Source organism: Lentilactobacillus parabuchneri DSM 5707 = NBRC 107865 (assembly GCF_001435315.1).
GTDB lineage: Bacteria > Bacillota > Bacilli > Lactobacillales > Lactobacillaceae > Lentilactobacillus > Lentilactobacillus parabuchneri.
The window spans coordinates 403,246-460,916 of the sequence record NZ_AZGK01000001.1 but is presented as its reverse complement, the minus strand read 5'-3'; the positions used below and the strand labels follow the sequence as shown (position 1 = coordinate 460,916).

58 protein-coding genes, 2 tRNA genes and 1 other annotated feature (1 of these 61 running past the window's edge) are annotated in these 57,671 nt (G+C 42.7%); of the genes, 47 read left to right on the top strand and 13 right to left on the bottom strand.

Annotated features, from left to right (window positions below):
* Both FC51_RS02355 and FC51_RS02350 read left to right on the top strand, forming a co-directional pair.
* Window positions 1-609: the 3' portion of a C40 family peptidase gene (locus FC51_RS02355; protein WP_057910475.1), read on the top strand. Its footprint begins 282 nt before the window's first position; 609 of the gene's 891 nt are visible here — the last part of the coding sequence; the start codon falls outside the window, past its left edge; it ends in the stop codon at window positions 607-609.
* Window positions 606-1,364, top strand: a complete 759-nt coding sequence (locus tag FC51_RS02350) for a serine hydrolase (protein ID WP_057911136.1) — start codon at window positions 606-608, stop codon at window positions 1,362-1,364. The genes FC51_RS02355 and FC51_RS02350 overlap by 4 nt, the downstream gene beginning before the upstream one ends.
* Window positions 1,365-1,596: 232 nt before the next feature.
* Here FC51_RS02350 and FC51_RS02345 read toward each other — a convergent pair whose 3' ends face one another.
* Complete coding sequence (locus FC51_RS02345; protein ID WP_057910473.1) at window positions 1,597-2,046, bottom strand: MarR family winged helix-turn-helix transcriptional regulator; 450 nt, start codon at window positions 2,044-2,046, stop codon at window positions 1,597-1,599.
* A 183-nt stretch (window positions 2,047-2,229) separates the two neighbouring features.
* Between FC51_RS02345 and FC51_RS02340 the strand changes: the two genes are divergently transcribed.
* The 3 genes from FC51_RS02340 (at window position 2,230) to FC51_RS02330 (ending at window position 3,680) form a co-directional block, all read left to right on the top strand.
* Window positions 2,230-2,928, top strand: a complete 699-nt coding sequence (locus FC51_RS02340; protein ID WP_057910472.1) for a DUF2238 domain-containing protein — start codon at window positions 2,230-2,232, stop codon at window positions 2,926-2,928.
* 21 nt (window positions 2,929-2,949) lie between these two features.
* Window positions 2,950-3,033, top strand: a tRNA-Leu gene (locus tag FC51_RS02335).
* Window positions 3,034-3,242: 209 nt separating this feature from the next.
* Window positions 3,243-3,680, top strand: a complete 438-nt coding sequence (locus FC51_RS02330; RefSeq protein WP_057911135.1) for a hypothetical protein — start codon at window positions 3,243-3,245, stop codon at window positions 3,678-3,680.
* A 365-nt stretch (window positions 3,681-4,045) separates the two neighbouring features.
* On the opposite strand, the gene FC51_RS02320 is transcribed toward FC51_RS02330, so the two are convergent.
* Together FC51_RS02320 and FC51_RS12240 are read right to left on the bottom strand one after the other, a co-directional pair.
* Window positions 4,046-5,923, bottom strand: a complete 1,878-nt coding sequence (locus FC51_RS02320; RefSeq protein ID WP_057910469.1) for a S53 family peptidase — start codon at window positions 5,921-5,923, stop codon at window positions 4,046-4,048.
* 77 nt (window positions 5,924-6,000) lie between these two features.
* Complete coding sequence (locus FC51_RS12240; protein WP_155519314.1) at window positions 6,001-6,162, bottom strand: hypothetical protein; 162 nt, start codon at window positions 6,160-6,162, stop codon at window positions 6,001-6,003.
* A 343-nt stretch (window positions 6,163-6,505) separates the two neighbouring features.
* Here FC51_RS12240 and FC51_RS02310 point away from each other — a divergent pair, with 343 nt between their 5' ends.
* Complete coding sequence (locus tag FC51_RS02310; RefSeq protein ID WP_057910467.1) at window positions 6,506-6,946, top strand: universal stress protein; 441 nt, start codon at window positions 6,506-6,508, stop codon at window positions 6,944-6,946.
* A 75-nt stretch (window positions 6,947-7,021) separates the two neighbouring features.
* Here the strand turns inward: FC51_RS02310 and FC51_RS02305 are convergent, their stop codons facing one another.
* On the bottom strand, window positions 7,022-7,255 hold the full coding sequence (locus FC51_RS02305) for a hypothetical protein (RefSeq protein WP_057910466.1): 234 nt from the start codon (window positions 7,253-7,255) through the stop codon (window positions 7,022-7,024).
* Between the two features lie 214 nt (window positions 7,256-7,469).
* On the opposite strand from FC51_RS02305, the gene asnB reads away from it, so the two are divergent.
* Genes asnB through FC51_RS02285 form a run of 4 tightly spaced genes read left to right on the top strand, consistent with a single transcriptional unit; the run spans window position 7,470 to window position 12,899 of the window.
* Window positions 7,470-9,350, top strand: coding sequence for an asparagine synthase (glutamine-hydrolyzing) (asnB, locus tag FC51_RS02300; RefSeq protein ID WP_057910465.1), 1,881 nt, complete (start codon window positions 7,470-7,472; stop codon window positions 9,348-9,350).
* A gap of 9 nt (window positions 9,351-9,359) precedes the next feature.
* Window positions 9,360-10,916, top strand: coding sequence for a UDP-N-acetylmuramoyl-L-alanyl-D-glutamate--2,6-diaminopimelate ligase (locus FC51_RS02295; protein ID WP_057910464.1), 1,557 nt, complete (start codon window positions 9,360-9,362; stop codon window positions 10,914-10,916).
* A gap of 3 nt (window positions 10,917-10,919) precedes the next feature.
* The gene (locus FC51_RS02290; protein WP_057910463.1) at window positions 10,920-12,170 is read left to right on the top strand and encodes a carboxylate--amine ligase; all 1,251 of its coding nucleotides are present in this window, start codon (window positions 10,920-10,922) and stop codon (window positions 12,168-12,170) included.
* 12 nt (window positions 12,171-12,182) lie between these two features.
* Complete coding sequence (locus tag FC51_RS02285; RefSeq protein ID WP_057910462.1) at window positions 12,183-12,899, top strand: aspartate/glutamate racemase family protein; 717 nt, start codon at window positions 12,183-12,185, stop codon at window positions 12,897-12,899.
* Window positions 12,900-12,907: 8 nt separating this feature from the next.
* On the opposite strand, the gene FC51_RS02280 is transcribed toward FC51_RS02285, so the two are convergent.
* The gene (locus FC51_RS02280) at window positions 12,908-13,246 is read right to left on the bottom strand and encodes a YisL family protein (protein ID WP_057910461.1); all 339 of its coding nucleotides are present in this window, start codon (window positions 13,244-13,246) and stop codon (window positions 12,908-12,910) included.
* A 126-nt stretch (window positions 13,247-13,372) separates the two neighbouring features.
* Between FC51_RS02280 and FC51_RS02275 the strand changes: the two genes are divergently transcribed.
* Together FC51_RS02275 and argS are read left to right on the top strand one after the other, a co-directional pair.
* Window positions 13,373-13,443 (top strand) — tRNA-Gly (locus FC51_RS02275).
* 311 nt (window positions 13,444-13,754) lie between these two features.
* Window positions 13,755-15,446, top strand: a complete 1,692-nt coding sequence (argS, locus tag FC51_RS02270; protein ID WP_057910460.1) for an arginine--tRNA ligase — start codon at window positions 13,755-13,757, stop codon at window positions 15,444-15,446.
* Between the two features lies 1 nt (window position 15,447).
* Here the strand turns inward: argS and FC51_RS12235 are convergent, their stop codons facing one another.
* Entirely contained in the window at window positions 15,448-15,612 is a 165-nt protein-coding gene (locus FC51_RS12235) for a hypothetical protein (protein ID WP_155519313.1), read from the bottom strand.
* A 15-nt stretch (window positions 15,613-15,627) separates the two neighbouring features.
* Between FC51_RS12235 and FC51_RS02265 the strand changes: the two genes are divergently transcribed.
* The 5 genes from FC51_RS02265 (at window position 15,628) to FC51_RS02245 (ending at window position 23,039) form a co-directional block, all read left to right on the top strand.
* The gene (locus FC51_RS02265; protein ID WP_057910459.1) at window positions 15,628-17,715 is read left to right on the top strand and encodes a PBP1A family penicillin-binding protein; all 2,088 of its coding nucleotides are present in this window, start codon (window positions 15,628-15,630) and stop codon (window positions 17,713-17,715) included.
* Window positions 17,716-17,787: 72 nt separating this feature from the next.
* Entirely contained in the window at window positions 17,788-18,132 is a 345-nt protein-coding gene (locus FC51_RS02260; RefSeq protein ID WP_057910458.1) for a YlbF family regulator, read from the top strand.
* Window positions 18,133-18,208: 76 nt separating this feature from the next.
* Window positions 18,209-19,450 carry a metallophosphoesterase family protein gene (locus tag FC51_RS02255; protein ID WP_057910457.1) on the top strand — a complete coding sequence of 414 codons (1,242 nt, stop codon included), beginning with the start codon at window positions 18,209-18,211 and terminating at the stop codon, window positions 19,448-19,450.
* The gene (locus tag FC51_RS02250; RefSeq protein WP_057910456.1) at window positions 19,447-22,032 is read left to right on the top strand and encodes an ATP-binding protein; all 2,586 of its coding nucleotides are present in this window, start codon (window positions 19,447-19,449) and stop codon (window positions 22,030-22,032) included. The genes FC51_RS02255 and FC51_RS02250 overlap by 4 nt, the downstream gene beginning before the upstream one ends.
* Before the next feature lie 11 nt (window positions 22,033-22,043).
* Window positions 22,044-23,039: a 3'-5' exoribonuclease YhaM family protein gene (locus tag FC51_RS02245; protein WP_057910455.1), complete on the top strand. Its 996-nt coding sequence runs from the start codon at window positions 22,044-22,046 to the stop codon at window positions 23,037-23,039.
* 63 nt (window positions 23,040-23,102) lie between these two features.
* Here the strand turns inward: FC51_RS02245 and FC51_RS02240 are convergent, their stop codons facing one another.
* The 3 genes from FC51_RS02240 to FC51_RS02230 form a co-directional block, all read right to left on the bottom strand.
* On the bottom strand, window positions 23,103-23,984 hold the full coding sequence (locus FC51_RS02240) for a peptidylprolyl isomerase PrsA (RefSeq protein WP_057910454.1): 882 nt from the start codon (window positions 23,982-23,984) through the stop codon (window positions 23,103-23,105).
* Between the two features lie 130 nt (window positions 23,985-24,114).
* A complete protein-coding gene (locus tag FC51_RS02235) occupies window positions 24,115-24,420 on the bottom strand; it encodes a hypothetical protein (RefSeq protein ID WP_057910453.1) in 306 nt (101 codons plus the stop codon).
* 2 nt (window positions 24,421-24,422) lie between these two features.
* Entirely contained in the window at window positions 24,423-24,851 is a 429-nt protein-coding gene (locus FC51_RS02230) for an HIT family protein (protein WP_057910452.1), read from the bottom strand.
* Between the two features lie 128 nt (window positions 24,852-24,979).
* Between FC51_RS02230 and FC51_RS02225 the strand changes: the two genes are divergently transcribed.
* Genes FC51_RS02225 through trmB form a run of 3 tightly spaced genes read left to right on the top strand, consistent with a single transcriptional unit; the run spans window position 24,980 to window position 27,620 of the window.
* Complete coding sequence (locus FC51_RS02225; RefSeq protein ID WP_057910451.1) at window positions 24,980-25,717, top strand: ABC transporter ATP-binding protein; 738 nt, start codon at window positions 24,980-24,982, stop codon at window positions 25,715-25,717.
* Window positions 25,714-26,937, top strand: a complete 1,224-nt coding sequence (locus FC51_RS02220; protein WP_057910450.1) for an ABC transporter permease — start codon at window positions 25,714-25,716, stop codon at window positions 26,935-26,937. The genes FC51_RS02225 and FC51_RS02220 overlap by 4 nt, the downstream gene beginning before the upstream one ends.
* Window positions 26,938-26,963: 26 nt before the next feature.
* Entirely contained in the window at window positions 26,964-27,620 is a 657-nt protein-coding gene (gene trmB, locus FC51_RS02215) for a tRNA (guanosine(46)-N7)-methyltransferase TrmB (protein WP_057910449.1), read from the top strand.
* Here trmB and FC51_RS02210 read toward each other — a convergent pair.
* Window positions 27,595-27,906: a hypothetical protein gene (locus FC51_RS02210; RefSeq protein ID WP_057910448.1), complete on the bottom strand. Its 312-nt coding sequence runs from the start codon at window positions 27,904-27,906 to the stop codon at window positions 27,595-27,597. The genes trmB and FC51_RS02210 overlap by 26 nt on opposite strands.
* A 129-nt stretch (window positions 27,907-28,035) precedes the next feature.
* Between FC51_RS02210 and FC51_RS02205 the strand changes: the two genes are divergently transcribed.
* The 25 genes from FC51_RS02205 to rpmF all read left to right on the top strand — a co-directional run bounded on the left by FC51_RS02205 (window position 28,036) and on the right by rpmF (window position 50,693).
* On the top strand, window positions 28,036-28,371 hold the full coding sequence (locus FC51_RS02205) for a thioredoxin family protein (protein WP_057910447.1): 336 nt from the start codon (window positions 28,036-28,038) through the stop codon (window positions 28,369-28,371).
* Between the two features lie 24 nt (window positions 28,372-28,395).
* The gene (gene ytpR, locus FC51_RS02200; protein WP_057910446.1) at window positions 28,396-29,034 is read left to right on the top strand and encodes a YtpR family tRNA-binding protein; all 639 of its coding nucleotides are present in this window, start codon (window positions 28,396-28,398) and stop codon (window positions 29,032-29,034) included.
* A gap of 20 nt (window positions 29,035-29,054) precedes the next feature.
* Window positions 29,055-31,244: a DNA translocase FtsK gene (locus FC51_RS02195; protein WP_057910445.1), complete on the top strand. Its 2,190-nt coding sequence runs from the start codon at window positions 29,055-29,057 to the stop codon at window positions 31,242-31,244.
* 24 nt (window positions 31,245-31,268) lie between these two features.
* Window positions 31,269-32,600, top strand: coding sequence for a UDP-N-acetylmuramate--L-alanine ligase (murC, locus tag FC51_RS02190; RefSeq protein WP_057910444.1), 1,332 nt, complete (start codon window positions 31,269-31,271; stop codon window positions 32,598-32,600).
* Between the two features lie 148 nt (window positions 32,601-32,748).
* Window positions 32,749-33,474 carry a Bax inhibitor-1/YccA family protein gene (locus FC51_RS02185; protein ID WP_057910443.1) on the top strand — a complete coding sequence of 242 codons (726 nt, stop codon included), beginning with the start codon at window positions 32,749-32,751 and terminating at the stop codon, window positions 33,472-33,474.
* Window positions 33,475-33,580: 106 nt separating this feature from the next.
* The gene (gene polA / locus FC51_RS02180) at window positions 33,581-36,235 is read left to right on the top strand and encodes a DNA polymerase I (protein WP_057910442.1); all 2,655 of its coding nucleotides are present in this window, start codon (window positions 33,581-33,583) and stop codon (window positions 36,233-36,235) included.
* Window positions 36,236-36,252: 17 nt separating this feature from the next.
* Window positions 36,253-37,095: a DNA-formamidopyrimidine glycosylase gene (gene mutM, locus FC51_RS02175; RefSeq protein ID WP_057910441.1), complete on the top strand. Its 843-nt coding sequence runs from the start codon at window positions 36,253-36,255 to the stop codon at window positions 37,093-37,095.
* Window positions 37,088-37,678, top strand: a complete 591-nt coding sequence (coaE, locus tag FC51_RS02170; RefSeq protein WP_057910440.1) for a dephospho-CoA kinase — start codon at window positions 37,088-37,090, stop codon at window positions 37,676-37,678. The genes mutM and coaE overlap by 8 nt, the downstream gene beginning before the upstream one ends.
* A gap of 14 nt (window positions 37,679-37,692) precedes the next feature.
* The gene (gene nrdR / locus FC51_RS02165; RefSeq protein ID WP_057910439.1) at window positions 37,693-38,184 is read left to right on the top strand and encodes a transcriptional regulator NrdR; all 492 of its coding nucleotides are present in this window, start codon (window positions 37,693-37,695) and stop codon (window positions 38,182-38,184) included.
* Window positions 38,185-39,582, top strand: a complete 1,398-nt coding sequence (locus tag FC51_RS02160) for a replication initiation and membrane attachment family protein (RefSeq protein WP_057910438.1) — start codon at window positions 38,185-38,187, stop codon at window positions 39,580-39,582.
* A 10-nt stretch (window positions 39,583-39,592) separates the two neighbouring features.
* Entirely contained in the window at window positions 39,593-40,552 is a 960-nt protein-coding gene (dnaI, locus tag FC51_RS02155; RefSeq protein WP_057910437.1) for a primosomal protein DnaI, read from the top strand.
* Window positions 40,553-40,881: 329 nt separating this feature from the next.
* Window positions 40,882-42,825 carry a threonine--tRNA ligase gene (thrS, locus tag FC51_RS02150; protein WP_057910436.1) on the top strand — a complete coding sequence of 648 codons (1,944 nt, stop codon included), beginning with the start codon at window positions 40,882-40,884 and terminating at the stop codon, window positions 42,823-42,825.
* 76 nt (window positions 42,826-42,901) lie between these two features.
* Window positions 42,902-43,036 (top strand) — a sequence feature (ribosomal protein L20 leader region).
* 36 nt (window positions 43,037-43,072) lie between these two features.
* Complete coding sequence (gene infC / locus FC51_RS02145) at window positions 43,073-43,582, top strand: translation initiation factor IF-3 (RefSeq protein WP_057910435.1); 510 nt, start codon at window positions 43,073-43,075, stop codon at window positions 43,580-43,582.
* A 33-nt stretch (window positions 43,583-43,615) separates the two neighbouring features.
* Window positions 43,616-43,813 carry a 50S ribosomal protein L35 gene (rpmI, locus tag FC51_RS02140; RefSeq protein ID WP_057910434.1) on the top strand — a complete coding sequence of 66 codons (198 nt, stop codon included), beginning with the start codon at window positions 43,616-43,618 and terminating at the stop codon, window positions 43,811-43,813.
* A gap of 66 nt (window positions 43,814-43,879) precedes the next feature.
* Window positions 43,880-44,236 carry a 50S ribosomal protein L20 gene (gene rplT, locus FC51_RS02135; protein ID WP_057910433.1) on the top strand — a complete coding sequence of 119 codons (357 nt, stop codon included), beginning with the start codon at window positions 43,880-43,882 and terminating at the stop codon, window positions 44,234-44,236.
* A gap of 81 nt (window positions 44,237-44,317) precedes the next feature.
* Window positions 44,318-44,833 (top strand): YqeG family HAD IIIA-type phosphatase, encoded by a 516-nt coding sequence (locus tag FC51_RS02130; RefSeq protein WP_057910432.1) that lies wholly within the window; start codon window positions 44,318-44,320, stop codon window positions 44,831-44,833.
* Window positions 44,834-44,841: 8 nt separating this feature from the next.
* Window positions 44,842-45,978 carry a ribosome biogenesis GTPase YqeH gene (gene yqeH, locus FC51_RS02125; protein ID WP_057911134.1) on the top strand — a complete coding sequence of 379 codons (1,137 nt, stop codon included), beginning with the start codon at window positions 44,842-44,844 and terminating at the stop codon, window positions 45,976-45,978.
* A gap of 15 nt (window positions 45,979-45,993) precedes the next feature.
* On the top strand, window positions 45,994-46,305 hold the full coding sequence (gene yhbY / locus FC51_RS02120) for a ribosome assembly RNA-binding protein YhbY (RefSeq protein ID WP_057910430.1): 312 nt from the start codon (window positions 45,994-45,996) through the stop codon (window positions 46,303-46,305).
* 12 nt (window positions 46,306-46,317) lie between these two features.
* Window positions 46,318-46,950: a nicotinate-nucleotide adenylyltransferase gene (locus FC51_RS02115; RefSeq protein ID WP_057910429.1), complete on the top strand. Its 633-nt coding sequence runs from the start codon at window positions 46,318-46,320 to the stop codon at window positions 46,948-46,950.
* On the top strand, window positions 46,940-47,551 hold the full coding sequence (gene yqeK / locus FC51_RS02110) for a bis(5'-nucleosyl)-tetraphosphatase (symmetrical) YqeK (RefSeq protein ID WP_057910428.1): 612 nt from the start codon (window positions 46,940-46,942) through the stop codon (window positions 47,549-47,551). The genes FC51_RS02115 and yqeK overlap by 11 nt, the downstream gene beginning before the upstream one ends.
* 8 nt (window positions 47,552-47,559) lie before the next feature.
* Window positions 47,560-47,916, top strand: coding sequence for a ribosome silencing factor (rsfS, locus tag FC51_RS02105; protein WP_057910427.1), 357 nt, complete (start codon window positions 47,560-47,562; stop codon window positions 47,914-47,916).
* On the top strand, window positions 47,916-48,668 hold the full coding sequence (locus tag FC51_RS02100; RefSeq protein WP_057910426.1) for a class I SAM-dependent DNA methyltransferase: 753 nt from the start codon (window positions 47,916-47,918) through the stop codon (window positions 48,666-48,668). The genes rsfS and FC51_RS02100 overlap by 1 nt, the downstream gene beginning before the upstream one ends.
* A gap of 18 nt (window positions 48,669-48,686) precedes the next feature.
* Entirely contained in the window at window positions 48,687-49,826 is a 1,140-nt protein-coding gene (locus tag FC51_RS02095) for a nucleotidyltransferase (RefSeq protein ID WP_057910425.1), read from the top strand.
* Between the two features lie 81 nt (window positions 49,827-49,907).
* On the top strand, window positions 49,908-50,462 hold the full coding sequence (locus FC51_RS02090) for a DUF177 domain-containing protein (protein WP_057910424.1): 555 nt from the start codon (window positions 49,908-49,910) through the stop codon (window positions 50,460-50,462).
* A gap of 54 nt (window positions 50,463-50,516) precedes the next feature.
* The gene (gene rpmF / locus FC51_RS02085; RefSeq protein WP_008856889.1) at window positions 50,517-50,693 is read left to right on the top strand and encodes a 50S ribosomal protein L32; all 177 of its coding nucleotides are present in this window, start codon (window positions 50,517-50,519) and stop codon (window positions 50,691-50,693) included.
* Window positions 50,694-50,827: 134 nt separating this feature from the next.
* Here the strand turns inward: rpmF and adhP are convergent, their stop codons facing one another.
* Window positions 50,828-51,844, bottom strand: coding sequence for an alcohol dehydrogenase AdhP (gene adhP, locus FC51_RS02080; RefSeq protein ID WP_057910423.1), 1,017 nt, complete (start codon window positions 51,842-51,844; stop codon window positions 50,828-50,830).
* Window positions 51,845-52,106: 262 nt separating this feature from the next.
* Between adhP and FC51_RS02075 the strand changes: the two genes are divergently transcribed.
* Together FC51_RS02075 and FC51_RS02070 are read left to right on the top strand one after the other, a co-directional pair.
* On the top strand, window positions 52,107-52,793 hold the full coding sequence (locus FC51_RS02075) for a response regulator transcription factor (RefSeq protein WP_057910422.1): 687 nt from the start codon (window positions 52,107-52,109) through the stop codon (window positions 52,791-52,793).
* Window positions 52,790-54,460 carry a HAMP domain-containing sensor histidine kinase gene (locus FC51_RS02070; RefSeq protein WP_057910421.1) on the top strand — a complete coding sequence of 557 codons (1,671 nt, stop codon included), beginning with the start codon at window positions 52,790-52,792 and terminating at the stop codon, window positions 54,458-54,460. Before FC51_RS02075 ends, FC51_RS02070 begins: the two co-directional genes overlap by 4 nt.
* A 169-nt stretch (window positions 54,461-54,629) precedes the next feature.
* Here the strand turns inward: FC51_RS02070 and FC51_RS02065 are convergent, their stop codons facing one another.
* Window positions 54,630-56,486 (bottom strand): cation:proton antiporter family protein, encoded by a 1,857-nt coding sequence (locus FC51_RS02065; protein ID WP_057910420.1) that lies wholly within the window; start codon window positions 56,484-56,486, stop codon window positions 54,630-54,632.
* Window positions 56,487-56,615: 129 nt separating this feature from the next.
* Complete coding sequence (yidC, locus tag FC51_RS02060) at window positions 56,616-57,641, bottom strand: membrane protein insertase YidC (RefSeq protein ID WP_057910419.1); 1,026 nt, start codon at window positions 57,639-57,641, stop codon at window positions 56,616-56,618.
* Window positions 57,642-57,671: the final 30 nt, after the last annotated feature.

Below are 57,671 nucleotides of genomic sequence, written 5' to 3'. Positions count from 1 at the left end.
GTTAAACTCTTAAGTGAGAGCGCAATTACTTACCCACCGGTCACTTCAATTGTCCGAATTGCCGTTCGAACCGCTAACTTGTATGATGAAAATAAGCAGCCGGTTCTTGAGATGAGTTTGGGAACGGTTTTGCCACAAACCGGAACTGAGGGTGACATGATTGAAGTTGTGACACCTTTAGGGAAGGGGTATATTGATCAATCAGCTGCCATTCTGCCGTTTGCGGGTACCAATGCTGGCGAAACCATGGTTGAAATGGCCCGTCAATTTTTGGGCGAGCGTTATCTGTGGGGCGGTACCAGCTCCTATGGATTTGACTGCTCGGGATTTGCCTACACTTTGCACCGGGTACTTGGATTTGATATTCCACGGGATGCGGATGATCAGCAGGAAAATGGCTTGCCGCTTGCACCTGAAGAAATCCTGCCTGGAGACCTGGTCTTCTTTGCTTATGATCACGGTACCGGGTATGTCCACCACGTTGGGATGTACATTGGCAATGGTCAAATGATTGAATCTCGAACGCCAGGGGCCAAAGTCGATATCGCTGAATTGACTGAAATGAAGTTTGCTTCCGAGTTTGCTGGATTTAGGAGATATTGGCGATGAGTGACAATCTTCAAAATCAAATTGAACAAATATTGACGGGCAGTGACTTTAGCTACGGACTCTTGGTCCAATCCGGGGATCAAACATTGGTGGCCCATAACGCTGACGATCAATTTCCATCGGCTTCGTTAATTAAGCTCGGCGTGTTAAATGCCGTACTGGACCAACAGCTTGATCTGGAGCAGGAAGTGACCGTTGATCCAGATAAGTTTGTTGGTGGTGCTGGCGTTCTGCAGTTACTGTCTCAGACCAAGTGGCGGCTTAAAGATTTGCTGGCCTTGATGATTAGTGTATCGGATAATGCTGCCAGCAATTTTGTCATTTCACAGGTTGGTATGGATAACATCCAACAGTACCTGAAGAAACAAGGTTTCAAAGAGACTCTGCTGCAACGTTATTTGATGGATGGTCACGCACTTGCAATGGGACTTGATAATTACACCAGCGCAAGCGATAGTATCCGATTATTGAAAATGGCCTTGGACCATGGCCAGCCAGTTGCCAACTGGTTTAAAAATCAACAGTTCCGTGGCAAGTTACCCGCTAATTTCGATGAATCCGGAGTATATATTGCAGTATACAATAAGACTGGTGAAGGCAATTTAGTCGATCATGACGTTGCTAAATTTGTATATAGCAATCACTCGGTTTACGTCGCACTTTTGACGTCCGGGTCACTGAATCGAATGCAAACACTTTATAAATTTAACCAGGTCGGACAAGTAATTGCTGACTGGTTGGAAAATCAAGGATAAAAGAGTGGGACAACCGGCGTTTTGACCCCACAATTTAAGCCCAGCAATCGATTATTCCTGGTTTTGGAATGATTGATTGCTGGGCTTAAATGTTCGGGATCGGTCGATTGCCAAGTAGGCTAGGTAGGCTTTCAGCCGGCCGTTGTCCCACATTTTTGCTAGGTAATATGGAATTGCCGGAAAGAATTTAGGACAAGACCTTTAGCTTTGTCCCAACCCCTTTGTTGATTAATTAAACCTCATGATTGTACTGATCCAACTTCTCTTCGATTGTCTGCATCGTTTGTGAGCAGGCATCTTTTTCTTCTTCAGTCAGCCCTAAGACTTCAAAGCAGCTGTTAACCCGTTTGAAAACTTCTCGCTTATTGTGGGTTGCATCATCTGTCAAATTAATAATGACGGTGCGTTCATCGGCTTCGCTTCTGCTTCTCGTGATCCAACCGTGGCTTTCCAGTCGCTTTAAAAGTGGCGTCAATGTGCCACTGTCCAAGTGGAGATATTCACCTAATTGTTTAACAGAGAGCGGCGCGTATTGCCATAATGTTAACATCGCAATATACTGTGGGTAGGTTAAGTCAAATGGTCTCAAGGCTTCTTGATAAAAATGATTGAATTTCTTGTTGGTTGAGTAAACTTGAAAACAGAGTTGCTCATCTAAATGGATCGGTTGTATTTTTTGCATATTCTTACTCCTATGAATTGAAAGCGAGACAAGATTTAATTATCCGCAGACGATGGCTTAGTCGATTAACATGTTATAGTTTATGTTATTATTGTAATGGATTGAGATTTAAAAGCAAGGCTTAACATATCGGAACAATTTAATTGTGAGCAATTAGATTGTCAAAAAAGGGGATTGTTACATATGAAAATCGGGAAGATTAGATTTAGCACATGGTTATTTTTTATCACTGTGATAGCGATGGTTGGCTACATTGGCTACTACGGCTACTGGTATATGAAGGGTCAGCCGAAGTTTCATAGTCAGTTACTATTATTGATAGAAGTGTTTGTTGGCATCATCATTGCTTGTTTACCATTTGTGATCGAAAAAATCGGTTATTTTTATTTCCCACAAATCGAATTAATTTTCTTCTATATTTTCTTATTTATGTCAATTTTCTTGGGGTCTGGACTTCAGTTCTATAGTGTTCCATTCTGGGATAAGTATGAACACGTTCTTTCAGCAATGATGCTTGCCGGATTGGGTTTTTCAATTTTTCAAGGACTACTCAGTGCACGTGATAACGCACGTAACAAGCCGTTTTTGATGAGCCTGTTTGCCTTTACCTTTGGCAGCACTTGTGGCGTTTTTTGGGAAATGTATGAGTTTACCGCCGATGGTCTTGGTGGACTAAATTTGCAGCGGTATGAAGAAGCGGGCCGAATGTTAGTTGGCCGAGCAGCCTTAATGGACACGATGACTGATTTGATCGCTGATTTGGCCGGTGCATTCTTGATGGCTTTGATCGGTTATTTAATGATGAAAAACGATCCAAGTTCCAGTCGTCACCTCGTTTTTAAATCAAAACGACAAAACTTCTTTTCAAGTTACTATTTTTAGTGTAAAATAAAACATGTTGTTGCCCTCGTGGCGGAACTGGCAGACGCGCAGCGTTCAGGTCGCTGTTTGAGCAATCAAGTACAGGTTCGAATCCTGCCGAGGGCATAATCGCGGTAAATCATTGATTCCGCATATTTGTTAATGTGATGCCTCCAATCTCTTTAGATGAGAGATTGGAGGCATTTTTTGTTTTTTAAAAAACCGATGTTTTATATTGCATACTTCGCTGTAACGTAGTAGTATTTTAAAACATAAAGTTGCGACACACCGTTAACTTCGTTATTATTTAACAGTAAATTCATGGAGGAAAAACAATGCACACAATTGATGACTTTCTAAAGTATTCGGATCTCACCCGTTATGACATTGCTAAAATTAGTGGTATCAGCGAAACAACATTGGCTGATGCTAACCAGCGCCCAGTTAATAAGATGACCGTTAAAGTAGTTCAAGCAATCGCCATGGGGGTTGGTATGACTCCTGGTCGAACACTTGATGAACTGCTAAGGGTTGAGGGGAATCCGATCATGCAGTTTATACAAGCACATCCTTATATGAATCATGATTTAGTCAAAGAAGTTAAAGAATTTATGAGTGATGCCGCTGAAAAGGGGATTTTTGTAGAAAATCTCAATTTTGATCAATATTATAATCAGCCTGATACCAACGAACGGGCAGAGATCGCGCTGAGAAATAAGTTGTTAGATTTAAAAGATATGGTCAAACAAATGGAGGACAGCCAATCAGAATGAAAAAGGCGCCTACTGGGTGTCTGTTTCTTAAATGGGGTTATTTATTAACGCCAAATAAAGATTTTCCATTGTGATGACGTTCATAGATGAAGTGATCGTAGAGTCCTATCAAAATTAGGGCAATCACAACAGACCACATCCAATGCGAAACAATCCACAATCCAAGATCATAGATGATAGCAAATGGTAAGATTATCCAAATCCATTTGGTGAAGAATTTGTAACTTAATAAACAGAACAAAACAGCCGCTAGTAATAACATCGGTCTAATCTCCTTTAACCTCAATTGGGCATATAAAACCATCACCTTGTCCAACCAATAGCAAAAGCCCGCATCGTCCAGATGCGGGCTTTTGAAAATTCACTTACTTTTCAGATTGAAACTTACTGAATAATTTATCGAAATTAATGGTTCCTAGTCCAGTAGCCTGGTTGTACAGCTTCCCGGGTTGACCAGTGTAATACAAATTGTTGTTATTATCTGCGTCGTCCAGAACGTTAAACGGCGAATCGGATTCTGTGGCAAATTTGTAAATCTGTGGGTTCCAGAACCCGAGTGGGGTATCTCGGCCACTATTCATGACGGCGTTTGCGCCAGCCATTTGTGGTGAAACAAAACTGGTACCGCCATTAACACTCCAAAGTTTCAGGTAATGACTTGAAATTTTCTTCGTCTTTGAATTATAAGACAGGTTATCGCCGGAAACGTAAAGGGCATATCCAGTGTGATTATCTGCGTTGGCAGACACATCTGGGAAGTTTCTACCGGATCCGGTGCCAAAAATAATTTGCGGATCTTTTTGAACCAGGTAGCCACCATCCTTGTATTTCAAAAGATCAATTGCTCTAAACGTATTAACACCAGAAATACCCTGCTGATAGCGAGGGGTGGGATTCAAAATTGAAAAGCCACCACCGCTGCCGGCATAAGTGCTGGGCTTTGTTTTCGGATCACTATAGGCATCACCCCAAGCCCGCTCTTTATTCACAGTCACAATTTTACCGTCAATAATGCGCGTGTAAGGCAATGTGGTGCCCCCGGTAATCACTTGGTATGGGGAGGTTGAAAAGACGTGATTGAACTGTTTTGAAGGCAATTCACGCGGACCATAATCACCACTGGCTCGAAAGACGGTAATGCCTTCTGCAGCTGCTTGCTCAAGCATCAAGTTAAATGCATCGCTATATTGCTGCATTGAGGCACTGGCATTTTGTTCCCAGCGGCTTGCTAATTCAACGTTTGGTGCAAAGCTGGTAGTCAATTGCTTATCACGATCATCCGAGACGGCATTCATAAATGCAGTATAAAAAATCGAGGTGCTGGACGTGACATTCCCTAATGAAATGCCGATGTAGGCGTCGATGTTGGCACCCGGAGCAACTGCACCGGATTGATCGACATCTAGTGTTGATTCCATTTGAGGGGCACTGATTCCAAGCGAGAGCAACAGTTTTCCGGCTTTGGCGTTTTCAACCGGATAGATTTTGTTAACCCGGCTTGAGTCGGCATTAACGCCATTTTGATCCCAGTATTTGACAACGTCACTGGTTTTGAAATCATTCATCGTAATGACGCCGATGCGCTGCCCTTGACCAGTCAGCCCTTTGCTGTAAAGATTTGATAACTGATAACGATCAGCAAACTTCATTGCACCATATTTTTTGGCGAAGGTCGTTTTACTCAAATCAGTATTTGGCGGCGTTGAATCTTTGGGGATGGTGGGGGTCACGGACGTCTTTGCCTTATTGGCCTTTGGCTTGGTTGCGTAGACGCCGATGACACTAACCGTTTGGCTGGCAAGTTTCCCGGGTAGCTTGATTTTGGTTCGGTAGTCTTTTTTGCCGACTTTGACCCGTTTGGCATTGAATGCTTTAATCAAGTTTTGTCGGGTTCCCCAGACCTTCAACGCCAGGTTGCCGGGATAAGCAGACGATTTTAAATGGTATTGGCTCAAATAAGTTTGAAAGGCACTAATTTGTTCAGGTGTTCGTCCAAACTTTTCGGCGAATTGATCAGGTGTCAGATACTGATGAAAATTTGTGGACGTCGGATCAACCGTGTCGTAAACGTAGTCGGTCAAACCGGATGAACTTTGTGGTTTAAAGGCGATATTTGCGACGACTGTTTTTGACAATTCCACTTTTGGCAGTTTGTAACTGGTTGATTTTGCATTGACAACCAGACTGCCGCTCAATACGAGAACACCACTCAATAGGCTAAGTGCTAACTGTTTTCCCCTCATAAAGAATCACTTCTTCCATGAATTATGTGAACATTTTAATTATACCATTCTCTATTACAAACAGGTATTTCACGCCCCTAGTGGGGAAAAATCACGTTGTTAATGCCAAAAACATTCAAGCCGTAAAGAAAGGCGATCAGTGCGTTCACGATGGCCGAAATGACAATGATGTCATATCGAAATGTCGTGTTATACAGGGTAAACGACCAGCGGGTATACTTTTTGCCCTTGTACGTCAAAGACGCGACCACCAAAAAGAGGGTTGCCGCAACCTGGAGAATGAAACCAATCATGTAAATGGCAGTGCTGCCGAAGCTGCTTTGGAAAAAATAAAGCCCAACACACGCCAAATCAATCAAAATTGTTAAAAGTGGGATAGTTCATCAACCTTTCTTTATTATGAATGCTGTTATTATAACAAAGTTGCATTTTTAGTGATGGAAATTAGGCAGAAGATTGAAATCTATACATCTTTGTGATTAAAAATATATCTTTAGACTTATTAATTGCATTTTTCATATAAACGTCGCATTATAATGGTGTATGGACTAATGGATCCGCTTACATGAAAGGGTGATAATAATGTATGACAACATTTTAGTTCCACTGGACGGTAGTAGAAATGCCCAACAAGCACTCGAAGAGGCATGTAAATTAGCTAAGCAGTTCGATTCCAAATTAAGTTTGGTGACAGTTATCAACAACACCAACTTCTATTACGGCGCTGGTGCTGCCGGCATGCCACCAAGCATGTATGATGACCAGCACAAAGTTGCCGAAAATATCATTGATGAAGCAAAGAAATATGTTGACAGCCAGGGTGTCAAATACGAAACGGCTATCGACATCGGCAACCCAAAGAACATCATTGCTCACGTTTATCCGGATGAGCATGACGTTGATTTAATTGTCATTGGTAAATCTGGTGTGGATGCCATCAACCGTCTGTTGATTGGGTCCACCACCGCATTCGTTGTTCGAAATGCAACGACGAAGGTATTGGTTGTGAATACGAAAGGTTAATCATAGATGTACATGAAGAGGCTGAAACAAAAACCTAAGTGAGTTTTTGTTTCAGCCTCTTCTTTTTTTATAATATTAAATCCGATCCGAAATCTTATAAGGTTTCTGCACCGCATTTTTCTCATTATCATGACTGATGATGTCATCGGCCATAAAAATATCAAAATTTTGATTATCAACACCGTGCACGACTAATACGCGCTTATTGTGTTCTTTTTCTTTGTAAATCTGAGCAGTTTTAACTGCCTCATTGTGATCATGAAAGTTGCCAATTGAATCTCCTGGGTTGAAAAATACGATCTCATCCATTTGTATCTCTCCCTTCAAAACTTTTGTAATGCTAACTAAAGTATAACTTAAAATAATGGTAAAATAAAATTCGAAAGTGTTTTAATTTCCTGTTGTGCCTCTCTTGTTTAAGAAAGGTTTATACTACTGGTAGCGCAGTGTGTAATCTGATAAAATATAAAGCGTTATTAATTTCAAGGCTAACAAAGATAGATTTGAAAAAGGGGTATAAAATATGTGCGGATTTGTTGGTTACGTTAACCAAAAAGATGTTTCAGAAGGCACCATCAACAGCATGGCGGATCGGATTAAGCATCGTGGCCCCGACGACGAAGCTTATTTCTCCGACGACAATGTTTCGATGGGATTTCGCCGACTTTCAATCATTGATTTAGCACATGGCCGTCAGCCAATGTTTAATGCTGACCAAACTAAAGTACTGACTTTTAATGGTGAAATTTACAATTATAAAGAAATTCGCGAAGAACTACGCGATTTAGGCTACGTATTTAAGACGGACGTGGATTCAGAAGTCTTGGTTTATGGGTATGAAGAGTGGGGGCCAGCTTTACTTGACAAGCTTCGTGGCATGTTCGCATTTGTCATTTACGACAAGAAGAACAACGAAGTTTTTGGTGCCCGTGATCACTTTGGCATTAAGCCGCTTTATTACTATGATGACGGCGATACCTTCCTTTGGGGATCAGAAATCAAGGCATTTTTGGAGCACCCTAATTTCAAAAAGGAATTAAACCTCCAACTACTCCCAATTCACTTGAGTTTTGAGTTCATTCCATCTCGGGAAACCATGTTCAAACACGTTTACAAATTACTTCCGGGTCAATACTTCCTGCATAAGGACGGCAAGACCGAAACTCACCGTTATTACAAATTCAACTACGACAACATTGACAACAATCAAACTGTCGAAGGCGATGCTGACAAAATCGGCAAGCTGATTGATGATTCCGTGAAGGCACATATGATTGCCGATGTTGAAGTCGGTAGTTTCTTATCAAGTGGGATTGATTCAAGCTATGTTTTGAATGAAGCTGCCAAGCTCAAGCCAATCCAATCGTTTTCAATTGGCTTTCACCACTCGAAATACAGTGAGTTGGCTTGGTCGACTGAGTTTGCAAAAACGATTAATCAAAAAAACACCCCAATTTACATGAACGGGGATGACTACTTCGACTTCCTGCCAACAATGATGTATTACATGGATGAGCCGTTATCAAACCCGGCTGCAATTCAGTTGTACTATTTGTCGAAAGATACATCCAAACACGTTAAGGTTGCTTTGTCAGGTGAAGGCGCCGACGAGTTCTTTGGTGGTTATAACACTTATTTGGAAGCTATTCCGTTTGACCGTTATCAAAAATACGTTCCAAAGCCTGTTCGAAAAGGCCTAGCTGCGGTTGCCAAACGGATGCCTCGATTCCACGGGAAGCGGTTCCTGGTCCGTGGTGCTCAGCCATTGAGCGAACGATATTATCGTGTTAACTACGTCTTTAACTATGACGATCGCAACAAGGTCTTGAAGGATCCGTCAATCAACGTTGATTCTGGGGCCTACACGAAGCACATCTTTGATGATGTTGCGGGCAAAGATGAAATGACTCAAATGGAGTACTTCGATATCAACACTTGGCTGCCATTTGATATTCTTCACAAAGCAGACCGGATGAGTATGTGTAATTCGTTGGAAGTCCGTGTCCCATTTGTTGATAAAAAAGTGGCTGAGTTTGCTGAAACAATGCCTGTTCATACCCGAATTACCCCTGACGAAACCAAGATTGCTTTACGGACATCTGCAGAACGCGAAATGCCCAAGAAGACGGCTTTGAAAGAAAAGCTTGGTTTCCCATCTCCAATTGCTAGTTGGATTAACGATCCCAAGTATCACGAACGGATCGTACGGGCATTTCATTCCGATACTGCGCAAAAGTTCTTTAATATCAATGAGTTGGATCGTTTGTTAAAAGAGCATGCAGAAGGCAAGTCCAACATGCAGAAGATCTTTACAATTTATACGTTTATTCTTTGGTATCAGGTTTACTTCCCAGAGGACACCACCGAAGAGACTGTTAAGCTGGTTCACCGAACCCAAATTTAGAAATATGCAATGAAATGGAAGGTGCACAAATTGGCACAAATTACTGTTAATGAGATTTTAACATTGCTCAATGAGCATCATTTACTGCTCGACAGTCAATTTAGCAGCTTAAGTTACTCCTTTGATCAGATTGCATATAACTCGAAGTTGGTTACGGAGAACTGTCTGTTCTTTTGCAAGGGGAACTTTAAAGCGGCTTATTTGGATGATGCCCAACGTCGTGGTGCAAAGGCGTATATGTCTGAAACGGCTTATTCCAACGCTGAAATTCCTGGGATTATTGTTAACAATATCCAAAAAGCAATGTCGCTCGTAAGTGCGGCATTTTTTGGGTTTCCTCAAAATCAACTGCCAACAATTGCTTACACTGGTACGAAGGGCAAAACGACGTCGGCATACTTTACCAAAGCGATTTTGGACCGAACATATCAGCGAAAAGTCGCCTTATCATCGACGATTAACACAGTTGTTGGGTTGGAACAAAAAGACGTGGTCAAATCAAATTTGACGACCCCTGAATCGCTGGATCTGTTTACCAATATGCATCGAGCTGTGGAAAACGGCATGAATCATCTGGTGATGGAAGTTTCGTCGCAGGCGTACAAGAAAAACCGGGTCTATGGGCTTCATTACGACGTTGGCGTCTTCTTGAACATTTCTCCGGACCACATTGGCAGAAATGAACATCCAACCTTTGCCGATTATCTTCATTGCAAGGAACAGTTGTTGGTGAACTCGGATACGTGCGTGCTAAATGCTGACGGGACCCACTTAACTGATATTTATTACACCGCTAAGGCGACCACACAACCCGACAATATTTATATTTATGGTCGTCAGCGGGCCGATCAGGAAACTGATTACCCAATTGATTTTGACTATCGTTCAGTGGAAGATTCATTGACCGAAAACCAAATTGTGTTAACTGCAATCACTGAAAAAGCAAAGCGACTTGGAATTGACGGGGTTTATCGGATCGGAATTCCCGGCGATTACAACGAGGGCAATGCGGTTGCCTCGGCTATTACGAGTGCCTTAATGGGTGCCAAGCCAGCCGATGTCGCTTACGGATTAGCCCACACCACGGTTCCCGGTCGAATGGAAATTTACCAAACTCAATCTCACGGAACGATTTACGTGGATTATGCCCATAATTATGGCAGTTTACATTCGGTTCTCGACTTCTTGAAGAAGCAGGCGCCAAACGGTAAGGTCACTGTGATTACTGGAAGTACCGGTGACAAAGGGATCGATCGCCGCGAAGGATTGGGAAAAGCCATTAGTGAATCGGCCGATCAAGCCTATTTGACGACCGATGATCCCGCAACTGAAGATCCCAAAGCAATTGCGGCAGAAATCGCGGATCATATTGATCAAACGCGGGTTAACCTTGAATATATCGCCGATCGAAAAGCCGCAATTACAAAGGCGGTTACTGAAAGCAAAAAAGGTGATTTGGTGGTCGTTGCCGGCAAAGGGCATGACAACTATCAAAAAATTAACGGTCAAAATGTGCCGTATGAGGGCGATGCCACCATCGTTCAAAATCTTGTGAAAGGACTCTAATAAATGAAAAATCAAAAAGTTGATTTTACCCCAGTTTTATTGGGAAGTGATTTCAATGCCTACGGAATGGCCCGAAGTCTCTATGAGATTTATCGCCGGCCGGTTAAGGCGTACGCCCAAACCCAACTGGCACCTACTCGATTTACCAAAATTGTTGATTTGGAACTGATCCCCGGCTTTAGTGAGGATCCGGTATGGATCAACACGATGAAAAAGCTCAAGCAGCGTTATGCCGACCATGAAGAACCGGTTATTTTAATTGGTTGTGGGGATGGCTATGCCGAGTTAATTGCCAAGCACAAGGCCGAACTTGAAGACGTGTTCGTCTGTCCATATATTGATTATGACCTGCTTAAAAAGCTGAATGATAAAGAAAACTTTTATAAAATGTGCGATCAATACGATCTGCCATACCCGAAAACAAAAATTATTTCCAAAGCAATGTATGAATCCGGTGATGACATCGAGCAGCCATTTGGTTATCCCGTGGCATTGAAGCCGGCCAACAGCGTCGAATGGTTGGATATTCATTTTGAGGGACGTAAAAAGGCCTTTATCATTAAGAGTGAAGCCGAATTCAAGTCAGTCGTTGCCAAAAGTTACGATAACGGTTATACCTCAGACTTTATTTTGCAAGACTTCATCCCCGGTGATGACAGCAATATGCGGACGTTAAACGTCTATGTGGACCGTCATCACAAGGTTAAATTGATGTGCCTCGGCCATCCCTTACTGGAAGATCCTGCGCCCGCTGCGATCGGTAACTACGTGGCAATTATTCCGGAATTCGACCAGGATATCTATAACCGGGTTCAAACATTTCTTGAGGAAATCAATTTCCACGGATACGCCAATTTTGATATTAAATACGACACCCGGGACAACTCCTATAAGTTGTTTGAAATCAACCTCAGAACCGGCCGCAGCAGCTTTTTTGTCACACTTAACGGCCATCACTTGGCCGATTGGGTTGTTCAGGATTACGTCTTTGATTCACTCAACGATAAGCCAACGCTTTACGCAAACAAAGATCAAAGCCAATATTTCCTGTGGCTGGGTGTAACTCCCCAAATCTTTGAAAAATACGCCAAAGATAATGACAGTAAAAGACAAGCGATCCAAATGATCAGCGAAGGTCGTTATGGGGATACTTTCTGGTACGCAAAAGACAAGAATATCAAACGCTTTGCATTATATAAGTGGATGATGCACAATTATGCCAAGAGCTTTAAACGGTATTTTGTCGAAAAGTAAGGACTGATTGAAGTGAAAGACTTTTTTACGATCATTGGTGGAATGGGAACCGAAGCGACCGAAACGTTTATTCACATATTAAACGAACGAACGGAAGCGAAAAGTGACCAAGATTATTTGAATTATATTTTGGTTAATCACGCAACGATTCCTGACCGAACGGACTATATTCTCGATCATAGCAAGCCTAATCCGCTGGAACCTTTGGCTGCTGATATTAAGGAGCAAAGTCAGCTGCATCCGGATTTTTTTGCGATTCCCTGCAACACAGCACACTATTTTTTGAAGGAACTTCAGGCGTTAACGCCAATTCCGATTTTGAACATGCCAAAGGAAACGGTCAGTGCGATTAAAGAATACGCCCCCAATGCCAAACGGGTCGGTTTAATTGCCACCCAAGGGACGCTGCATGACCAAATTTATGATAACGAAATTATTAGTGCCGGTTATGAATTAGTGAAGCCGACTGAAAAAATTGCCGATCAGACCATGAGTTTGATTTATGATGATATCAAAGCCAAAAACTATGTCGATGAAGGTCTGTATCATTTAATCCTGTCTCAAATGGTTGAAACGCTCAAGGCGGACATCGTCATCTTGGGTTGCACTGAATTATCGGTTGCTCAGCAACGAGCGGGTGATCATGACTATCCGGTCATTGACGCGCAAACCGTTTTGGCCGATCGCTGCATTGCCCTGGCAAAGGAAAAACGCGGCCAAAATAAATAGCCAACTTATTAATAGTTGACCAGTGTTTGAACCCAAATCGCAAGCAGTGTCGCCAGCAATAGCCACCACATGAGCTTTGGACTGTAATTCACATCTTGTTTTCTGCCATACGCAGTTTCTGAAAGGGCAATGACACCCAAGGTAACAAGGGCACCAATTACCACCAGCAACGGGTGACGGTGAAATGAACGAAGCGAGATAACCACTTGGCTGATGACAATGATCCAGTAAAATAATCTGGCGATCATCATCGAGTCAATCACGTGTTTTTTGATTGACCGGGTGAGTCCCCAGATAAAATTAACGAACAAAATTGCCCAGCAGCTATAGTTTAGAATAATCCACATCCCAATCACCTCTTACTGTTAAGTATTATGAATTTTGATCAAAAAAGCAATCTTTTCTAAATTTCTTTAGAGATTACAAATCTTTATGACAAAGATAATTTAAAATGATATAATTGTTTTTGTTATGCGGGTATAGTTTAGTGGTAAAACACAAGCTTCCCAAGCTTGCGTCGCGGGTCCGATTCCCGTTACCCGCTTAGTGCCAGTTTGATAGGTACTAGGACTGACAATAATTGTTGACATCAACTGTGTTAACAAGTTATCATACACAATGAACATTATATTTATTCAATGATAAAAGAACAGTAGCTGGTTACTGAATAGACAGCGATTCCGGGAGGGTGTGAGCCGGAAAGTTCAGTCAGCGAAGCGCGCTTTTTAGAATAATAATTTAATACTTTGAGTGGATACTTTTATCAAATAGAGTGGTACCGCGGGTTTACTCGTCTCTTGCAATTATTTTGTAAGAGTTTTTTTGTATATTTATAGACAGACGGAGGGAACATTAATGGACTACAAAGCACAGGTTACAAATTCAATTTTAAGTGTCTTAAACGACGAAATGTCATCAGCAGAGGTTTATGAAAAGCTTGAAAAGCCAAAGACGCTTCAAATGGGTGATTTGGCATTCCCCGCATTTTCATTAGCAAAAGTTTTCCACAAGGCACCTAATCAGATTGCTGAAGAATTGGTTGCTAAAATCGACCAGACTTCATACGAAAAGGTTGAAGCAAAGGGTGCTTACATCAACTTCTTCTTGGACAAGGGCAATTTCAGCAATGAAATTTTGAATGAAGTGCTTGAAGAAGGGGCCGCATATGGTCAAAATGACAACGGTAAGGGCGGTAACGTCCCAATTGATATGTCATCACCTAACATTGCCAAACCCATTTCAATGGGCCACCTGCGCTCAACGGTGATTGGAAATTCAATTGCCAAAATTTTAGTTAAGAACGGTTATCATCCAATCAAAGATAATCACTTGGGTGACTGGGGAACACAATTTGGTAAATTAATTGTTGCCTACAAAAAGTGGGGCAATGAGGAAGATGTCAAAAAAGACCCAATCAACAACTTAGTTAAATATTACGTTAAATTCCATCAAGAAGACAAAGAACACCCAGAGTTGGATGATGAAGCCCGTGAAACCTTCAAGAAGCTTGAAGAGGGCAACGAAGAAGAAGTCTTCCTCTGGAAGTGGTTCCGTAAGGTTTCTCTTGAGTCATTCAACAAGATTTACGAAAAATTGGGCGTTACCTTCGACACATACAACGGTGAAGCCTTCTATAACGATAAGATGGATGAAGGAATTCAGATCCTCAAGGACAAGGGATTGCTTCAGGAATCTCAAGGTGCGCAAGTTGTTAAGTTGGATAAGTATAATTTAAATCCTGCACTGATTTTAAAGAGTGATGGCGCAACGCTTTACATCACCCGTGATATTGCGACAGCAATTTATCGTGACCGAACTTATAAGCCTGCCATGAACTTGTATGTTGTTGGTTCTGAACAGACCTATTACTTCCAACAATTAAAGGCTGTTTTGCTCGAAATGGGCTTGCCATCAGCTGAAAATCTCCATCATATTCCATTTGGTCTGATCACCGTTAATGGTAAAAAATTGTCAACTCGTTCAGGACGGATCATCTTACTTGATCAGGTTTTGGAAGACGCTATTGACTTGGCTAAGAAGCAAATTGAAGCCAAGAATCCTGATTTGCCAAACAAAGACGAAGTGGCCAAGGAAGTTGGTGTCGGCGCCATTATCTTTGGCGATTTAAAGAACGAACGGACCAACAACATCGACTTTGTGTTGGAAGACCAATTACGCTTTGAAGGTGAGACCGGACCATACGTTCAATACTCACACGCGCGTGCTGAAAGCATTTTAAGAAAGGCTGGCGACATTGACCTTCATGGTGCCGACAAACGCCTTGATGACCCTGCAGCGTGGGAAACTGTTACTGCGTTAAAGGACTTCCCAACAGTCATCGAAAGTGCATGCAAGGACTTCGAACCTTCTGAAGTTGCCAAGTATGCATTGAGACTGGCTAAAGCGTTCAATAAGTATTATGCCCACTCAAAGATTTTGGTTGAAGATGATCAATTGGGTGCCCGTTTGTCACTCGTCAAGGCAGTTTCAATTGTCTTGAAAGAATCACTTAACCTATTAGGAGTTAAGGCACCAGACGCAATGTAAATCACTGACGTTCAATTAAAAAGCCGAAGCAGTCTTGCTTCGGCTTTTTAATGTCCAAAATGACTTGTTTATGACCAAATGACGGCAGTTTCTTTAAGTCCTGGTTAAATTTATTCAGGTAAAAATCCGGCTTTTTCCAGATATGATACAATATTGAAGTATTCATCAAAGGAGTATCCGTATGAACAACAATTCAACCAAATCGTTCAGAAAATCGGTCGGTTCTTTTTTTAAAAAGTTCAACCGGTTTTGTCGAAGATTTCATCTGGTTAAATGGCTGGTTATTGTCTTTTTGAGTGTTTCGTTGGTAACCAGTACCTACATGGTATTTCTAGCCAAAACTGCCCATGTTCAAAACCTTGAATCATCACTCTCCAAGACAACTGAAATTTTTGACGTTAATAATAAAAAGGCTGGCGAACTATATGCCCAAAAGGGAACCTATGTCCATCTTAATCAGGTTTCCGCAAATGTGCCAAAGGCCGTCTTATCTACCGAAGATCGTAATTTTTACCATGAATATGGATTTTCATTTAAAGGAATTGCCAGGGCAATGCTCTTGTTGGTCAAAAACAAGCTTTTACACCGCGATTACATTAGTGGTGGGGGAAGTACGCTGACACAACAATTGGTCAAGAATGCCTACCTGTCTCAGGAGCAGACCATGACTCGAAAACTCAAGGAGCTGTTTCTTTCGATTCAAGTCGAAAATGTCTATTCCAAGAATGAAATTTTGACGATGTATTTGAACAACGCCTACTTTGGAAATGGTGTTTGGGGTGTTCAAGATGCAGCTCAAAAGTATTTTGGTGAAAATGCCGTTGACCTTTCAGTGCCGGATTCTGCAGTATTGGCAGGGATGTTGACATCGCCGAGTGCATATAACCCAATTGACCACCCAAAGGCTGCTAAATGGCGGCGAAACGTCGTATTGCAATTAATGGTTGAAAACCATAAGCTCACGCAAGCCCAAGCAAACTATTACAAAAAGACGCCGATTACGCTTCGTGATACGTATGTTCGTAAAGATGGTTATCGCTACCCGTATTACTTTGACGCTGTGATTGATGAGGCCATCAGCAAGTATGGAATGACTGAATCGGAAATCATGAACCGAGGGTACCGAATTTACACGAATTTAAATCAATCACAACAAAAGGCAATGCAGACCAATTTTGATAATAATGCGCTGTTCCCAGCCAATGCGTCTGACGGGACCGAAGTTCAAGCCGCTTCGATTGGTGTCTCACCGACAACTGGGGGCGTCACTGCGGTTGTTGGTGGTCGAGGGAAACACGTATTCCGTGGCTATAATCGAGCGACCCAGATTCGAAGGCAACCCGGATCCACTATGAAGCCATTGGCCGTTTATACCCCTGCATTGGAAGCCGGCTATAAATTTGATTCCGAATTGGTCGACAAGAAGAAGTCGTACGGGACTAATCACTATACCCCGAAGAACTACAACAACGTCTATCAGGGCAAAGTCCCAATGTACGAGGCGCTGGCGCAGAGTATGAATGCCCCGGCGGTTTGGTTGCTGAATCAAATTGGGGTCAATCGTGGTTATGAATCGGTTAAGGACTTTAACATTCCGGTTACGAAAAAGGACAAGAACCTGGCGTTGGCACTGGGTGGCCTTTCCGGAGGTGTCTCGCCACAACAAATGGCCGGCGCCTATACGGCATTTGCCAACGGCGGAAAGATCGTCAAGCCGTTTTACATTCGAAAGATTGTTGATTCTACTGGCAAAGTTGTCGTCGACAATACGGCCAAGCAGGAAGGCAGGCAGATTATGTCGTCTTCAGTTGCCAAACAAATGACCAGTATGATGCTCGGCGTCTTTAACAATGGAACCGGTGTTGATGCCAAACCGTATGGCTATTCAGTCGCCGGAAAAACCGGTAGCACGGAAGCAGACAATACGGGTTCTTCGGACGCAACCAAGGATAAATGGATTATTGGGTATACGCCGGACCTGGTTGTGGCAACTTGGGAGGGATTCGATAGCACGAGTCAGGCCCATCACTTGGAGAATTTAAGTGGTACCGGTGTCGGCCCGTTGTTTAAGAACGAAATGCAGACCATGCTGCCGTACACCAAGAATTCAAGCTTCAACACGAAGGATGCCCAATCAATTGTCCAAAGTGAGAACACCAATGATAACTTATGGGATACGATTCAGAAGAAAACCAACAAGTATGGTAATGAAATTAGCCAAAAAGCTAAGGACCTTATCAATGATGCCAAGAGCTGGTTCAAACATTAAACCAGATAACCGAGAAGCGATTCCAGGAATGTGTTAAACTTAAATAAATCAATAGTTAGGGGAATATATTTAATGAATGAAAAAATGACTGCCACCGTGAACCAATTACAAACAGAATTGATCGCTTCGGATGAATTCACTGAAATCCAGCAAGCGTATGATAATCTGAAGGGCAATCTTGATGACTACAAAGTCTTCAATGATTTTCAACAGGCACAACAAGCTTTGCAGCAAAAACAAATGCAGGGCGTTCAGCCAACCCAAGATGAAATTTCAAATATTCAAGCAATTGCCGGAAAGATGCGCGAAAGTCAGCTGATCTCCGCACTGATGACCAAAGAAAAAGCACTTAGCGAACTATTGTCCGATATCAACGAAACAGTCACGAAGCCCATCAGTGATCTTTACCGCTCATAATCAAAACAAACGCCGGAATTAGTTTTAAATCTAATTCGGCGTTTTTACGTACATATATATTAGGGAGGACGGCATTGTGAAATTCATTCATACAGCAGATTTACATTTGGACAGCCCATTTTTAGGGCTTAAGAATCATTCGCTTCCAGATGACCTTTGGGAGAAAATTCACCAGTCCACTTTTGATTCGTTTCAAAAAATTATTGATGAAGCGATTAATGATCAAGTGGATTTTGTTTTGTTGGTCGGGGATTTATTTGATCGCGAGGAACGCAGTGTGGCTGCCGATGCATTCTTGATGGCCCAATTAAACCGACTAAAGGACCATGAGATTGATGCCTTTATCAGTTTTGGAAATCACGATTATTCCACCGCTGATCCATCATCCTTTGGCTACCCGGATAACACCCACGTTTTTTCCAACCAGGTAGAGACTAAGAAATATCGACTAGAAAACGGTCAAGTCGTGGCAATTAGTGGATTTAGTTTTGATAAGCAGTGGATTACGGATCCGATGATTCAAGACTATCCGCAAGCCTTTTCTGATGCAACTTGGAATATCGGCATGCTGCATGGAAGTCTCAGTACCTTAAATTCTCCTGAAGCCAACTATGCACCGTTTACGCTTAATCAGCTTGAAGAAAAGGGGTACGACTACTGGGCCCTTGGACACATTCACAAGCGACAGGCACTTAATAAACAAGGCACCATTAACTATTCCGGCAATACTCAGGGACGTCACATCAACGAAACTGGTGAAAAAGGATTTCTGTTGGTTGAAAGTGATGGCGGCCAACTGACATCTCACTTCCAGTCAACTGCGCCAATTATTTGGGATTTTATGGCCGTTTCGGTCGCTCAGCAACCAGTTAAACAGCTTGCGGAATTGATTATGAGCCAGTTAGCCGATCAACATTTTGACCAGTTGCACCTCTTAAGGCTTCAACTAAAAAGCGATCAGCAACTTGATTCAGAGCTGTTGGGTCAAATTGCTTCTGGTGAGTTGCTTGACGCCATTCAACAAATTAACCGTGATAAATGGCGTCAGCTCAATTGTTGGGTGACATCCCTTAAGGCGCCAGTGGAGAAAAACGTTGTTTATAGTGCGATTGATCAGACATATTTTAATCAAGCCAGGGATGAAACCCTCACAGACGATGCCTATAATCAAATTTTAAAAGCATTTGACAAACAACCGGCCTTTATCAAAGATGAATTAAATCAGACCGACATTAAGCAATCAGTTTTTGATACTGCCAGTGCAATTCTGCGCGAAAATGTGGTTAACGAATACGACAAGGAGGACGGCGACAAGTGATTATTAAAGCGCTCAATATCTATGGCTTCGGCCAGTGGATCGACCAGCAGATCACGATTCAAGATCCTCTTCAGGTTGTGTATGGTCCTAACGAAGCCGGAAAAAGCACGATCATCGCCTTTATCAAAGGAATCTTATTTGGATTTACTGATAAAAAGCATTCGATTCATGGTCAATACCAGCCAAAGGGTAATGCACCATATGGGGGAGAAATTACCTTCTCTGCCAATCAGCATACCTATAAGATTGTTCGAACCGGCTTAAAGTACGGCGGAACGGTTAAGTTTTATGATTTAGATAACGATACGGAATTAACTGAAACTGATTATCAGAACCTGATTGGGCCGATTGATCGAACAACCTATGATCAATTGTTTTATTTTGGCGATGTAAATCAAAGTGAATTCTACAAGATGGGGAGAAGCGAATTGGCAACTCGCATTCAGTCAATTGGTGTTGCCGGGGCCAATGATTGGATGGGACTGCAAGATCAATTAGATAAGGATTCGGCCGGCATTTATGCACCTCGAGGTCGGACTAAAGAGATTAACGTCCAGATTGCCGATTATAAAAAATTGGAAAGCCAGGTACGAGATGCCCGAGATGACTTTCCCCATTACCAAGACCTGCAACAGCAACTAAAAGAATCCCGGGACCAGTTGGCGCGGCTGCAGGAACAACGCAAAACTGCCTCTGATGAACTTGGAAAAAATCGCCAATTACAATCTTTGATACCGGTTGTTAATCAGCTGGCTCAGTTGGAAGGGGTCAATGAATCCAAGATAAGAAAAGGCTTTTCAGATGATGATCATACTGATTTCAACGATTTAAAGCTTAAATTAGCAGCTCAGGCCAATCAATTGTCCGAAAAGCAAGCTGAGTATGCGAAGCGCCAGGCTGGCATTTCCAAGACCCCTGGACAAGCGTTTTACGAGAGCCACCAGGAACGCATCGATCGGTTATATGGCCAACTCGCGAGTCAGTCAAATTTAGGCTATCAGGTTGAAACTGCCCAGCAACAGGTTGCCGAAGCTGCCAAACAGTTAACTGATCAAAGTGAGGCTGTTGCTCACAATGCTAAAGGTGAGATTCCAAAGGCTCTTTCCGCTGATGAATTAAATCAGGTTAACGACCTGTTACGCACCCAGCAAAATCTAACCGACCAAATTAATCAGTCGCAAAAACGACGGGCTCATCAACCGGAGCAACCACAGTCACATACCGGCTTGATTTATTACGGAATTGCCGGGGCATTACTGGTTGCAGGGGTGATCCTTAGTCTGTTTACCTCATTTGGGTGGATCGGCTTTGTGCTTGCAATTGTGGCTGCAGGGGCGGGTTGGTACGTTGCCAAGCAGAGTCAATCTGTGACACCTGAGGCACCTGTCGTCGATATTGACGCGTTAAATCGCCAATTAAGCCAGGTTCAACAACAATTGGCCACCATCAGCGAACAGTTTGGGTTGGCTGGTATTCCGGAAGAGAACTGGATCGGCATGCAGGCGAGCCTCAGCCAGATTGCCACCTTTCAGCAGACATTGTTAAAACGACAAGCAGAACTCAATGATAAGCAGACGACTTACAATCAATTCATTGATCAATGGCAATTTGCCGGAGATTGGTTGAAATTTGACCGCTCAAAGCCCAGCGACGCGCTGATGACAATTACGCAAACCGTTCAGCGGTGGCAAAAACTAGCGGCAGCCTATCAACAAAAGCAAGCACAACTTGCTACTTTGCAGACCACAATTCAACATCTCAAGGACGAACAGGACGCGTTATCGAAACAAAAAACGGCCTTTTTAAATGATCGAAAAGTCCAATCAGATGATGAATTTGAACAGGTATACAAGGCTCAAAAAAGGTTGGTTGACCAGTTAAAGCAAAAGCATATTTTTGAGCAGCAGCTTGCTGCAACCAAGGTTCAGATTCCCGATCAGCTTGATGCCAAGGCGCTTGATGATTTGGTCGTCAACCAAAATCAGCAAGTTCAAACGCTTAGTGAACAGATTGATGGATTGACCCAGAAAGTCACTCAGTTAAACACTGAGATCAATGGGTTGATTAAAAATGGCCAGTACTATCAATTGCGACAAGACTTGGCCAATAAGCAGACCGAAATTATTGACAACGTTCAGCGTTACGTTGCGTTAAAACTCGGGTCTCAATGGATTCAAGCTGTGTTGAACATTGCCAGCAAGGGCCGACTGCCTAAAACACTGACACTTGCCAAAAGATACTTTGCAACTTTGACAAATGGTGCTTATAAAGATATTATTTTCAAAAATGAGATTTCAGTGGTTAGAGAAGATGACGTCCGTTTTCCAGTTAACGAGCTTTCAACTGGGACGATGGAACAGTTGTACTTAGCGTTGATTATGTCGATGGCGGTTGGGTTCAGTGATCAATACCCGATGCCAATCATGATTGACGATGGATTTGTTAATTTTGACCAATCAAGACGACACGCCGCAAACCAGATGCTTAAGCAGGTGAGTGAACAGACGCAAGTTTTGTACTTTACGGCTAATCTTGAGCGTGAATTTGATGCCGGCACGGTCTTGGATTTGGGTAAGCTTTAGGAGGTGGTTTCATGGCAAAGCAGTTAATGGATGTTAAGTTGAATGAACAGTTTGAAATGTACGTGCTCTTAAAGGACGCCAAAAAGCGGGTTGCCAAGAATGGAAACATGTTTTTGTCACTGGTGTTTCAAGATAAATCAGGCGATATTTCCGGCAAATTTTGGGATGCAACCCCCGAAAATGCCAAGGAGTTTGTGGCCGGCAAGGTAGTTTTACTGAAGGGAAAGCGGGAAGTGTACATGAATTCCCCACAGATTAAAATTCTGTCTATGCGGCTGGCCAACCAAAGCGAACCCCATGATCCGCTGATGTTTATCAAAAAGGCTGGCATGTCACGAGACCAGATGGAAGAATATATTAACCAGACAATCTTCGAGATTACCAACGCCACTTACAACCGGGTTGTCAGGGCGCTGATTACAAAACATGCTGATCGCTTTTATGATTTTCCGGCAGCAAAGTCCAACCACCATGATTTTGCAGGTGGCTTGGCATTTCATACGATTTCGATTCTAAAACAAGCTCATGCCATCGTCAGTCAATACGATGGTATCAATGCCCCGTTATTGTACGCTGGGGCGATTCTCCATGATTTGGGTAAAACGACCGAGCTTTCCGGTCCAATTGCCACAGAGTACACCTTAGCGGGCGATTTATTGGGGCATTTAAGTATCATGGATGCAGAAATCGTGGAAGCTGCCGACAAACTAGGAATCGATCAGGGCTCCCAGGACTTAATTATGCTTCGGCACATGGTTTTATCCCATCACGGATTGCTTGAATACGGTTCGCCGGAGCGGCCAAAGATGTTGGAGGCAGAGATTTTACACCATTTGGATGAATTAGACGCCACAATTGTTATGATCCAGGGCGCTTTGAAGAATGTCCAGCCGGGTGAATTTAGTGACCGGGTATTTGGGCTTGATAATCGGCGCTTTTATAAACCCAAAAAGGTGATTGAACCAAAACAAAAGCCTGACAAACCGACGCAAGGTGAGCTTTTATAATTGATGAGTAACTAAAAAGGGATTGGACAATTTGTCCAATCCCTTTTCTATGAACGATTTTAATTACTTCTTAGTTGAACTAGTTGAGAGGTAATCTGATAAGACGTTTTGAAGGTCTTTATCTTGGATGGTAACTTTACCTTTCTTAAGAACCTTTGATACAACTGAATGCAAGGTGTTGCTGTCAGACATCTTTGATGTCACGATTTGATCCTTTAATTCAGCTTCATGTTGTTTGTAAGTTCCCTTGGCTGGATGGTTAACCATTTGAATAACTTGGTAACCATACTGAGTCTTAACAGGGGTCTTAGTATATTCGCCGTTCTTTAACTTGAAGGCAGCAGTCTTGAAGTTAGAGTCCAACGTTGTGTTGGTGTTGTCGAATGGTGAAATTCGGCCACCCTTGTTCTTAGTTGCGGTGTCAGTTGAATACTTTTTAGCCAAGCTTGAGAAGCTCTTGCCGGCCTTAAGTTGTTTGATAACTGTTTCTGCAGTTGATTTCTTTGAAACCAAGATTTGGTTAACAGTTACCTTTGGTTGGTATGACTTGAATTGAGTCTTTAATTGCGCATCAGTAATTGTGATGTTGTGCTTAACAGCTTCCTTCAATAAGAGGTTTGAACGAATTGAATCCTTCAATGATGAAGCAGTCATGCTGTTTTGTTGAAGAACTGAGTTAAACGATGAACCGTATTGCTTCTTGTACTTGGCAAATTCACTGTTAACTTGTTTGCTCGTAACATCCTTACCGTATTGTTTTTCCAAGACCTTGTTTAAGATCATTTGTTGCAATACTTGTTTACCACTTGAGGTACTCTTCAAGCTGCTGTAATAAGCACTTTCTGTAATTTTACCGCCGTTAGTTGTTGCAACAGTTTTGCTGCCACAAGCTGCAAGAGTAAAACTCATCAGTACGCCGGCTAAAACGATTAGCCATTTTTTCATACAAAAACACATCCATTTCCTAAAAGTATTCGTCTGCAAAGCAAACGTTCTTGACAATAATAACATAATAACCGTTTTTTATATAATGCCGCAAAGAATTTAAACAAATATTCATATTTTGTTTGGAATTTTACTTCATTTTTTCAGAATATTTATTAATTTCTTCGAGCCGCGGTTGGATTTTAAACATCGCGTCGTCCACGTCCCTTTGAATTTCAGAGACCGTCGATTCGAGGATGGGCAGCTGGGATTTGAAGTGAGCCATCGCGTCTTTGAAACCGTCATAGGCATCCTTCCAGTCCGCAGTCTTTTGTTTCTTATCATAATAGGTCGATTTGGCCCGCTCGACGAATTCAGACGGGGTTTCGTTTCGGCTGTACAAGTAGGCACCGGCAACGACTGCCGTGGCGCCCATAATTTTAAAGACTGTTTTCATCATTAATCACCCATATGCTGTTCAATTGATTCTTGAATTTCTTTAAGTTGGTCCGGAGAATACTTGTTAGAATTATCCTTGAAGATCATCTTGAAGTCATCATTGCTGGTGTATCTTGGCACCAAGTGAAAATGAGAGTGGAAAACGGATTGGTAGGCGACCTGGCCATTGTTGTTCAAAATGTTCATTCCTTTGATGTCAGGATTGGAAGCCTTGACAGCCCGGGCAATCTTTGGAATTCGCGCGAAAACTTCGCTGGCAAGCTCTTCATCATACTCGAAGATATTTGCGATATGTTTCTTAGGAATAACCAACGTATGTCCCGGCGTCCCCTGAGAAATATCGAGAAACGCTTTAACAATGTCATCCTCATAAACGGTATAACTCGGGATTTCATTTCTAACAATCTTACAAAAAATACAATCTTTCAAAATCTCTACCTTCTTTCTGTGAACACTACTGGTATTATAACATCAATGTGGTTTCTGCCGAATTCAAAGGGCAATATTTATATGGTATAATCTTGTTTGTAAATTTATGATGAACACGGAGGTAAATGATGACCTTAGAAATTTCCAACCTTGTAGGTGGATATTCTCAAGTACCTGTTTTAAAAGACGTCAGTTTTGACGTCAAGGATGGTGAATTAGTCGGCCTGATTGGACTTAATGGCGCCGGCAAGTCAACCACTATCAATCACATTATTGGCTTATTAACGCCATTTAAAGGAACAATTAAAATTAATGGGACGTCTTTAACAGATGACGTCAAAAAATACAAAGAACAAATTGCTTATATTCCCGAACAACCGATCGTTTATAAGGAACTGACTTTAAAAGAGCACTTGGAAATGACCATGTTGGCTTACAATCTCGATCAGGATGCAGCCTGGAAACGTGCTCATCAGTTATTAAAGCTTTTTAGACTGGATAACAAATTAGATTGGTTTCCTGACAACTTTTCAAAAGGGATGCGTCAAAAAGTCATGATCGTTTGTGCATTTTTGACGGATGCCAAACTATTTATCATTGATGAACCGTTTTTGGGATTAGACCCCTTGGCGGTCAATGACTTATTAAATTTAATCTCTGAACGCAAAAAGCAGGGTGCCAGCATTTTGATGTCCACCCATGTTCTTGATACGGCGCAACGATATTGTGATCGCTTTGTGCTGTTACATGATGGTCAGGTCCGGACCGAGGGAACGATTGAAGAGCTTCGCCAGGCATTTCCAAATGCGGGTGAATCGCTCAATGATATTTATCTGACGTTGGCAAGGGAAGGCGATGCTTCATGAGACAGTTATTTAAGCAGCGTCTGGTCATCCATCTCAAAGAAATGATGAAATACCTTAGGCTGGTGTTTAATGACTACTTTGTCTTGGCACTGCTGTTTATGATTGGCGGCCTGGGGTATTACTATTCCAATGTTTTAAAGACACTTCACACGGGATTATGGTGGGCACCAATTGTGGCCATTGCGATCCTCTTAGTGAGTGTCCAGCTTGGCCGGTTCGCGACCCTGGTTGAAGATCCGGACTACGTTTTCTTGTTCCCACAGGAAGCCGCGTTTTTTGCGTACCTCAAACGGGCATTTCATTACAGCCTCGGCTTGGCAATTGCTGTTCAAGTCCTCTTTTGGGTTTTGTTGATGCCATTCGTTCAGGTGACGATGCAGACGACCGCAACTGATTTGTACCTTTTACTGGCAACCCTTATCATCCTTAAAGTAACCTGGTTAAATACAGACTTTGCCAGAAAATACCGTTTAAATAATCGTTTGCTTTCCAACCACTTTTTGTTTCGCTTCCTAATTCCAGTTGTGTCAATTAGTCTATCAATCTATCTTAATTACTGGTTGGGACTTGCTTTGGCCATAGTGGCTTTAGGCATCAGTTATTATAGTCGCAGAAACTGGTCAAGATATCCTATCGACTGGAAAGTAATGATTGACGATGAAAACAGCCGGATGCACACCGTTTATCAGTTCTTTAACTTGTTTACCGACGTCCCAATGCTGCAAGGATCAATTAGGCGACGTCGTTATCTTGATGGCATTTTAGGTCGAATCAAGTTGATCCCGAAAAACACATATCTGTATTTGTATGCCCATGGGATTATTCGAGATAACGAAATGAGCGGCTTGTATTTTCGGCTGATGGTGATCGGAACGGTGTTCTTAGTCTTTGTAAAGGGCGAAATTCTGCCAATCTTTTTAAGCTTATTGTTTGTCTACCTGATTGGATTTCAGCTGATTCCGTTTTACTTCCACTTTTCTGATAATGTGTTTGTCCACGTGTATCCGATTACTGATCAGTACCAGATGAAAAGTTTCCAACGCGTTCTCCTGTATATGCTGAGCATTGTGTCGCTGATCTTTGCCATTGCGGTCATCGCCGTTAACTTCTCAAGCTTAATGACGGTTGTCGGTGTGATCGTCGCTGAGGCACTTGAAATTTGGGCGTTTGTTTACCTTTACATTCCACGGCGCTTGGCACGAAGCGAGCGCACTCGATAAAATTTTGAATTTAATAGGAGAATGATATGCGGATAAGAAAAAAGCCATGGGCTGAAAAATATATTCAGGACCACGGCGATTATATTGTGACCGACCCTAAAAAGTGGTTGGGAAAGTGGCAGCAACGATTTGCCAAGCAACAGCCACTAAATGTTGAAGTCGGGATTGGCAAGGGGCGGTTTATTATTGAAACTGCCAAGCTGCATCCCGAGATCAATTATATCGGGATTGAATTGCAGACATCTGTCATTGCAACCGCCCTTAGAACCTTCATGGATAATCCATTGCCTAATGTTCAATTCGTATTGACGGACGGGGCCAATTTGGATGAACTGTTTTACAAAAATGAAGTTCAAAAAATCTTTTTGAATTTTTCTGATCCATGGCCAAAGAAACGTCACGCTAAACGGCGATTAACGTCACCACTGTTTTTAAAAACTTATCAAACGGTATTGGCAGACGACGGCAATATTGAATTTAAGACCGATAATCGGGGCCTGTTTGAATATACTTTGGTGACCATGAACAATTTTCCGATGACATTTGAGTACGTATCGTTGGATTTACACCAATCACCGGAAAACGAATCAAATGTTGAAACCGAATATGAGCAAAAATTCAGTCCCAAGGGACCAATTTATAAGTTGATCGCGCATTTTATAACTGAACAACCTGGTGATTAAGAATTTTGCCGGTTGCATCGTTAACCCAGTATTCTTCTGACCGAAGTTGGCCGTTGTTATCCACAAAATTATAGCCAAAGTGAAATGGAACGTTCATTTGGTCAGGCAAGGGTTCAATACTCCAGCTTCCAAGATACTGAAGGTCTTTCAATGTCGCCAATTCTCTGGTATTCTTAACAATAGCCGCAAAATATTTTTCACGGCTTTTATTTGATTTGGATAGGGCATAGTAACTGGCAGCCAATGCTGCTAAAGAGATTCCGTAGAGGAGCGTTTGTTTTTTCATTTCGACACCTTTTTCTTTTATGTAATTAGGTATACTTTAATCTATTCAGGGATGATGAGCAAACTTGAACTGAAGACTATCGATTTGCGTTACAATGTACTTTACATTAGTAAGTGGAGGATGATCACTGTGAAAGATTTAGCAAAAACAAATTTAACTGACCTCACCAAACAACTGCAAAGCGGCAAGTATATGCTGTTCTTTACGGCGGACTGGTGCCCGGACTGCCGGTTTATCAAACCCGCAATGCCTGCAATTGAAGCCGAATATCCTGACTATACCTTTTTAAAGGTCGATCGTGACGAAAATATCGATTTAGCCGGCGAAATGGGCATTATGGGCATCCCAAGCTTTGTTGCTTATTCAGATGGCCAAGAAATTGGTCGATTCAACAATGGCGACCGTAAAACGAAGCAAGAAGTTGAAAGTTTCATTAACTCATTAGCAAGTACTGTTGAAAAATAATTAATCGTTGGAAGGAATTTTGAAATGTTAATCGCAAGTTATAACCCACAAAGTACTGGTGACACAATGGTCCTGATTATGAATCCGGATGTCACCGATCAACAAGTGTCCATTCATGATGACGTCGCCCGAATTTTCGATGAAAAGACTAACCGGACGTTGGGATACAACTTTTTAAAGGCGAGTGAAATTCTTCCTGAGATTGTCACAGAAAACGGTCAAGTCAACTTGACCAGCGAACAGGTTCAGAAGCTGAACGATTATTTAACCAACCATGGTTTTCCGGGGGATGTCGAATTCGATGATCAACCGAAATTTGTGGTGGGCTATGTCGAATCACTTGAAGATCACCCTAATTCAAATCATTTGCAAATTGCCACAACTGACATCGGTCGTGATAAGAAATTGCAGATTGTTAGCGGGTCGCCGAATATGCGCGAACATATTAAGGTTGTCGTTGCTTTGAGTGGCGCGATGATGCCAGATGGCCAGATCATTTGGCCTGGTGAATTGCGGGGCGTTAAAAGTGAAGGCATGATCTGTTCAGGTCGTGAGTTGGCTTTGCCCAATGCCCCACAAGTTCCCGGGGCATTGATTTTACCGGATGATTATCAAGTGGGAACGGCATTTGATTTCAAAAAGGCACAACATTTATTTGACTAAACTATTTTGGGTGGATGAGTATGAAGCATTATGATGGACCAGCTTTTTATCGGCGTAAGGGGATTTCAAGAAAACCGGTATCAAAGCCAGTTAATGAGATGACAACTGAACAAGTAAGAGACACCCAAGAAAAGCCGTCAAGACACGTTCTTGATCGAACTTTGGTTAACCAAGATAGCCAAGATGATGAAACGCCTGCTTTTTTGAAGGAAATCAAAAACTTTAAACCACAAAAACGTTCAAAATCCGAAAAACGTAAGCAGCAAATTAAAACGAATTACTTTCTCAGCCAATCGCATCGACGTCATCGGTTATACGATGAGTTGACGCGTGAGCTGAGACTTACATATGATGATTTAATTTTGATTGCACCCGATCAAAACGAAGTCGAAGATGATGTTGTTCATACAACAAATGATCATTCTGATGATAAAATTGACGCTAATCAATCGGCACAAGAACCATTAGTGACGACTAAAAAAGTTCCGGAACAAAAGCAACCGAAAAGTTCTGAACAACTGACACGGGAACCCCGTAGCCGCTATGAACGTCGACATTTGAATCAACAGTCACGAAAGAATTTGAAGCGTCACGGGCTTGGCCAATCGTTCAAGTCAATTATTAATCATGAACAGGCCAGTAAACCTGACCTTTCTTTGTTTGCCAAAAAAACGTCCCCCCAGGTGGACCATGCAAACCTTGAATCCAACAAACCAAACGGAAGAGAGCAACCTGTGACCACCGAAAACACATCAAAAGTTAACGAAGAGCGGGGGTATCAACTGCCACCGTTATCGTTGCTTGCCAAGCCAAAATCAACGGAATCTGATTCGATTGACGAGTGGATTGCCCACCAGTCGGATATTTTGAATAAAACATTTGCGGCCTTTAAGGTTAATGCCAAGGTCGTTGCTTGGACAAATGGGCCAACCGTTACCCAGTTTCAAGTCAAGCTGGCACTGGGCGTGAAAGTCAGTCGCATCACCAATTTAACTGATGATTTGAAGTTGGCGCTTGCCGCAAAAGACATTCGAATTGAAGCACCGATTCCCGGCAAGACAACTGTCGGGATAGAGATCCCAAATCCTGAACCCCGACCGGTAGTTTTATCTGAAATTATTTCAACCGATCACTTTAGAAACAGTCAATCACCTTTGACAACTGCTTTAGGGGTTGATTTGTCGGGTATTCCAAGAACTGCGGATATCCGCAAGATGCCCCATGGTCTGATTGCCGGGGCAACCGGTTCCGGGAAGAGTGTATTTATCAATAGTTTGCTGGTTTCATTATTGTATAGGGCAACTCCAGCGGATCTGCGCTTATTGCTAATTGACCCCAAAGCGGTTGAATTGGCACCATATGACGGGGTTCCCCATTTGCTTTCACCCGTTATCTCCGATCCCAAGACAGCTGCTGCTGCATTAAAGTGGGTGACTCAAGAAATGGATGAACGTTATGAAAAGCTGGCAGCAGCCGGGGCTAAAAACATTGAGCAGTTTAACCGCCAAGCGACCGAAGCAAAAGAATTTGGGTTGAAAATGCCCTATATTTTGGTCATTATTGATGAGTTAGCCGACTTGATGATGGTTGCTTCCAGCGAAGTTGAAGATTATATTGTCAGAATTACCCAAAAGGCACGGGCTGCTGGGATTCATTTAATCGTTGCGACTCAACGGCCAAGTGTTGACATTGTGACTGGAACCATTAAAAATAATATTCCAAGTCGAATTGCTTTCATGGTTTCCAGCCAAGTCGATTCCAGAACTATTCTTGATTCTGCCGGTGCGGAACGATTGCTTGGACGAGGGGACATGCTTTATTTGGGTAGCGGTGCCAACCAGCCCGTTCGGCTTCAAGGTGCGTTCGTAACCAACCAGGAACTTGACGGGATCGTGGATTTTGTCCGCCAGCAGGGTGAGCCGCACTATTTGTTCACCCCGGAAAGTTTGAAAAAGACGACCAGTGAAACGCAGTCCGAGGACCGATTAATGCCACAAGTTATGAAATATATAGCAAAAGAAGACACAATTTCCACGTCAAAGCTTCAACGTGTATTTTCAATCGGTTATAATAGAGCTGCAAACATTATTGATCATTTGCAGGATAAAGATTTAGTTTCAGAGCAACAAGGTTCAAAGCCGCGAACGGTTTACTACAAACCTGCGGCAGAAAAGCCTGCTCCGGAGCTACCTGATAATCATCAAAAATAAAGTAATGGATAGGTAGGATGTCTAATGAATTCAGATACGGTATATCATTTTGTAGGAATCAAAGGGACTGGAATGGCTGCGATGGCGCTTATTTTACATGACCGTGGTGAAAAGGTTCAGGGATCAGATATTGATCAGTACACGTTCACACAGCGTGGGCTTGAACAAGCAGGGATTAAAATTTTGCCATTTGATGTCAATAACATCCATGAGGGATTGACCGTCATTGCGGGAAATTCATTTACGGATGATCATCCTGAAATCAAAAAAGCTCGTGAGATGGGCTTAACTGTGTACCGTTATCATCAATTTTTAGGGAAAATTATTAAGGGAAAAACCAGTATCGGCGTTTCTGGCGCCCATGGTAAAACAAGTACAACCGGTCTTTTGGCCCATGTCCTTTCCGGAATTGCCCCAACTGATTATTTAATTGGCGATGGGTCTGGTAAAGGGGTTCCCAATGCCCGTTTCTTTGTTTACGAAGCTGACGAATACCGGCGTCATTTCTTAGCCACAGAGCCTGATTATGCCATCATGACCAATATTGATTTTGATCATCCTGATTACTACAAAAGTATTGATGATGTGCAAGATGCATTTCAAACGTTTGCTAATCAAACCAAAAAAGGCATTTTTGCCTGGGGTGATGACAAACGGCTTCGCGAATTAAAGGCCAACGTTCCGATTTATTATTATGGTCTTCATGATACGGATGATTTTCAAGCGGTTGATGTCAAACGAACGACCAGCGGGTCAAGCTTTGACGTGACCTACAAGGGCAAGAACCTTGGTAACTTCTCGGTACCGCTGTTCGGCGAGCACAACATCTTTAACTCGTTAGCCGTGATTGCGGTTGCTTATTTCGAAGACGTTGATCTTGATGAAATTCGTAAGGAACTTCAAACATTCCAAGGGGTTAAGCGTCGATTTGCCGAGCGTACAATTGCCGGGATGACGATTATTGATGATTATGCGCATCATCCAACCGAAATCAAGGCGACGATTGATGCTGCCAGACAGGAATACCCAAGCAAAAAAATTGCGGTCGTCTTTCAGCCACATACCTTTAGTCGAACAATTGCGTTAATGGATGACTTCGCCAAGAGTTTGAACTTAGCCGATGAAGTTTTCTTAACGTCAATTTACAGTTCACCTCGTGAAAGTCACGGGAAGGTTTCCAGTGAAGATCTGGCAAAAAAGATTACCAAGGGCGGTCGAATCCTTTCTGTCGATAATATGTCACCATTATTGGACTATGACAATGATGTGGTCATTTTCATGGGTGCCGGTGATATTCAGAAATATGAGAAGTCTTACGAAGATTTGTTGAGCCATTTAACCAAGAAAATTAATTAAGATATCTTTTAGAAGCCGTTATCCGAGTAAATTTACTTGATTAATGGCTTCTATTTGGTAGAATTACTTAACAGTATAAGTATAAATACTGCCAAATGTTTGTCGTTGTGCAATATTTGAACTTACAATTTAAAGGGGAGCGGATTGAATGAACAATTATCCAAATGAACAACAGGAAGCTCGCAGAGTTGTGAATAATGCTGCTGGGCTGAATGCCTTCTTAACTAGAATGTATGGCTGGATGAGCTTGGCCGTTTTGGTATCTGCCGCCACAGCTTTTCTCGTTACCGGATCCGTTACTGGTGGAATGGCGACTTATATTGCCACCCATCAAGGGATCATGTGGATCGGGATGATTTTATGGTTCGTCATGCCATTTGTCGTTTCCATGCAGGCACTTAAGCGGCCAACGTTAGCGTTCACCGTGTTGATGCTGTATGCAATCCTAAGTGGGTTTGTGTTTGCAACAATTGCCTGGGCATATACAGGCGCTTCAATTGCGGCTGCCTTTGTCTCTGCTTCGGCCATCTTCATCACGATGACAACGATCGGATTGGTGACTCATAAGAATCTGGATCGAATAGGTGCGCAAGCATCAGCTGCCTTAATTGCGCTGATTATCGCGATGATCATTAACATGTTCCTGCGCAGCTCGGCGATTGCATTTGTCTTCTCGATTATTGCGGTATTGATTTTTACCGTCTTAACGGCTTATGATACACAAAAAATGAAGCAAATGTACAATCAGTATTCGGGCAGTGGTCAAATTTCAATGAACGGATTAGCCGTCTTTGGTGCCCTTCAACTGTACTTGGATTTTGTCAACCTGTTCTTGCAGTTGTTGTCAATCTTTGGTAACAGCAGCGACCGTTAATCTATAAAACGTTAGTTACAATGAACGATTAACCATTTCTGGTTGATCGTTTTTTAGTTTCTGTCGTGGTAAAATTAGATTAACAGTTTTAATCAGAGGAGAACTTATGACTAAGAAATTATTATTGATTGATGGAAACAGTATCGCGTTCAAAGCTTTCTATGCCTTGTATACGGCCATGGACAAATTTACCAATCCCTCTGGCCTCCACACCAGTGCCATTTATGGCTTTAACCGGATGCTGGATAAAGTGTTGGATGATGAACAGCCGACCGATGTTTTGGTTGCTTTTGATGCCGGCAAAGTTACTTTTAGGACCAAGATGTTTGCTGACTACAAAGGTGGCCGGGCGAAAACGCCGACTGAACTGTCCGAGCAATTCCCGTTTATCAAGGAATTGGTGAACGACCGGGGGATTGCCACTTACGAACTGCCTGATTACGAAGCTGACGACATCATTGGAACGCTGGCCAAACAAGCCGAAGATTCCGGTGATTACGAGGTTGTCATTGTGACGGGGGATCGTGATTTAACACAACTCACTTCTGATAAAACAACGGTTCAAGTGTCTAAAAAAGGGGTTACCGAGCTGGAAACCTATACGCCAAAGCACGTAGAAGAAAAGCTGGGGGTTAAGCCAAGCCAGATTATTGAAATTAAAGGGCTTAAAGGCGATAATTCCGACAATTACCCGGGGGTTGAAAAAGTTGGCGATAAAACGGCGCTTAAGCTGATCCAGCAATTTGGGACGATTGATAATCTTTATCAAAATATTGATGATGTGTCCGGTAAAAAGTTGAAAGAACATCTGATTCAAGATGAGGATCAGGCTAGAAGGGCTCACAAATTAGCAACGATTAACCGGGAAGCCCCGATTACCATTTCATTGGCCGACTTAAACTATAAGGGCGACGATATTGATAAGCTGACAGATTTCTATGAACGGATGGGCTTTAAGTCATTTTTGGCTAAACTTTCGGTGGACGATAATGACCATTCAGAGGATCAGTCTAAAATTGAGTACACCGTTTTGACGAAGGATAATCTGTCAGAATTGGATCAGTTTAAAGACGAAGTCTCCTTTCATTTGGAAATGTCCGAGGAAAATTATCACATCTCGCCATTAATTGGTTTTGCGGTGGGCCAGGGAGATCACTGGTACGTGACAAATCAGCCCGAACTGTTAAAGGATCCTCACGTGAGTCGGTTATTGACTTCTGAAACCGTTAAAAAGAATCTATTCGACGCTAAAAGAACCTTTGTTGGGCTTTATCGACAGTCAATTATTCTAAAAAACGTTGATTTTGATATGCTGCTGGTTTCTTATTTGCTTAATACAACTAATAACAGCAATGATGTTGGGACCGTTGCGCATCTGCATGGCTTTTACAATATCAAAACCGACGAAGAAGTCTATGGCAAGGGTGCTAAACGTCAGATTGATGCCCAATCACCAGAATTTTTAGCGCATATTGTTCACAAAGCCAAAGCGATTGATCAACTTCATGATGATATGTTCAAGGATCTGGATGAACATAACCAAACCACGCTCTATCGTGATATCGAAATCAAAATTGCGTTTGTGCTGGCGAAAATGGAAATTAACGGAATTAAGGTGGACGCCGGAACACTTGAAGCGATGGGAAGCAAGTTCAAGGAACGGATTGCCGAGATTCAGCAGACCATTTACCAGGAAGCTGGGGAGGAGTTCAACATTGGGTCTCCAAAGCAGCTTGGCAAGATTTTATTTGAAAAGTTGCGGTTGCCAATTTTGAAAAAGACCAAGACCGGGTATTCAACCTCAGTCGATGTTTTGGAAAAATTGGCACCGGACGCACCGATCGTTCAAAATGTGTTGGACTACCGCCAGATTGCTAAATTACAATCGACTTATATCGATGGGTTGCTCAAAGTGATTCATAAAGATGACGGCAAGGTGCATACCCGCTACCTGCAAACCTTGACACAAACTGGTCGGCTCTCATCAGTAGACCCGAATTTGCAAAATATTCCGATTCGAACTGAGGAAGGTCGCTTGATTCGTCAAGCTTTCGTACCAACACAACCAGGTTGGCAGATTTTTTCATCTGATTACTCTCAGATTGAACTTCGGGTGTTGGCATCAATTACGGGTGATCAAAATATGCAGGAGGCCTTTAAAGAGGGAGAAGATATTCACGCGACAACTGCACGGCGAATCTTTGGTCTGCCTTCAAATGAGGCCGTGACCCCTGAATTACGACGTCAAGCAAAGGCAGTTAACTTTGGAATTGTTTACGGCATTAGTGATTTTGGCTTATCTCAAAATACTGGTATTACCCGTAAACAAGCCCACCAATTTATTGAACGGTATTTTGAAGAATATCCGGGCGTTAAGAAGTACATGGATGATATTGTCAAATTTGCCCGCAACCACCGCTATGTTGAAACAATTGCCCATCGGCGCCGTTATCTGCCGGATATCAACTCCAAGAGCTTTAATCTGAGATCATTTGCTGAACGGACGGCAATGAATACACCGATTCAAGGCAGTGCGGCCGATATTATCAAAATTGCCATGATCAATATGAACGAAGCAATTAAAGATATGAAAACGAAGATGCTGCTTCAGGTTCACGATGAACTGATTTTCGAAGTTCCAAATGATGAACTTGAGACGGTCAAAAAGCTGATCCCAAGTGTCATGGACTCGGCTATTAAACTTGATGTTCCATTAAAGGTAGAAAGTCATTGGGGAAAAACTTGGTATGATGCAAAATAACGTAATGGGGGATCAAGATGCCTGAATTACCAGAAGTTGAAACTGTCAGACGCGGTCTCACGAAATTAGTTGAAGGAAGCACGATTAAATCCGTTGATGTTTTGTATCCAAAGATGGTTAATTTGCCTCCGAAGGACTTCGAGAACGCGTTGAAGGGGAAAAAGATTGATCGAATTGATCGCCGGGGGAAGTATTTACTCATTCGTTTGAGTGATCACCTCACGATTGTTTCTCATTTGCGGATGGAAGGAAAATATGACGTTGAACTAGACGGCGCACCGTTGGACAAACACACCCACGTGGTGTTTCATCTAACCGATGGGCGTGAATTACGTTACAACGATACCCGCAAGTTTGGTCGGATGAATCTCGTGGATACCGGCACAGAGATGTCGGTGGCCGGCTTGAAAACCATTGGCCCTGAACCAACTGAACAGGCGCTGACGCTCGACTATATGACGGCGATCTTTAAGAAAAGCCGCAAAGTCATCAAACCTTTTTTGCTGGATCAAAGCAACATTGCCGGGCTAGGTAACATCTATGCCGACGAGGTTTTGTGGTTAAGTAAAATTAATCCTAAGCAGCCGGTCAATTCTTTAAAACCAGCGCAAATCAAACGGTTGCGGAAAAATATTATTACTGAAATTCAAATGGCAATCGATGGCCATGGAACGACGGTTCATTCGTATTCCACTGCCTACGGGGAAGCAGGGAACTTTCAGAATCATTTAAATGTTTATGGCAAGCAGGGAGAACCCTGTCCGCGCTGTGGCACTAAAATTGTCAAGATTAAGTTGGCTCAACGGGGAACCCATTATTGCCCGAAGTGCCAACCGTTACGTGGTGAAAAACATGAGTAAATTAATTGGGTTAACCGGTGGCATTGCAACGGGCAAGTCGTTGGTCAGTGACTATTTAAATGAGCAGGGCATTCCAATTATTGATGCCGATTTAATTACCCATCAGGTCGAAGCAAAGGGAACTGCCGGCCTGCGAGCTTTGGCTGAAGTTTTTGGTGATCAGATGATTCAAACCAACGGCGAATTGGATCGTCAAGCGCTTGGAAAAATAGTGTTTAATGATCCATCAAAGTTAAAACGGTTGGTTCGGGTAATCGATCCGTTTATTCGCGCTGAAATCTTCAAGCAAATCGATCATTATTTTGACGCACCATTAGTTGTTTTGGACGCGCCAACTTTATACGAAAATGGGTATGCCCACTTAGTTGACCAAGTGATCGTGGTTTACTGCGACCCGGTTACGCAGTTGCATCGGCTCATGAAACGCAATAAACTAAGTATTGTGGATGCAACCAAACGAATTAAAAATCAGTGGCCATTGCAGACAAAATGCGATTTGGCTGATACAATTATTTATAACTCAGATTCAATACCAGAAACGCTGGCCCAAGTTAAGACGTGGTTGGCGAGCCAAACGAAATAGACGAGGTGAACACCATGCAATGTCCTCATTGTGGATATAATGGTTCCAAAGTTGTCGACTCAAGGCCAACTGACGACGGCCGAGTCATCAGACGAAGAAGAGAATGTGAACACTGTGGGTTTCGATTTACCACTTTTGAGCGTGTGGAAGTCACACCACTTTTAGTTGTGAAGAAAAACGGTAACCGGGAAGAATTTAACCGCGAAAAGCTGCTTAAAGGTATTGTGCGGTCGGCTGAAAAGCGCCCGGTTTCAATGGATGCGATTACCAATTTGGTTGACCGGGTCGAAAATAAATTGCGCTCTTTGGGTGAAAACGAAGTCTCTAGTCAACAAATTGGTGAATATGTAATGGAAGATTTGGTAAACTTGGATGAAATTGCTTATATCCGCTTTGCCAGTGTTTACCGTCAGTTTAAGGATATGTCGGTCTTTTATAAAGAGCTCAAGGAAATCATGGAAAAGGATAAAAAGAAACATGATGAGGGGCACTCGGAGGAAAAGTAAATGGCAGAGTCATTTGAAAAGTTAACTCCGGATTCAAAATTTGTATTAATTAATGCGCACGTCAATCGAGATCTTGACCACAGTGTTTTAACGAATTTGTATCAGCCAATCATTGGTGAACAGGCAATTGCCTTATACAATTTGTTGTGGTCATTGAGCTTGAATGATCACAATCAAATGGTTTTGCACAAGCACTACGAGATCCAAAGTATGTTAAATTCCGGCATCAGTGATTTGCTGGGCGTTCGCAAACGCTTGGAAGCCGTGAAACTCATTAGAACCCTTATGTCACCCAAGCGGCCTGATACGCTGATTTATGCGCTTAATGAACCGCTGTCACCGGAACAGTTTTTAAGAACGGATATTTTATCAATCATTCTTTTGGGAAAAGTTGGCGACAGCACCTATAAACAAATTGTTGAGCGCCTTGTTACCCCAACACCTGATTTAGGCGAAACTAACGATATTTCCGCTTCTTTATTGAGTACTTATGATGTTCCCAAAAACCTGGTTAAAAACATTCCAGGGGTCGTTAATGAAGCAAAAGCAACCATTAGTCAGTTTTCAAACCAGGCTGACCAACTGTCCTTTGAACCTGACAGCACTCAATTTGATTTTAAATTGCTGTTGAGAATGTTGGAAAATTCCTATGTTGACGAAGCAAGTGTCAAAGCGGCCCGAGACCTTATTTTGTCCGAACACTTGCTTTATGGAATTGACGAAATTCAGATGTCCAAACTGATTTTACGCGCGACCAATTTAAGTAATAATCAGTTAAAGCAAAATCAATTAAAAGCGATTATTACCGACAGCTTTACGCTTAAGCAGGCGCAAGACCGTCAGCCTGTGATTGACAAGAAGCCTGACCGGCAAACGACAACCCAAAATTATGATGCCGCAACCAAACAACTGATTTCAATTAGTAAGACCAATTCTCCGGTGGCGTTTTTGCGACAGATTAAAAAGCAAAAAAACGGGATTGTGACCAGTGGCGAGCAGCGAACACTATCCGAGCTAGTGACGTTGCGGGTTCTTCCTAACGATGTCATGAATATCTTAATTTACTATCTTTTGGTAGATGAGAAGCATTCAACGCTCAACAAAAATTTAATGTCCTCGATTGCCGACGACTGGTCGCAACACGGTGTTGTGACAGCGGAAAAAGCGGTGGTGGCAATTAAACAACGGCCGTTGGAAAAGCAAAAAGAGGCTGCCAAGCGGCGGGCTAAATATGCCAATCAACGTCGGGTAACGGTTAAAGAAACGCTGCCGGATTGGGCCAAAGAAGACCACAAGGAGACTGCCAAATCAGCTCCTCAGCCAAAACGCCAGTTAACCGAAGCGCAGAAAAAGCAGTTAAAAGAGCAGCTGGATCAACTAAAGAAACCTGGAAAGTAGGTGAATCGCAGTGGAAAAAGTGAGTGATTTTGTCAAGAAATTAATGCAGGACCGTGAGTTTAAGGGTGGTAACGTCAGCCAAGGCTTTAACCGAATTATTAATCAAATTCGTCATGATCCTGAAATCGCGGCGTTTTTAAATGATCATAAGGACGAGTTAGCACCTGACGCGGTCGATCGTTCAGCTGCCAAGCTTTATGAATACGTCAACGTCAAAAATCAGATTAAGGACAAGAAACGGTCGTTTGCCCCGGGGTATTTACCTCAGCTGGTCGTCAACGATCATTTAATTGATATTTCGTACCAGCCATCGCCGGAAGTCTTGGAAAAACAGCGTACACAATCGCTTGCGCGTCGAATTCGGACGGTTTCAATGCCCAAAGACATTAAAGACGCGCGAATTTCTGATTTTGAAGGCGCTGATGCCGACAATCCGGATATGAATCGCTATGAAGCGTTGACAATGGCACTCCAATTTATCAACCAAATGAAGGCTGACCCGAAAGCCTTTCACCCCGGCCTATACATATACGGCCCGTTTGGTGTTGGCAAAACATTTTTGACCGGCGCGATTGCCAACGAGTTGGCGGATAGCAATATTCAAACAACGATGGTGCATTTCCCGAGTTTTGCCGTTGAGATGAAATCAGCGATCACGGATAATTCGGTCACTGAAAAAATTGACGCCATTAAAAAATCACAGGTGTTGATGATTGATGATATCGGGGCCGACTCGATGTCTTCATGGGTTCGAGATGAAGTCTTGGGCGTAATCTTGGAGTATCGCATGCAACAACAGCTGCCGACATTTTTTACGTCGAACTTTTCAATGGAACGACTCGAAGAAGAACATTTGCGGATCAACCAAAAAGGTGAGGATGAACCTTTGAAGGCCAAGCGATTGATGCAGCGAATCAAATTCTTATCCAGAGAAGTGGAAATGAAAGGTGAAAATCGCCGGCCAGTTTAATTTGCAAATACAATTGACATTTTCAAAGTGTGATTCTATACTTATAACCAATGAATCAAAGAGACATGGCAATTATGACTCATCACAGGGAGAATGGTTCTAGCCTGGAAGACCATTTGTTTAGACATTAATTGTTACCACTCTTTGGAATTGGATTGCGGACAATGCTATCCCGGTCGGTACCGTTAGCAGCCACTTGAGCGTTTTTTGGATAACTGTATCCAAAATTCAATTTGGGTGGAACCGCGCTAAATACGTCCCTGATGTACATTTAATGTACGTCAGGGATTTTTTTGTGGTTCCAATAAACTATAAAGGGAGTAAAAGATATGTCAGAGCTTTCATTCGAATTTCCAGATGGTAGTGTGAAACAATTCGATGACGGTGTCACTTCAGGAGATATCGCCAAATCAATTGCGGTTAGTTTAGGTAAAAAAGCCGTTGCTGCAAAAGTCGACGGCAAATGGGTCAATAACGACGAGCCTTTACATAAGGGCGGTAAAATTGAAATTGTTACTTCAGATAGTGACGATGGTCTAAGTGTTTTGCGGGCAACTGCAGCTCAAATTTTGAAGATGGCAATCGCGAACAATTTTGACAACATTCACTTTGGCGAAAGTGATGCTGACGAGGACGGGTTCTTTGTTGATACCGACAAACCAGACACCCAAATCAGTGTTGACCAGTTGGCTGAATTGGAACAATCCATGCACAAAATTATCAAGCAGGATCTTTCAACCAAGGTTGTTTTCCTGAGCGCCGATGAAGCGGCTCAAGTTGCTGGCGATGATCCATACCAACAAGAGTTAGTGAAGGAAAATGAAGTCGATGGTAAGGTTAAGTTCTTCCAAATCGGCGATTTCAAGTCGATTGCCGAAGGGGCTGTATTACCATCAACTGGCAAAGTGAAGATCTTCAAACTGCTTTCGGTTGCCGGTGCTTACTGGCAAGGGAAGTCATCAAATCCAATGTTGCAACGAATTTATGCAACTGCCTTTAACAAGCAAAAAGATCTTGATGCTGACCTTGAGAAGCGTCAAGAAGCCCACGAACGTGACCACCGTGTCATTGGTAACGAACTGGATCTATTCTTCGTCGATCCTAAGGTTGGTGCAGGTCTTCCTTACTGGATGCCAAATGGTGCCACGATCAGAAGAACTATTGAACGATACATTGTCGACAAGGAAGTTGATAATGGTTACCAACACGTTTACACTCCAGTTCTTGCAAACCTTGATCTCTATAAACAATCTGGTCACTGGGATCACTACCGTGAGGATATGTTCCCACCAATGGATATGGGTGACGGCGAAGAGCTTGAATTACGGCCAATGAACTGCCCAAGCCATATTCAAATTTACAACCATCACATTCGTTCATACCGTGAATTGCCATTACGGATCGCTGAACTTGGAATGATGCACCGTTATGAAAAGTCTGGTGCTTTATCAGGATTGCAACGTGTTCGTGAAATGACGCTTAATGATGGTCATACATTTGTGGCCCTTGACCAGATCCAAGAAGAATTCAAGAATATTTTGAATTTGATGGTTGATGTTTATCATGATTTCGACATTAATGATTACACGTTCCGCTTGAGTTACCGTGATCCAGAAAACACCGAAAAGTACTTTGACGATAACGAAATGTGGACCAGAGCCCAATCCATGTTGAAGGGTGCCATGGATGAAATGGGACTTGATTACACCGAAGCTGAAGGTGAAGCCGCATTCTACGGTCCTAAGTTGGATGTTCAAACTAAGACGGCACTCGGTAATGAAGAAACCTTATCAACAATCCAATTGGACTTCATGCTGCCAGAACGATTCGACCTGCACTACATTGGTGAAGACGGCAAACAACATCGTCCAGTTATGATTCACCGTGGACTTGTTTCAACGATGGAACGATTTGTCGCTTACCTGACTGAAATTTATAAGGGTGCATTTCCAACTTGGCTGGCACCACACCAAGTTAAGATCATCCCTGTCAGCCAAGACAAGCATCTTGACTACGCTAAGAAGATCAATGACCAACTTCGGGCTTTGAAGATTCGTTCTTCAGTTGACATGAGAGCCGAAAAGATGGGCTACTTGATTCGTGATGCTCAAACCCACAAGATTCCATATACTTTGGTTGTTGGTGACGAAGAAGTTAGTGGCAACAGCGTTTCAGTTCGTAAGTATGGCGAACAAGACACCCAATCCAAATCCGTTCCAGACTTTATTGATGAAGTTTCAAAGGATATTGCATCATATTCTCGTGAAGACTAATCAATGATTGGTTATCAAGCGGGTCAATGGTTTAGTGTTGACACATACTAGATTAGATGATACTATTTAATAGTTGTAATAAAAGCAGGAGCTACCCGCTTCTCGCCTGAGTGAAATTAAGTTCGCTGGGCATGATATCGAGTAAGAGCTTGAGTGATCAAGTTCTTTAATTGAGGCGGGCACAATTCTGTGCCTGCCTTTTTCTGCTTTTCAATTATTTTGGAGGTGAAGTACCATAGCAAAAGATATGATGGTTAATGACGGAATCCGTGCCCGTGAGGTTCGTTTGATTGGTGCTAATGGTGATCAACTTGGTGTTAAGACCAAGGCTGAAGCGCTTCAGTTAGCTGAAGACGCCGAGCTTGATCTTGTTCTGGTTGCGCCCAAAGCTAAGCCACCGGTTGCAAAGATTCTTGATTATGGGAAATATCGTTTTGAACTTCAAAAGAAGGAACGAGAATCTCGTAAGAAACAAAAAGTCATCAGTGTCAAGGAAGTTCGATTAAGCCCAACAATTGATGTGAACGATTTTAACACCAAGTTGAAGAACGCCAGAAAGTTTTTGGCAAAGGGCGAAAAGGTTCGTGTTTCAATTCGATTTAAGGGTCGGGCAATCACTCATAAGGATATTGGCCGAAAAGTTCTTGACCGGATGGCTGCTGAAACGGATGATGTCGCTACCGTTACTCAACGACCAAAAATGGACGGAAGAAGCATGTTCTTAATGCTTTCGCCTAAGGATTCAGATAAAAACTAACAGTTGTTAAATACTTGAGGAGGATTTTTACCAATGCCTAAACAAAAAACTAACCGTGCCGCAGCAAAACGTTTTAAGAGAACTGCCAACGGTGGATTTAAGAGCGCCAACGCTTATACAAGTCACCGTTTTCACGGTAAGACAAAGAAGCAACGTCGCCAACTTCGTGGTACAAGTATGATGGATCATACGAACTTAAAGACATACAAGAAGTTATTACCACATCTTTAATCCGAACCAGTTCAACTGATTCATTCAATTAATAAATAGGTTTCTATGATATAGGAGGAATTCAAAATGCCACGAGTAAAAGGTGGAACAGTCACACATGCACGTCGTAAGCGTGTTTTAAAATTAGCTAAGGGTTACCGCGGTGGAAAGTCTCGTTTATTCAAGACTGCCAAAGATCAGGTTATGAAGTCACAGGTATACGCATTCCGTGACCGTCGTGCCAACAAAGGTAACTTCCGTAAACTCTGGATCGCCCGTATTAATGCTGCTGCTCGTCTTAACGACCTCAGCTACAGCCAATTTATGCACGGTTTGAAGCTTGCCAACATCGACATGAACCGTAAAATGCTTGCTGATTTAGCTGTTAGTGATGCTGATGCTTTCAAAGCATTGACTGACGAAGCTAAAAAGGCACTTAAGTAATTTTGATGTGCTAAAATGACTTTCACCGATAGATTGGTGGAAGTTTTTTTAAATAAATCTACTATATTTAAGGAGCGACATATGTTGTCTCGATTTAAACCAACATGGATGATTGGGGATATCTATTCAATTTCTCCACAGTTCCTGTTGGATCATAATATCAACTGTGTTCTAACCGATTTAGATAATACTTTAGTACCGTGGAACTCAAAAAATGGTTCTCGCGCATTACATGACTGGCTGGCTGAAAACAAAAAATTTGGCATTAAAGTGATTGTCGTTTCAAATAACAGCCATAAGCGCATTCAAAAAGCCGTTCAAGACTATGAACTACCATTCGTGCCACGGGCGATGAAACCACTGACAATCGGGATTCGTCAAGCATTGAAGCAATTTCATCTCAAAAAACGTAACACCGTTATGATCGGTGATCAACTGATGACCGACGTCGTTGCCGCCAATAGTTGCGGCGTTCGCAGCATTTTGGTCAAACCATTGGTCCGCGATGATGCGTGGAATACCACCATCAATCGCTATTTTGAAAAAATTGTCTGGAACAAATTGTCGAAGAAATATCCAGATCTGCATTGGAAATAGGAGGAAGTATGGCAAATAATGAAGTTATTGTAGACGGTGAAGTCGTTCATTGTGTTGGCTGTGGTGCCAAAGTGCAAACAACCGATAAAGAGGCATTGGGGTACACTCCGGAATCTGCTCTTAAAAAGGGACTCGAAAACGGGGAAGTTTATTGTCAGCGTTGTTTTAGACTTCGTCATTATAATGAGATCGCGCCCGTCAGTTTATCAGACGATGACTTCTTGAAGCTATTAACCAGTATTTCCGATACGGATTCACTGATTGTTTATGTGGTGGATATTTTCGATGTTAACGGCAGTATGATTCCCGGCCTTCACCGATTCGTTGGGGACAATCCGGTATTGCTGGTTGGAAACAAACTGGACGTTTTACCCAAAGCCCTCAAGAAAAATAAGGTCAAGGATTGGTTGCGCCAACAAGCCAACGCAGCCGGGATTCGACCGATTGATGTTGAGCTGATTTCAGCCAAAACCAATTACGACATTGATCGACTACTGGATCAGATTGAAAAGTATCGAAAAGGCAAGGATGTTTATGTAGTTGGCGTTACCAACGTTGGAAAGTCAACGCTGATTAATTCGATTGTTCGTCAGTCGACGGGGATTAAGGAATTAATTACGACGTCGCGTTTCCCAGGAACGACCCTTGATCGAATTGATATTCCGTTAAACGACGGCAAAAATCTGGTCGACACGCCGGGAATCATTCAGCCCGAACAGATGGCCCATCATCTAACAGGTAAGGAACTCAAATTAGTCACCCCGCAAAAGACGATTAAACCCAAGGGATATCAATTAAACCCCGGTCAAACGCTTTTCTTCGGTGGCGTTGCGCGGTTTGACTATAACACGGGTGATAAAAAGCATGGGTTTACGGTGTACGCGGAGAATAATTTGTTTATTCATCGCACCAAACTGGAAAACGCCGATGAGTTTTATGCAAGCCACGTTGGGTCGTTTTTAACCCCACCGATGGAAGATCAGACAGATGATTTCCCACCATTAGAGCCTCACGAGTTCAAGTCAACTGAAAAAAGCGACTTGGTGATCGAAGGCCTTGGTTGGGTTACCATTCCAGAAGGCGTATCGGTAACGGGTTGGGCACCAAAGGGCGTTTCAGTGTTGATTCGTCCCGCGATGATTTAAAATAAAGAGGTATATATGAAATTAACTGGAAAACAAAAGCGTTTCTTAAGAGCAAATGCCAACCGGTTGCGGCCAATTTTTGAAGTTGGTAAAAACGGTCTATCACCGGTTTGGCTCGAAGAAATCACCAAGGCGCTCGATAGTCGGGAATTAATTAAAGTGAATGTTCTGCAGAACTCGACGGCAACTGTGGCTGACATTAAGGATTATATTGAAGCCAAGAGTGATATTGCTGTTGTTCAAACAATTGGTAAGACTTTAGTCTTGTTCAAACCATCAAAAGATGAAAAGCATCAAGATTTATCAACGGAAGTATTTTCAATTTAGGGGTATTTTGAAATGGCGAATGTGGTCAATAATGTCGAAACACTTACACAGACAAAAACAGTTGTGAAACAAAAGGGAAAAAGGATTGGGATTCTTGGTGGCACTTTTAATCCCGTTCATAACGGGCATTTAATTGTTGCCGACCAAGTTTTGGATCAGTTGGGATTGGATAAAGTTTACCTCATGCCTGACGCGAATCCGCCGCACGTGGATCGTAAATTTGCGATCGATGCGAAGGACCGCGTTGCCATGATTAACTGCGCCATTCGCGACAATCCCAAGTTTGCAATTGAGATGACTGAAATCATGCGTGGTGGCGTCAGTTACTCGTATGACACAATGAAGCAATTAACCCAACAACATCCGGAAAACCAATACTATTTTATTATTGGCGGCGATATGGTGGCTTACCTACCTAAATGGCATCGGATTGATGAGTTGGTTAAGTTGGTGTCATTTGTCGGTGTTAAACGCGACGGCTATACACCTTCGTCAAAATATCCGGTTATCTGGGTCGACGTCCCCTATATCGACATCTCTTCTTCATTGATTAGATCGAAGTTGCGACAGCACCAGTCAATTAAATATTTGGTGCCGGCTTCCGTTGAACGTTATATAAAGGAGAACCATTTGTATGAAAAATAATCAACTCACGTATCATAATCAGATTGTTCCGTATAGCCGGGACGAACTTGTCGCCAAGCTCAAAAACGCCTTGACTGACAGCCGTTTCCAGCATGTGTTGCGAGTTGAACAAACCGCAATGGATTTAGCTGAGCGAAATGGCGTTGACGTCGAAAAGGCCAGTATTGGCGGCCTGGTTCATGATTATGCCAAACAGCGGCCGGATAAGGACTTTATTGAAGCAATTAAGACTTACCATTTGGACCCCGAATTGCTCAACTATGGTAATGCAATTTGGCACGGTGTTGTGGGATGGTTATTTGTCAAAACAGAATTGAAAATCACTGATATTGATATTCTCAACGCGGTCAGGTACCATACAGTAGGACATCAGTTTATGACGCCGCTGGAGCAGATTGTTTACATGGCAGATTACATTGAGCCGGGCCGGAATTTTCCCGGTGTTGATGAAGCCCGGAAAATAACGTTTGATAATTTACAGGCGGGTGTCGCGTACCAGACCAAACAGACGTTGAGTTATCTAGTTGCCCATAATAAGCCGGTCTTTCCGCAGACAATTGTTACTTATAACAGCTGGGTGCCCGGCTCAGGAATAGAATAGGAGTAAATATGAACAGTAAAGAAATCGCTGAACTCGTTGTTCGTGCTGCTGACAGCAAACACGCCAACGATATTGTCGTCCTTGACATGCAGGAAGTTAGCTTGATGGCTGACTATTTTGTGATTGCAGACGCCAATTCAAATCGACAGGTTAAAGCCATTGCCGATGAAGTTGTTGACCAGGTAGAAGCTGGCGATGTGAACGTTTATAGCGTGTCTGGCAAGGACTCAGCACGCTGGATTTTAATCGATCTTGGTGATGTGATCGTCCACATTTTCCAAAAAGATGTTCGCGACTTTTACAATTTGGAAAAGTTGTGGTCGGACGCACCACTCGTTAATATCGATTCATGGGTGGAAGCATAATGATATACACAGAATTCGCCAAATTTTATGATGATTTATTTGACGCAACTCTCTATGATCGTTGGGCTGATTACGTTGTCGAAAGTGCCCAACAAATGAACCAAGCACCATCCGACTTAAAAATTTTAGACCTCGCCTGTGGCACCGGCCGACTGGCTGTAAAACTTGCTAAGTTGGGCTTTCAAGTTACGGGAGCGGATCTATCCGAGGACATGTTAACAATTGCCGAACAGCGAACTCGTGAGGCAAATGTTGACGTGCCCTTTATTCAAACTGATATGCGTACTTTGGATGGATTGGATCAATACGATTTGATTACGTGTTTTGATGATTCACTCAATTATTTAATTGATGAAAATGACTTATCGGCCGCTTTTACTGTCGTAAACGACCATTTGAATCCAGAAGGTCTGTTCTTATTTGACATGATTACACCTTATCAAGTGATGGAAGTTTATCCCGGCTATATGTACAACTACCGAAGTGAAGATGCGGCATTCATGTGGACCAGCTATGAGGGTGACTTTGCTCCAATGGCAATCGAGCATGAACTAAACTTCTTCCAGTACAACGCCGATAAGGATGCTTATGACGCTTATAATGAAATTCATCAAGAGCGGGCTTATGATTGGCAGGATATCCATGACCGATTGATTGACGCCAAATTTTCGCTGGTCATTCCAAGGACCGATTTTGGACACGGAAAATTCGAAACTCATACTAAACGCTGGTTCTTCAAAGCCAGTAAATGATTAAAAGGAAGTCACAAGATGTTGCAGGCAGTGGGGATCGTTTCAGAATATAATCCGTTTCATAATGGGCATTTATATCTATTGAATCAGGCTAAGCAGGTGACTGGTGCCGATGTTTCGATTGCCATTATGAGCGGAAACTGGCTGCAGCGCGGCGAACCGGCTGCCTTTGATAAATGGCAACGAACTCGGGCTGCTCTTTTAAGTGGGGTGGATTTGGTGGTTGAACTGCCGGTGGTTGCAGCGATTCAACCTTCCCATATTTTCTCAGCTGGTGCCGTCAATCTAGCGGCAACGTTGGGATGTCAATGGTTAGCCTTCGGTGCCGAAACGCCCGATATGGATTATCAACGGCTGATTTCAAATCAACCACAAAAAGATCCCAGCTTTAAGCAGTTTAACCGCCCATACGCGTCAATTTTTCAGGATTATTTATTCAAAAAAACGGGAATCCGATTAAATCAACCAAACGACATTCTGGCATTTGGTTATGCCAATGCAAATGATGAAGCAGGTTCGCCCTTAAAGTTGGTGCCCATCAAACGGGTTGGTAGCCCACACGATGACCCTGAAATTAAGGCGGATAGTGCCTTTGCGAGTGCTTCTGCGATTCGAAGGGCAATTGCCAACCATTCACTTCAAACTGTTCAAGAAGTCGTTCCTGAGCCGTCCATGGCGATGATTAAGCAACAACCGATGTTGACTTGGGATGATTTTTGGCCTTGGTTAAGGTTTGAATTGGTTGAAAATCCTGTTAACCAACTTCATTCGATTTATCAAATGAGTGAGGGAATTGAGTTTCGCTTAAAACGGGCGGCAATCAAAGCCGAAAGTTTTACGGAATTTTTACATCTGGTCAAAACCAAGCGTTACACCTACACGCGCATCCAACGGCTATGCACATACGTGTTGCTCCATGCCAGCAGCCATGATATGCTTCAATCGGTGGGGGATGTTCGCGTGTTAGGCTTCAATGCCAAAGGGCGGGCATATTTGAGCCAGGTGAAGCATGACCTGACCCTGCCGTTGATTACAAAAGTCAACGATCAAACGGTGACTGATGATATCCAGATGGACTTTCGCTCAGGGATGTTAATTCAAATGATTACCGGTGTCTCTCAGGATTTTTATCGGCATCCGATAATCATTGAGAAATGAGCAACCGACTATCAAGGAAATTGCCTTGACAAGGCTATTTGTTGCCGGTATAATAAGTTTTGTTGCATTGGAGGAATTATATTGAAATGGTACTTTAGAGACTTGCAAAAGTACTCAGATACTGATCCTTTCACATTCAATGAAAAGCTTCAAATTAAAGCTGAATTGTTGGATCGATACGCTGACGAAGTGATCGATGCGTCTGACTTTAATGTTGAAGGCACTGCGTTTGCCGATCGAGGTGACGTGATTGTTGATACCCACATTGTTGGAAAGCTTGTGGTTCCATCGTCACGGTCCTTGGTCCCCGTTGATTTGCCACTTGATTTTACGGTTGAGGAATTTTACGTTCCCAGTAAAGCTGCTGAATCAAGATATGGCAAAGATGACGTCGTTTTCGTTTTAGGCGAAGATGACACGGTGGACATGCAAAGGGCAGTTGTTGATAATGTGATTTTGCATATTCCTATGCACATTCTGTCTCCTGAGGAAATGGCCGGCAAGCAATTACCCAGTGGCCAAGATTGGGATGTTATGACGGTAGATGACTATCGCCAGCAAAAGGCAGAACTAAAGACAGTTGATCCACGTCTAGCAGAATTGAAGAACTTTTTTAAAAATCGCGATTCAAAGTAGCTGGACTTAAAATTTCACTAGTGGATATTTTATTTTTACGAGGAGGGAAAAAGAATGGCTACACCAGCACGTAGAACTTCTAAAGCTAAAAAGCGCATGCGTCGCGGTCACATCAAGTTGACGACTCCTAATTTGAGCCTCGACCCAAAGACCGGTGAATACACCATGCCACATCACGTATCACCATCCGGCTTCTACAAAGGCCGTAAGGTTATCAAAGATAACAAGTAATTAAAAAAACAATTTAGAACGCCATGGATTCTAAATTGTTTTTTTGTACATAAAATTTCAAACAGAACACAGAAGCTAAAAAAGAGTGGCTGGACGAAAATGTCCTGCCGCTCTTTTTAGATTCATCAAATGAATTACTTAGTGAAATCAACAACCATCCGACCAACAATCTTGTTGGCTTTCATTTCGTCGATAATATCGTTTACTTCGTCTAGGCGACGAGTTTGAACGATTGGCTTAACTTTACCTTCAGCACCGAACTGGAAGGTTTCAGCAAGGTCTTGGCGAGTTCCAACCAATGAGCCGGCAACTTGAATACCGTCAAGAACAGTTTTGTCGATGTTCAAGGCCATGTCACCCTTAGGAAGGGCAACGGCAACTAATTTACCATCAGGACGTAATGCGTTGACTGATGTTGTGAAGGCTTCGGTGGTGACGGCAGTAATTTGAGCATTGTGAACACCGCCGACCTTCTTTTGGATTTGTTCAGCAACGTCTGGATCGTGACGGTTGATTGTAATGTCGGCACCATTTTCCTTAGCTGCTTGAAGCTTTTGTTCGTTACCGTCAACGGCAACAACATGGGCACCAAATACGTTGTGGGCGTATTGAACGGCCAAGTTACCAAGACCACCACAGCCAACAACTTCAACCCATTGACCTGGGCGGGTATCACCAACTTTGAGGGCCTTATACATCGTAACTCCGGCACAAGTCAATGAAGTGGCTTCAACTGGGTCAAGTCCTTCAGGGACCTTAACGGCGTAGTCTGCAGGAACGATGACTTGTTCTGCCATGGCACCATCAACAGTGTAGCCTGAGTTTTGAACGTTACGGCAAAGTGTCTCACGGCCTGTAATACAGTATTCACAGTGGCCACAGCCTCTGTAGAACCAAGCGATTGATACGCGGTCGCCAATCTTTAAATTTGTGACATCGTCAGCAACCTGAATGACTTTACCAACACCTTCATGACCAATAATTCGGCCAGGAACTTTGCCAAAATCACCTTCGGCAACGTGGAGGTCTGTGTGACATAATCCACAATATTCAACTTGAACTAAAGCTTCACCCTCGTGGATTGGGCGTAAATCTACATCTTTGATATCAACGTATCCATCGACTGGATCTCTTACAACAGCAGCTTTCATGTGTTTTATCATCCTTTTTGTAATATATTTTCAAACAAGTACATTATAAGCATTCAACCGGTTGTTTACAAGTGAAAAGTGGCACAAATTGTGCATAAATGAAAATTATTTCCACACCATCACGTTCGTTGCCGTGTTTGTCGATCTTTTCCAAAGTAACTCACTAAAGTTCTCATAATTATGGTAAAATGAGAGTTATGTTAATAAGTTTCTATGTAATTAATAAACAAATTAAGATACTTTATAGGAGAGCTGATTATTTATGAGTCGAATTTTGATTATTGAAGACGAGAAGAATTTAGCCCGGTTCGTCGAACTGGAATTAAAACATGAGGGTTATGAAACACAAGTTGAACTCAACGGTCGAACAGGTTTGCAGGCCGCATTGGATGAGAATTTTGATGTCATTTTACTTGATTTAATGCTTCCTGAATTAAACGGAATGGAAGTTGCCCGTCGATTACGTGAAAAGAAAAACACACCAATCATCATGATGACCGCGCGTGATTCTGTGATTGATCGGGTTTCCGGATTTGATCACGGCGCCGACGACTACATCGTTAAACCATTTGCAATTGAAGAGCTTTTGGCTCGAATTCGGGCACTTCTTCGTCGAATCCAAATTGAAAATGATCAGCAAAAGACCAACAAAAAATCAGTCACTTTTAAAGACCTCACGATCGAAAAGGAAAGTCGCATCGTTCGCCGTGGCGATGAAGTGATTAACCTCACAAAGCGTGAATACGAACTGTTATTAACCTTGATGGAAAATGTTGACGTTGTTTTGGCTCGAGACGTACTTTTAACCAAAGTTTGGGGCTACGATTCTGAAGTTGAAACCAACGTCGTCGATGTTTATATTCGATACTTACGAAATAAGATCGATCGTCCAGGTGAAAATAGTTATATTCAAACAGTTAGAGGTACCGGGTACGTGATGCGTTCATGACCCAATCCAACTCAAAACCGAAAAGAAGAAAGACATCGCTGAAATGGAAATGGGCGTTTTTTACGTCGATTGGTGTTTTGGCGATTGTTGTTATATTTTCCCTGCTGATTTTTAACCGCTTTACCAATGTGTTACTTCAACAGGAGCGTTCGCACGTCGATAATACGTTGTCGACTGTTTCGTCACGCCTAACCAACTATTCATCACCATTAACCAAGAAAGACGTTGCCTATTATTTGAAGCCAAGAATCTCGAATGATTCGGATCGGATAACGCAAGCCAATGGCAACGATCTTTATTCAAATTCGTTAATCGTCAACTTTTCTCGCGATAATATTTTGGTTAACGTCTATAGTGTCAACGGTAAAGAGTTGTTTGAGTCTCGCCAGGGTGACGTTAAATTTTATAATACAAGTAAACGAAAAATTATCACCCGAAAGCAAAACGGCCGACAAGTGTTAGTGGGTAGCGAGCCATTGTTATCCAAGAAAAACGGCTCACTGATCGGGTACGCTCAAGTTACTGACAAACTAGATAGTTATCGAAGCACGACGCGGAAATTGCTGGCAATTCTCGCGATCCTGGTTCTGATTTCTGTCTTATTAACGATGATTTTTGCTTACATTTTGGCCCAAGAATTGCTACGACCGATTAATCAGATTCAAAAGACGATTAATGAGGTTAAAAGTGATCCCGATTCAGACGCGCGGATTCCTGCCTTTCGGTCAAATGATGAGTTAACGGACTTGGCCGAATTGTTAAACGGGATGTTGGACCAAACTCAGCGTTATATCGATCAACAGGAACAATTCGTTGAGGACGTTTCCCACGAACTTCGGACACCTGTCGCCGTTATTCAAGGCCATATGGAAATGTTGCTTCGCTGGGGGAAAGATGATCCTGAAGTTCTCGAAGAATCATTGAAAGCATCCCTTCAAGAGACCAATCGGATGAAAAGTTTGGTTTCTGAAATGCTGGATTTGTCTCGTGCCGAGCAGATTGAAATTAATTACGGTGAAGAAATCACCAATGTCAATCAAGTGTTCGAGCAGGTTTATAATGACTTTACGATGATTCATCCCGATTTCACGTTTACTTTTGATGATGATACAGATAAGAACGTCTACGTTAAAATCTATCGCAACCATTTGGAACAGGTTTTGGTCATTTTACTGGATAACGCAATCAAGTATTCGACCAACCGAAAAGAAGTCCACATGTCACTTTCGACAACCATGTCGATGGTTAATATTGCCATTCAAGACTTCGGTGAAGGTATTTCAGAAGAAGACAAGCAGAAAGTCTTTAACCGTTTTTACCGGGTTGACAAGGCCCGCAGCCGAGATAAGGGTGGAAATGGACTAGGACTGTCAATCGCCCATCGATTGGTTGAAGCCTACCATGGTAACATTTCAATCGAAAGTTCTTTGGGTTATGGCTCAATCTTTCAAATTAACCTGCCAATTATGCAGGATATGCCAGACGAAGAATTAGAAGATGAGGATCAATCTGATTCTGGAGACCAATCGAGTGATCATGGGTTGCCCGAAGGTATTTTGGATACTTCTACTCAAGCTGATAAATCTCATGAAAAAGATGCCGATCTTAAAGATTCTGCGGACGATTCTCAGTCCGATCACAAAAACGAGGCTGGGCCAAAAGTGTAAGCTTTTGACTCGACCTCGTTTTTCGTGATTTTATATGATCTGGCTGAAACAGGTGACAATCGGCTGACACCAATTATCTAAGCGTCCCAATCAATTATTTCTTATTTTGAAATGAGAGATTGGGACGCTTAAATTCTGGGATCAAAACACTTTTTGTCTTTGGCTTTCTTTAATTGAGCTTCCCAAGTTCACGGCGAACTTCGGGGGCTTCGGATTTACTGCTGGTAAAGATGATGCGATCATTGAGCTTTAACGACGTGCCACCGGATGGTCGGATGAATCGCTTATCCCGGTAGATCTGGGTAATTGTAATCTTGTCGATAAACGGGATATTTCGAACTTGGATGTCTGCGTATCGGCTGTTTCTCAAAGCAACTTCATAAACGCTGGATTCCGTTGAGGTCATTAGACGCATCGTCGATGGTGCCTCAATCAAAGATCGTAGCATGCTGATATTAACGTCCGGCGTATTGTATAACTCGACGCCCAGTTGATCGAGTTCATCACGGCGATCATCTAGAATGTTTCGGTCTTCAAAACGGACAATCACCCGACGAACCCCATACTTTTTTGCAGTTTTTGCCAATTGATAATTTTTTTCGGAATTAATTTGACCAAAGACAACAATATCTGCGTCAAATACACCGTGGTCGATCATAAACTCGGCGTCCAAACTGTCTAATAGTGTGATGGAAATCTCACTGTTAAACGCTCGGTAGTTGTGCTGATTGTTTGTATACATCGTCACGTCGTACCAACCTTTGGCAAGCTGTTGGGCAACGGGGACGGTCGTTAAATTCGTTCCGATGAAGTGGACGGTCGTCTTTTTGAGATCTTCTGCTTCAGCCGAATATAATTTATTAAATACCAACGGACCGACGACACAGGTGATGACCGCTGACAGTAAAAAGGCGCCTGATTGTTGATCAGTGATTTTGTGAAGGTGGCTGGCGACCTGCAAAACCGCCAAAACAACTGTAATCGTTGTGGCACTCATGGCTGTTCCAGCGATTGCATTAGCTGTTTTGAAACGCATTTTCAGGGCTGCAAAGACAAGTGCTTTGGCAATTAAATAGCCAACGAAGATCACGGGGATTAGAAGCAGGGTGTGCGGATTTGAGACAAGTTCTCTCAGATTCAAATTAACCCCACTCATAATGAAGAAGATCGGAATAAAAAAGCCATAACCAATTGAATCAAGACGAACTTTGGTCTCTTCGTGAGGTTCTAGCAGCTTGATGACAATTCCGGCTAAAAACGCCCCAAGAATACCTTCCGCACCGACGGATTCAGCAACCGTTACCAACGTCACAATCATGAAAAAGGAGAGCCGAATATCCACTTGGGTGGTGGACTTGTTAATCTGGTCAAAAAAGCGGAAAAATGCTTTAAAGCGCCAGAATAAAAGTGCAGCGGCAACTAAAATCAATAAAATCAGCCACAGGGATTTGGAATGCGGGCTGTATGCCGACGCATAGAAGGTTAAGCCAACCATTGGGACGACTTCTCCCAAAGCTGCAATTAACAGGATCGTTTGGCCAAACGGCTTACTGAGTAACTCTTTTTCCTTTAACCCGGCAATCACAATTCCAAGTGAAATGGTCATAAACAGGATTGCAGATAGCCAAATGTCAGAAAATAACCCCGTCAGGTTCAAGATATAAGCCATTAAGATCGACATGACAACAATCGAAGCGTAGCCGATAATGGCCACTGCCAAGACCGAGTATTTGGCCTGATGTTGCTTGCCCTTTTCCTCCAAAGGCGTTAGTTCACGATTTTTTCGTTTGAATAAGCTAAAGTCAATTTCCATTCCGCTTAAAAATAAGAGGAAGATCACGCCGACATTTTGGAGAATATCCAGGGTACTTGATGATGTAATCCAATTAAAGACGGATGGTCCAAGAAACACACCGACGATAATTTCGACCACCGCGGTTGGCAGAAAGGTGATTTTAAACCTCGCCATTGCCAGCGGAATGACTAAAGCGGCCAGTAAAATAATGAGTAAAGATAGTTGATTCATAGAAGTGAACAGCTCTTTTCCTGAAAAAATATACAGTAACATCCTATCATTGATCGGTTGATTGTGGGTCAGATTTGTTTAAAAAGGGACAAAAAAATCACATCCCGGAAGATGTGATTTTTTGAGTATTTAGTCGTGATGACGTTGCTGCTTACCGGCATTTCTGGGCCGTGATTGTTTTGGCTTTTGAACGGAAGAAGCGTTCGAAGAAGATGGTGTCGGCTTTTCCTTAGGCTTGTTGTGCTTAACCTGCTGTTTGCCGGTGTTTCGTTGCCGGTTGCGGTTATGAGATACGGCAGTTGAATTGGTCGAGTTTGCAGGAGCAGCTGGTTGACTTGGCATCAAATCTTCGACAGTCACCGGCTTTTTACCCGCATTCTCCTTTTCAATATTCTTACGAATTCGCGGACGGTACATATTGATAATCAACGTCTGGATACATGCGAACAAACCACCGATGAAGAAGTAGATTCCCAGACCAGCTGGTGCGGACAAAGTAAATATCAAAATCATAATTGGGCTCATTAACATCATTGCGCCCATTTGTTTTTTCTGGGCCTGTGGTGTTCCAAGCATGGTGAGGTAGCCTTGAAGCAGGTAGGAGAGAAAGGACAAGACGGCTAACACCCAACTTGTTTGTCCAAGGCGAATCCCCATAAAGACGGTGTGGGAAAGTTCTGGTGAGTATCGAATTGCAGCATACAAAGCGGTAAAGATGGGCATTTGAATCAGCAGGGGCAAACAGCCAATTCCGCCGGTCATTGAAATCCCATTTTGCTTGTATAAAGCCATCATCGCTTGGCTGGTGGCTGCTTGTTCCTCAGGTGTCTTGGCAGCCTTTTGCCGTTTTTGCAACTCCGCCATCTGTGGGCGAATTAATTGCATTTTTTCCTGCTGGATGGTTGAGGCCTTCATTTGGCGGACCATAATCGGCAACAGAATCATTCGAACAAGTACGGTTAAAACAATAATTGCCCAGCCGTAACTGCCAACAAACTGCGCAATCCATTCCATAATTGCCTGGGCAGGACGGGCGAGGTAGTCATAGACTGCACCATAAGGCTTGCCTGATTTGGTGGTTCTCACACACCCACTTAAAAGTAGGGCCATACTGGATAAGAGCCCCAGTGTGGTGATATGTTTAATTTTTTTCATTAGTAGGACCTTTCTTAAGTTAGTACGTAA

What these genes read in the sequence shown, in the direction of transcription:
- adhP (WP_057910423.1), bottom strand. Translation starts at nt 51,844, where the DNA reads ATGAAAGCTGCTGTTGTAAGAGATCCAGTCGATGGATACGTTGATATC.
- rpmF (WP_008856889.1), top strand. Translation starts at nt 50,517, where the DNA reads ATGGCTACACCAGCACGTAGAACTTCTAAAGCTAAAAAGCGCATGCGT.
- asnB (WP_057910465.1), top strand. Translation starts at nt 7,470, where the DNA reads ATGTGCGGATTTGTTGGTTACGTTAACCAAAAAGATGTTTCAGAAGGC.
- yqeH (WP_057911134.1), top strand. Translation starts at nt 44,842, where the DNA reads ATGGCAAATAATGAAGTTATTGTAGACGGTGAAGTCGTTCATTGTGTT.
- yidC (WP_057910419.1), bottom strand. Translation starts at nt 57,641, where the DNA reads ATGAAAAAAATTAAACATATCACCACACTGGGGCTCTTATCCAGTATG.
- FC51_RS12235 (WP_155519313.1), bottom strand. Translation starts at nt 15,612, where the DNA reads ATGAATACTTCAATATTGTATCATATCTGGAAAAAGCCGGATTTTTAC.
- FC51_RS02185 (WP_057910443.1), top strand. Translation starts at nt 32,749, where the DNA reads ATGAACAATTATCCAAATGAACAACAGGAAGCTCGCAGAGTTGTGAAT.
- FC51_RS02320 (WP_057910469.1), bottom strand. Translation starts at nt 5,923, where the DNA reads ATGAGGGGAAAACAGTTAGCACTTAGCCTATTGAGTGGTGTTCTCGTA.
- FC51_RS02070 (WP_057910421.1), top strand. Translation starts at nt 52,790, where the DNA reads ATGACCCAATCCAACTCAAAACCGAAAAGAAGAAAGACATCGCTGAAA.
- thrS (WP_057910436.1), top strand. Translation starts at nt 40,882, where the DNA reads ATGTCAGAGCTTTCATTCGAATTTCCAGATGGTAGTGTGAAACAATTC.
- FC51_RS02095 (WP_057910425.1), top strand. Translation starts at nt 48,687, where the DNA reads ATGTTGCAGGCAGTGGGGATCGTTTCAGAATATAATCCGTTTCATAAT.
- FC51_RS02160 (WP_057910438.1), top strand. Translation starts at nt 38,185, where the DNA reads ATGGCAGAGTCATTTGAAAAGTTAACTCCGGATTCAAAATTTGTATTA.
- mutM (WP_057910441.1), top strand. Translation starts at nt 36,253, where the DNA reads ATGCCTGAATTACCAGAAGTTGAAACTGTCAGACGCGGTCTCACGAAA.
- FC51_RS02265 (WP_057910459.1), top strand. Translation starts at nt 15,628, where the DNA reads ATGAACAACAATTCAACCAAATCGTTCAGAAAATCGGTCGGTTCTTTT.
- FC51_RS02350 (WP_057911136.1), top strand. Translation starts at nt 606, where the DNA reads ATGAGTGACAATCTTCAAAATCAAATTGAACAAATATTGACGGGCAGT.
- ytpR (WP_057910446.1), top strand. Translation starts at nt 28,396, where the DNA reads ATGTTAATCGCAAGTTATAACCCACAAAGTACTGGTGACACAATGGTC.
- FC51_RS02065 (WP_057910420.1), bottom strand. Translation starts at nt 56,486, where the DNA reads ATGAATCAACTATCTTTACTCATTATTTTACTGGCCGCTTTAGTCATT.
- FC51_RS02310 (WP_057910467.1), top strand. Translation starts at nt 6,506, where the DNA reads ATGTATGACAACATTTTAGTTCCACTGGACGGTAGTAGAAATGCCCAA.
- FC51_RS02075 (WP_057910422.1), top strand. Translation starts at nt 52,107, where the DNA reads ATGAGTCGAATTTTGATTATTGAAGACGAGAAGAATTTAGCCCGGTTC.
- FC51_RS02220 (WP_057910450.1), top strand. Translation starts at nt 25,714, where the DNA reads ATGAGACAGTTATTTAAGCAGCGTCTGGTCATCCATCTCAAAGAAATG.
- FC51_RS02295 (WP_057910464.1), top strand. Translation starts at nt 9,360, where the DNA reads ATGAAATGGAAGGTGCACAAATTGGCACAAATTACTGTTAATGAGATT.
- FC51_RS02115 (WP_057910429.1), top strand. Translation starts at nt 46,318, where the DNA reads ATGGCGAATGTGGTCAATAATGTCGAAACACTTACACAGACAAAAACA.
- FC51_RS02290 (WP_057910463.1), top strand. Translation starts at nt 10,920, where the DNA reads ATGAAAAATCAAAAAGTTGATTTTACCCCAGTTTTATTGGGAAGTGAT.
- FC51_RS02100 (WP_057910426.1), top strand. Translation starts at nt 47,916, where the DNA reads ATGATATACACAGAATTCGCCAAATTTTATGATGATTTATTTGACGCA.
- FC51_RS02245 (WP_057910455.1), top strand. Translation starts at nt 22,044, where the DNA reads ATGGCAAAGCAGTTAATGGATGTTAAGTTGAATGAACAGTTTGAAATG.
- FC51_RS02195 (WP_057910445.1), top strand. Translation starts at nt 29,055, where the DNA reads ATGAAGCATTATGATGGACCAGCTTTTTATCGGCGTAAGGGGATTTCA.
- argS (WP_057910460.1), top strand. Translation starts at nt 13,755, where the DNA reads ATGGACTACAAAGCACAGGTTACAAATTCAATTTTAAGTGTCTTAAAC.
- polA (WP_057910442.1), top strand. Translation starts at nt 33,581, where the DNA reads ATGACTAAGAAATTATTATTGATTGATGGAAACAGTATCGCGTTCAAA.
- FC51_RS02240 (WP_057910454.1), bottom strand. Translation starts at nt 23,984, where the DNA reads ATGAAAAAATGGCTAATCGTTTTAGCCGGCGTACTGATGAGTTTTACT.
- FC51_RS02235 (WP_057910453.1), bottom strand. Translation starts at nt 24,420, where the DNA reads ATGAAAACAGTCTTTAAAATTATGGGCGCCACGGCAGTCGTTGCCGGT.
- FC51_RS02305 (WP_057910466.1), bottom strand. Translation starts at nt 7,255, where the DNA reads ATGGATGAGATCGTATTTTTCAACCCAGGAGATTCAATTGGCAACTTT.
- murC (WP_057910444.1), top strand. Translation starts at nt 31,269, where the DNA reads ATGAATTCAGATACGGTATATCATTTTGTAGGAATCAAAGGGACTGGA.
- yqeK (WP_057910428.1), top strand. Translation starts at nt 46,940, where the DNA reads ATGAAAAATAATCAACTCACGTATCATAATCAGATTGTTCCGTATAGC.
- FC51_RS02210 (WP_057910448.1), bottom strand. Translation starts at nt 27,906, where the DNA reads ATGAAAAAACAAACGCTCCTCTACGGAATCTCTTTAGCAGCATTGGCT.
- yhbY (WP_057910430.1), top strand. Translation starts at nt 45,994, where the DNA reads ATGAAATTAACTGGAAAACAAAAGCGTTTCTTAAGAGCAAATGCCAAC.
- rpmI (WP_057910434.1), top strand. Translation starts at nt 43,616, where the DNA reads ATGCCTAAACAAAAAACTAACCGTGCCGCAGCAAAACGTTTTAAGAGA.
- trmB (WP_057910449.1), top strand. Translation starts at nt 26,964, where the DNA reads ATGCGGATAAGAAAAAAGCCATGGGCTGAAAAATATATTCAGGACCAC.
- FC51_RS02225 (WP_057910451.1), top strand. Translation starts at nt 24,980, where the DNA reads ATGACCTTAGAAATTTCCAACCTTGTAGGTGGATATTCTCAAGTACCT.
- coaE (WP_057910440.1), top strand. Translation starts at nt 37,088, where the DNA reads ATGAGTAAATTAATTGGGTTAACCGGTGGCATTGCAACGGGCAAGTCG.
- rplT (WP_057910433.1), top strand. Translation starts at nt 43,880, where the DNA reads ATGCCACGAGTAAAAGGTGGAACAGTCACACATGCACGTCGTAAGCGT.
- FC51_RS02280 (WP_057910461.1), bottom strand. Translation starts at nt 13,246, where the DNA reads ATGTGGATTATTCTAAACTATAGCTGCTGGGCAATTTTGTTCGTTAAT.
- FC51_RS02345 (WP_057910473.1), bottom strand. Translation starts at nt 2,046, where the DNA reads ATGCAAAAAATACAACCGATCCATTTAGATGAGCAACTCTGTTTTCAA.
- FC51_RS02340 (WP_057910472.1), top strand. Translation starts at nt 2,230, where the DNA reads ATGAAAATCGGGAAGATTAGATTTAGCACATGGTTATTTTTTATCACT.
- FC51_RS02330 (WP_057911135.1), top strand. Translation starts at nt 3,243, where the DNA reads ATGCACACAATTGATGACTTTCTAAAGTATTCGGATCTCACCCGTTAT.
- FC51_RS02130 (WP_057910432.1), top strand. Translation starts at nt 44,318, where the DNA reads ATGTTGTCTCGATTTAAACCAACATGGATGATTGGGGATATCTATTCA.
- nrdR (WP_057910439.1), top strand. Translation starts at nt 37,693, where the DNA reads ATGCAATGTCCTCATTGTGGATATAATGGTTCCAAAGTTGTCGACTCA.
- infC (WP_057910435.1), top strand. Translation starts at nt 43,073, where the DNA reads ATGATGGTTAATGACGGAATCCGTGCCCGTGAGGTTCGTTTGATTGGT.
- FC51_RS02260 (WP_057910458.1), top strand. Translation starts at nt 17,788, where the DNA reads ATGAATGAAAAAATGACTGCCACCGTGAACCAATTACAAACAGAATTG.
- rsfS (WP_057910427.1), top strand. Translation starts at nt 47,560, where the DNA reads ATGAACAGTAAAGAAATCGCTGAACTCGTTGTTCGTGCTGCTGACAGC.